We start from the raw sequence: 55,800 nt of genomic DNA, 5'->3' as shown, positions 1-55,800 counted from the left end.
GGAAGAAGTGCAGCTGTTCTACCAGATCGCCGTGCATGGCCGCAATGAACTGGGCCTGGCGCCGGACGAGTACGCCGGCTTTAGCATGACCCTGCTGCGCATGCTGGCGTTTCGTCCCGGCATCGGTGGCGCCGACGGCGTGCCGGCTGCGGCCCCCGCCGCCGCGCCCGTAAACCGTCCCGCTGCGGTGGCTGCCGCGCGCGCCGCCGCCCAGTCCGCGCCGCCGGCCCGGGCTGCCGCACACAGTGTGGCCAGCCATGCGGCCGTGACGCCGCCGCCACCGGCGGTAGTGGCCGCTGCGGCAGCGACGGTGGCGCGCAGCGAGGCACCGCCGCCTGCGCCCGCCGCAGCGCCAGCTCCGGCAGCGGCGCCCGCCGCACCAGCCGCGCCGGTCAGCTCGGCCCGCGCCGCCATCAATGCGGCGCTCGAAGCGGCCCGCGCCGCGTCGAAAGGCCGTCCGGGCAGCGCGCCGTCCGCGCCGACTTCGGCGCCGAAAGCACCAACGCCAGCGCCAGCGGCCGCTCCCGTGGCCGCCGCGCCCGCCGCACCCGTGCGCAGCACGCCGCCCGCCGCCGCCAAGTCGCCCGCACCGTGGGATGATGCACCGGACCCGATGCCGGCCCTGGCCCCGGTCGCCGTCATGGAAGCACCGGCGACCGCGCGCCAGGCGCCGCCACAAGCCGAACCCGATGACGACCTGCCGCCCTGGGTCACCGAATTTTCCGACGACAGCGCTTCGGCCGCCGTGCAGAACGCACCGCTCCAGCAAAGCAACGAGCAGCCCGCCGTGGTGATGCCGCAGCGCGCGCCCAAGCAGGCCGCGCCCAGCGCGCCGTATGTGATCACGCCCGTGCCGGGTCTCGACTGGGATGGCAACTGGCCCGCCGTGGCGGCCGTGTTGCCACTGCGCGGCGTGGCCCAGCAGCTGGCGGTACAGGCCGAGCTGATCGAATGCCTGCACGACGGCCACAGCACCACGTTCCGCCTGCGCGTGCCGATCGACACTTGGCGCAGTCCGGCCAATGTGGAAAAACTGGCGGCGGCGCTGGCCGAGCGCTTTGGCCGCAAGATCCAGGTCGACACCGAACTGGGCGCTGTCTGGTATACCGCCAGCGCCGAAGCGCAGGCGCATCGCGAAGCGTGCCAGCGGCAAGCTGAAGAAACTATTGAAACCGACCCCTTTGTGCTCGATATGAAGCGTGCATTCGACGCCTTCGTGGTGCCGGGGACGATTACACCTGCACCGGCCGGCGCTGCGCCGACCTTGCATTGATTAACTTGACTAAATAATACGGAGCATTTCTCATGATGAAAAATCAACTGGCTGGCCTGATGAAACAGGCGCAAACCATGCAGGACAATATGAAAAAAGCCCAGGAACAGCTGGCGCTGGTGGAAGTCGAAGGCCAGTCGGGCGCCGGCCTGGTCAAGGTCGTGATGACCTGCAAGAGCGACGTCAAGCGCGTCACGATCGATCCGTCGCTGCTGGCCGACGACAAGGACATGCTGGAAGACCTGGTTGCTGCCGCCTTCAACGACGCCGTGCGCAAGGCTGAAGCGACCTCCGCCGAAAAAATGGCCGGCCTGACCGGCGGCATGAACTTGCCAGCCGGCTTCAAGATGCCATTCTGATGACAGGCCGCATGCGCTCGATCAATGCGAATGGACAGGGCTGAACCATGTCCAAGTCGCTGGAATTTTTGACCGAGGCGCTGCGGCGCCTGCCCGGCGTCGGCCCCAAGTCGGCGCAGCGGATGGCATTTCACTTGTTGCAGCACGATAGGGAAGGCGCGTCCATGCTGTCGCGCGCCCTGTTCCAGGCCGTCGATGCCGTGCATCACTGCGCCCTGTGCAACACCTTTACCGAACATGAAATTTGCGAGAACTGTCTCGACGACGCGCGCGACAAGCGCCTGCTGTGCGTGGTGGAAACACCAGCCGACCAGCTGATGATCGAGCAGACGCTGACCTACAAGGGCCTGTATTTCGTGCTGATGGGACGCCTGTCGCCATTGGACGGTATCGGTCCGAAAGATATCCACCTTGAAAAGCTGCTGGGCCGCGCCAACGATGGCGTGGTCACGGAAGTGGTGCTGGCCACCAACTTCACCAATGAAGGCGAAGCGACCGCCCATTACATCAGCGAAATGCTGAAAGCCCGCGGCCTGCGCGTGAGCCGCCTGGCGCGCGGCGTGCCGGTCGGCGGTGAACTCGAATATGTCGACGCGGGCACGATCGCGCGCGCGATGCTGGACCGCAGGGCAACATAAAACCCATGGACAAGACGACTCCTGCCGGGCCGCTGGCCGGCATCAAGGTGCTGGAACTGGGCACGCTGATTGCCGGGCCGTTCTGCGCCCGCATGCTGGCCGAATTCGGCGCCGACGTGATCAAGATCGAGTCGCCCGATGGCGGCGACCCGATCCGTTCCTGGCGGGTGCTGAAAGACGGCACCTCGCTGTGGTGGTCGGTGCAGGCGCGCAACAAGAAAAGCCTGACGCTGAACCTGAAGGCGCCGGAAGGGCGGGCGATTGCACGCCAGCTGGCGCTGGAAGCGGACATCATCATCGAGAACTACCGGCCCGGCGTGCTGGAAAAATGGGAGCTCGGCTACGAGCAGCTGAAGAAAGACAAGCCCTCCCTGATCATGGTGCGCCTGTCCGGCTTTGGCCAGACGGGGCCGATGAAGGACCTGCCCGGCTTTGGCGCCATCGGCGAATCGATGGGCGGCTTGCGCTATGTGTCCGGCTTCGCCGACCGCCCGCCGGTGCGCGTGGGCGTGTCCATCGGCGATTCGGTGGCGGCCCTGCACGGCGTGATCGGCGCCATGATGGCGCTGCGCCACCGCGACGTGACCGGCGGCGGAGAAAGCGGGGAAGGGCAGATGGTCGACGTGGCGCTGTACGAGGCCGTGTTCAACATGATGGAGTCGCTGGTGCCCGAGTACGACCAGGCCGGCGTGGTGCGCGAACGCACGGGCGGCTCCTTGCCCGGCATCGTGCCATCGAATACCTATACCACCGGCGACGGCGAAAATATCGTCATCGCGGGAAACGGCGACGCCATCTTCAAGCGGCTGATGCTGGCCATGGGCCGCATCGACATGGCGGGCGACCCGCAGCTGGCGCGCAACGACGGCCGCGTGGCCCGCACGCAGGACATCGACGACGCCATCGGCGCCTGGTGCGCCACGCACACCATCGACAGCGCGCTGGCCGTGCTGAAAGCGGCGGACGTACCGGCGGGCAAAATTTACTCCGTGCGCGACATGATGAGCGACCCGCAGTTCCTCGCGCGCGACATGTTCGAGCAGCACCAGTTTGCCGACGGCACGCCCGTCAAGCTGCCGGCCATTACCCCGAAACTGTCGGCCACGCCGGGCAGGACGCAATGGCTGGGGCCGACCCTGGGGCAGCACAACGACGAGGTATTGGCGTCGCTGGGGTTCGATGCGGCGGCGATAGCGCGGCTGAAAGCGGACGGCGTGGTTTGAGGCAGGAGGGATGAGGGTAGGTCGGATTAGCGCGTGGCGCGTAATCCGACATTTACCGCCAACAATGTTATCGGATTACGCGGCTGCGCCGCTAATCCGACCTACGTACTGAGGAATACTGTGAATTTTTTCCCCCTGCGCGCCATCTGCGCCGCCGCCTCGGCCATCGTCTTGCTGTCGGCCTGCGCCACCGTCTCCGCCGACAGCCCGATTACCAGCCTGCGCCTGATCGGCGAACAGCGCATCGCCCTGAAGCAGCCGTTCAATGGCACGCTGGTCGGCGGCCTGTCCGGCATCGACTACGATGCGGCCAGCGGCGACTGGGTGCTGGAGAGCGATGACCGCTCGGGATTCAATCCGGCCCGTTTCTACCGCGCCACGCTCAGCTATGACGCCAACAGTTTTTCAGGCGTGAAACTGAACAGCGTGCATTTCTTCAAGCAGCCAGCCGGCGGCAATTATCCGAACCTGGCGCATGCCAAGCTGGACCGTGGCGAGCAGGTGCCCGATATCGAAACCGTGCGCGTCGATCCGCACGATGGCAGCCTGTGGTACGGCAGCGAAGGCAACCGCAAGGTGGGGCTCGATCCCTTCGTGGCGCACGCCAGCCGCGACGGCCGTTATCTGGCACCGTTGCCCACGCCGGCCATGTTCAGGGTCAGCCAGAATGAAACCGGTTCGCGCAACAACATGAGCTTCGAGGGACTGTCGTTTTCGGCCGATGGCAACAGCCTGTGGCTGGGCATGGAAGCGGCACTCTACCAGGATGGTCCGCTGGCCACACCCGAGCGTGGTTCCGTGGTGCGCATCACGCAGCTCGATCGTGCCGGCAAGGTGCTGGCGCAGTATGCGTACCCGATCGAAGCGATCGCGTCGTCGCCGGCGCCGGGCCGCAATGCGGACAATGGCGTGTCGGAAATTCTGGCGATTGACGGGCACCGGCTGCTGATCGTGGAACGGGCCGGCGTGGAAAATGCCGAAGGCGTGTATGCGAATCACGTACGCCTGTATGAAATGGATGTGGCAGGCGCCACCGATATCCGGGACGTGCCGGCGCTGGCCACTGCGAAGTATGTGCCGGCGCGCAAGCGCCTGCTGCTGGACCTGGAAAAAATAGGCCTGGAGCGCGTGGATAACCTGGAAGGCATTGCCTGGGGGCCGCGCCTGGCCAATGGCCGTCGCAGCCTGGTGATGGTGTCGGACGATAACTTCAACGCCCAGCAAGTCACGCAACTCCTCGTCTTCGAAGTCCGCTAACGCTCCCTGCTGCCATGCCGGCGGTGCGCGCCTGCCGCGCCAGCATGGCCGTGATCGCATCGTGCGGCGACGGGTGGCCCAGGAAATAGCCTTGCGCCATGTCGCAGCCGTATTCTTCCAGCATCAGCAGCTGCTCGTCCGTCTCCACGCCTTCGGCCACCACCACCATTTTCAGGCCATGCGCCATGGCGATGATGGCGCGCGTGATGGCCGCGTTTTCCGCGTCCTGCGGCAGGCCGGCGATAAAGCTGCGGTCGATTTTCAGCGCCCGCACGTCGAAGCGCTTTAAATAATTCATCGACGAATACCCGGTACCGAAGTCGTCGATCGACAAATAGACGCCGATGCCGCGCAGTTGTTCCAGGGTCACCATGGTGGCGCGCGCGTCATCCATCAGCGTGCCTTCCGTCAGTTCCAGTTCCAGCAGGCGCGCGTCGAGCCCCGTGTCGGCCAGCGCGGACAGCACGATCTGCATCAGGTTCTCATCCTTGAACTGCTTGGCCGACAGGTTGACCGCCATGCGGATCGCCTGCTGGCCGCCGCTCTGCCAGGCCTTGGCCTGGTTGCAGGCCGTGCGCAGCACCCATTCGCCGATCGGCACGATCAGTCCCGTTTCTTCGGCCAGCGGAATGAATTCGGTCGGCGAGATGATGCCGCGCTCGGGATGGCGCCAGCGCACCAGCGCTTCCACGCCGACGATCCGGGTGCTGGGCACATCGATCTGCGGCTGGTACAGCAGGTACAGCTCGTTGTTCTGCAGCGCCTTCCTCAGGCCCACTTCCATCTTGAGGTGGCTCATGATTTCCATCGTCAGCGAAGAGCTGTACAGCTTGGCGTTGTTCTTGCCGCAGTTCTTCGCGTGGTACATGGCCGTGTCCGCATATTTGAGCAGCGAATTGCAGTCTTTGCCGTCCTCGGGATACAGCGAAATGCCGATGCTGGCGGTGACGAAAATCTCGTGCGACTCGATCATGAAGGGCCGGCGCATGGCTTCCTTGACGCGGTGCGCCACGTTCAGCGCATCTTCCACCCGTTCCAGGTCGGGGATCAGGATCGTGAATTCGTCGCCGCCCAGGCGCGCCAGGTTGCTGCCGCCCAGCTCGCTGTCGAAATCGTGTTCCGGGCGCAGCACCAGGTCGCTGGGACGGATGGTTTCACGCAGGCGTTCCGAGACGATTTTCAGCAGATGGTCGCCGACATCGTGGCCCAGCGTGTCGTTGACGCGCTTGAAGGCATCGAGGTCCATGAACAGCACGGCAAATTTCTTGTCGTGTTCTTTCGAACGCACCAGTTCGCGTTCCAGCGTTTCCAGGAAAGCCTGGCGGTTCGGGATGCCGGTCAGGCTGTCGCAATACGCCAGGCGCCGGATCTGCTCTTCGGTGCGCTTGCGCTCGCTGATATCGCGCACCAGTCCCAGCACTTCGTCGGGGCCGGTCGACACCAGCCGCGCCTCGAAGTGGCGCGTGCTGTCCGCATGCGTGAGCGTGTAGTCGACCGAGCGGATCTGCTGGGTGGCCAGCACCTTGTGCATCTGGTCGACCAGGCGCGCGGCGATCTCGGGCGGCAATATTTCGCTGATATGGCTGCCGACGCAGTTTTCGATGGAAAAGCCGGCGCTGGCGTCGTGGCCCTGTTCGTAGTCGAGATAATAGCCGTCGCGGTTCAGGCGAAAGAAAGTGTCGGGAATCGCGGCCAGCACGGCGCGGTTGTGGGCGTCGGCGATGCGCAGGCGGGCAATCGCGTCGCTGGCGCGCAGCACGTACAGCACGCGGTGGCCGAGGATGGGCCAGTTGATCGGCTTGGAAATGAAATCGGTGGCGCCCACTTCATAGGCATGCGTGACGGCTTCCAGTTCGTCGCCGCCGGTGACCATGATGATGGGCACGGTGACATTGCCCTCCTGGCGGCGGATTTCGCGGCATACGCCAAAGCCGTCCATGGCCGGCATGTCGACGTCGAGCATGACCAGGTCCGGACCACTGAGCTTGTAGCTGGCCAGGGCCTGCACCCCGTCTTCGGCCTCGATCACGTCCAGCCCCACTTGCGTGAGCATTTGCCGCATCAGCATGCGCATCACGGGGTCGTCATCGGCCACCAGCACCAGGCCGCGTTTGGGGGAGAGGGGCGCTGTCATGTCAATGTTCCTTTACGAGGATGCTGCCCAGCGCGTTGCGCGCCGCCAGGAATTGCTGTTCCATTGCCTGCAGCAGGACAGCCGCGCCGTCGGTGCTGCCGGCGCGGCCCAGTTTTTCCATCTCCTTGCACAATTGCGCCAGCGCATCGGCACCCACGTTGGCGCTGCCGGATTTGAGGCTGTGCGCCACCTTGCGCATGGCCTCGGTGTCGTGCGTGTCGATCGCGCCGCGCAGCCTGGCCAGCTGGCGCGGCGTGTCGCCGGCAAAGGCGCTGATCACGCGTTCGAGCAGGGCCTCGCCGCCACCGCCAGCGCCCCCGGACAGCGCGCGGATATGGTCGAGCGCCTGCAGATTGAGTTCTACTGAAGGTGTTGCCGACGGTGCTACCGAAGGTTCTGGCGAAATTGCTGCCAAAGGCTCCGCGGCAGGCTGTGGCCTGGGAGCTGGCGCTTCGATATCGATGTCCGCATGGTGCACGCTGGCCGCGCGCGGCAGGGCGATCCAGCGCGCGATCGTCTGGCCCAGCTGCTGCTGGGTGAAGGGTTTGCTCAGGTAATCGTCCATGCCGGCCGCCAGGCAGGCTTCGCGGTCGCCCTGCAAGGCGTTGGCGGTAATCGCAATGATCGGCAGCGTGCCTGCGTGACCCGGGTGGCGCGCGTGGCCGCCATGCTGCTCGTGGCGGCGGATTTCGGCCGTGGCCGCAAACCCGTCCATCACCGGCATCTGGCAATCCATCAGCACCAGGTCGAAGTCTTCGGCCCGGGCCGCGTGCAGCGCCTCTTCGCCGTTGTGGGCGCACACCACGTCCAGGCCCAGGCTGTCGAGCATGGCCAGCGCCACTTCCACGTTGACGGGATTGTCTTCGGCCAGCAGTACCCGGCGCCGTTGCCGCCGGGCCCCGTGGTGGCCAGGCTGGCGCGGCGCATGGGGCGGGTGGCTGCGCAGGTTTTCGCTGGCGCGCGGCACGGTGACGATGCAGTCGAACAAATCGCATTCGCGCGCCGGCTTGATCAGCTGGAAGGCGACGCCCGCTTCGCGCCGCTGGACCGGGTCGGCCGCGCTGCGTTCGGTGCTCAGCAGCAGCAGTTTCAGGTCGGCCAGCAGCGGATCGCTCTTGATGGTGGCGGCCAGCGCCAGGCCGCTGGTGCGCGGCAATTCCATGTCGAGCAGGGCCACCGTGTACGGCTGGCCGGCGTCGGCGGCGGCGCGCAGCCGGGCCAGGCATTCGCCGGCCGTGTCGGTACTGTCGCTGGCGATATGCCAGCTGGCCAGCTGGCGCTCGAGCACGGCGCGGGTGGCGGGTGTATGGTCGACGATCAAGGCGCGTAACCCTCGCGTGGTTTTCAGATTGAAAGACGGGTCGTCGCTGTCGACGCGCCGCTTATCGAAATTTACGTCGAACCAGAAGATCGAGCCTTGCGTTAAAGCATTGTCGACGCCGATTTTTCCGCCCATCAACTCGACCAGCTGCTTCGAGATTGTCAGGCCCAGCCCGGTGCCGCCATGCTTGCGCGTGGTCGAGCCATCGGCCTGCGAGAACGAATCGAAGATGCGCGAACGCGCCTCGCTCGATACGCCGATGCCGGTGTCATGCACCTCGAAGCGCAGGCCCACGCTGGGATTGTCTTCGCGGCTCACTTCCACTTTCACGGTGACCTTGCCCGTCTCGGTAAACTTGATGGCGTTGCCGAGCAGATTGACGATAATCTGGCGCAGCCGGTTCGGGTCGCCACAGATGGCGATCGGGATATCGTTGGCGATATCGAATTCCAGGCGGATATTTTTCGCTGCCGCCTGCGGCGCGAACACATGTTCGATATCGTCGAGCAGCTCGCGGAAGTTGAAGCGGATATATTCGACGCTGAGCTTGCCGGCCTCGATCTTCGAGAAGTCGAGAATGTCGTTGATGATCACCAGCAGGTTCTGTCCCGAACGCTGCACCATGCTGGTGTAATGGCGTTGCTGCGGGCTCAAAGGACTGGCCAGCAGCAGTTCCGTCATGCCCAGCACGCCATTCATCGGCGTGCGGATCTCATGGCTCATGGTGGCCAGGAACGCGCTCTTTGCCTGGCTGGCCGCCTCGGCCGCATCCTTGGCCTTCTCCAGCTGCTCGGTGCGCACGCCGACCTGGCGTTCGAGCTGGTCGCGGTAGCTGGCCAGCTTGGCGTCGCGGCTGTCGATCTGGGCCAGCATGTCGTTGAAACTGTCGATCAGCAGCCCCAGTTCGTCGCTGCGCTGGTGGCTGATGCGGTGGCTGTAGGTCTGGCTGCTCGACACCTTCTTGGCCGTTTCGATCAGCTTGGTAATCGGTTCGGCGATCAGGCTCTTGAAGCGCCCGGCCAGGATCACGGCGACCAGGAAGGACAGCAGGGTAGCGCTGCTGATGGCGCCCAGGTGGCGCACGATATCGCGCCACATCTGGTACAGATCGGTTTCGATCATGACCGCGCCGATCATCTCGTCATGGTGCAGCACGGGAAGGTACAGCTGCATCGAACGCTTCAGCACGGCGCGCGCGCCGGTATCCGGGGCCGGCGCCGCCGCAGCCAGTCCGGCCAGCAGGGCCGGTTCCATGTCTTGCGGCTCGGGCCGCGCCAGCTTCGGGTGGCGGGCGCGGTAGACGGCAAACACCTTGCCGTGCCGGTCATACAGCGCCGCCTGCACCACCTCGTCGCGCGCCTGCAAGGCCGCCAGCATCTGCTGCGCCTGGCTGGCCTTGCCTGCGAGCAGGGGGGCGGCGCCGGCGGCGCTGATCACGCCGCCAAGCGACAGCAGCTGGCGCCGTTCATCCTCCCGGTGGCTGAGCACGGCCGTCACGGCAAACGCGACGAACACCAGCAACAGCGCGCTGCCGGAGGACAGTACCGAAATCATGGTCAGTTTCTGGCTGATGCTGGCGCGTTGAAAGTTGAACATGGGGACGGACATCCTCCAGTGGAGCTACTTGCTATTTGTTAATTAATTCCCATTGGAAAAATATAAACGCGAAGACCCACGCCGATATTGACGTGGGTCTAAGGATGCAGAGGGGAGGGGAACCAATTGGTCGTGTCGGATTACGCCCTTCGAGCTCATCCGACCTGCGCTTGCGCCCGAGAATTCGCAGGCCGGGTTAGCGGCGTAGCCGCGTAACCCGGCAACATGGTTGGCCGCAGAATACGGCCCGGGCAAATATCAACAACACCCGCCGCGCTTGCCTGCGCCGCCGTACCGCGCTTCCTGGCGCTCGCGGAAAAACTCCTCGTACGTCATCATCGGCTCGCCGGGATGGGTCACTTCCCGGTGCGCCACGTAGGTATCGTACTCGGGCAGGCCGCACATCAGCCGCATGCTTTGCCCGAGATAGCGGCCTGCCTTGAGGATTTCGTCGATCATCACTGCACCGTCGGCATGGCCTGGTACGGCGATTCTTTCGTGCTCGGACGGCTGTCGGCGCGCGCCTTCATGATGGTGCGGATGCCGAAGAACAGCACGCTGACCACCACGATCACGAAGAAGCCGGCCAGGCCCGCATCGAGGTAATCGTTGAAGATAATCTGCTGCATCTGCGCCACCGACTTGGCCGGCGCCAGCAGGGTGCCTTCGTCGAGCGCCGCCGAGTATTTCTTCGCATGCGCGAGGAAGCCGACGCGCGGGTTGGCGTCGAAAATCTTCTGCCAGCCGGCCGTCAGCGTGCACAGCAGCAGCCAGATGGTCGGCACGATGGTGACCCATGCATACTGGCCGCGCTTCATCTTGAACAGCACGCAGGTGCCGAGGATCAGCGCAATGGCCGCCAGCATCTGGTTGGCAATGCCGAACAGCGGCCACAGGGTATTGATGCCGCCCAGCGGATCGACCACGCCCTGGTACAGGAAGTAGCCCCAGGCCGCCACGCACAGGCCCGTGGCCAGCAGGTTGGCGATCACGTTTTCCGTCTGTTTCAGCGCTGGCACGAAGCTGCCCAGCAAGTCCTGCAGCATGAAGCGGCCGGCGCGCGTGCCCGCATCGACGGCGGTCAGGATGAACAGCGCTTCGAACAGGATCGCGAAGTGGTACCAGAAGGCCATCATGGCCTTGCCGCCGATGGCGCCGGACAAAATCTGCGCCATGCCCACGGCCAGCGTCGGTGCGCCGCCGGCGCGCGAGATGATGCTGTGCTCGCCCACGTCCTTGGCCGTCTGCGTCAGCATTTCCGGCGTGATATAGAAGCCCCATTGCGAGATCGCCTGGGCGGCCGATTCGGCGGTGGTGCCGATCAGCGCGGCCGGACTGTTCATGGCGAAATAGATGCCCGGCTCGATGGTCGAAGCGGCCACCAGCGCCATGATGGCGACAAACGATTCCATCAGCATCGCGCCATAGCCGATAAAGCGGGCATGGCTTTCGTTTTCTATCATCTTCGGCGTGGTGCCCGACGAGATCAGCGCATGGAAGCCGGACACGGCACCGCAAGCGATGGTGATGAACAGGAACGGGAACAGGTTGCCCGACCAGACCGGGCCGGAGCCGTCGATGAACTTGGTCATGGCCGGCATTTTCAGGTACGGCGCGACGACAATGATGCCGATCGCCAGGCCCAGGATGGTGCCGATTTTGAGAAAAGTGGACAGATAGTCGCGCGGCGCCAGCAGCAGCCACACGGGCAGCACGGAGGCGATAAAGCCGTAGCCGATCAGCATCCAGGTCAGTTCGGTGCCGGTAAAGGTGAACATGGCGCCCAGCACCGCGTGTTCCTGCACGTACTGGCCGCCGATAATGGCCAGCATCAGTAAAATGAAACCGATGACCGACACTTCGCCGATGCGGCCGACGCGAATGAAGCGCGAGTACACGCCCATGAACAGCGCGATGGGAATCGTGGCCATCACGGTAAAGCTGCCCCATGGCGAGCCGGTCAGCGCCTTGACGACGATCAGCGCCAGCACGGCCAGGATGATCACCATGATCATGAAGCAGCCGAGCAGCGCGATCATGCCGGGAATCTCGCCCAGCTCAGCCTTGATCAGGTCGCCCAGCGAGCGGCCGTCGCGGCGCATGGAAATGAACAGCACGATAAAGTCCTGCACCGCGCCGGCAAACACCACGCCGGCCAGGATCCACAGCATGCCGGGCAGATAGCCCATCTGCGCCGCCAGCACCGGGCCGACCAAAGGGCCGGCGCCGGCAATCGCCGCAAAGTGGTGGCCGAACAGCACGTATTTATTGGTGGGAACGTGGTCAAGGCCATCGTTGTGCTTGAAAGCCGGCGTCATGCGGCGCGCGTCCAGGCCCAGCACCTTGTCGGCGATAAACAGGCTGTAGAAACGGTAGGCGATCAGGTAGACGCAGACGGCGGCGATCACGATCCAGATTGCGCTGATCGCTTCGCCACGTTGCAGGGCGATCACGCCCAGGGACCCGGCGCCGGCCAGCGCAAGCGCTGCCCAGCCGAGCTGTTTGAAAATGCGGTTCATGTTTCCTCCAGAGATATGACGGGCGCTGCGCCGTGTGCTTGCTACCGGTTTGTTACCCTGTGTTGCCCTGATCGTTGCCAGGTTGATGTAAGCGCAGCTTATGCCGAGTATTCACCAACCGTATAATGATGACAAGCGCAGCAATACGCAGTAACGCTCAGTATTACTACGCAGAGCAAACCCCGCGCCAGCACGTAAAATCACGGGTTCTTCACATTCATTCAGCGCGCCAGGCCATGAAACTACGACAGAAAGTCATCTTCCTGGCCATCACGCCGCTGATCCTGGCCATGTGTGCCATCGCCTTTGCCGTGCGCCACCAGGCGCTGACTCTGGCCGAGCAGCAGCGCGCCACCATCGAGCAGGCATATCTCGCCAGCAAGGAAGCCGAGCTCAAGCACTATGTGACGCTGGCCAGCCATTCGATCGCCAAGCTGGTCCAGTCCGGCCGCACCGATGCCGCCACCCAGGAGGAAGCCAAGCGCATCCTGGCCGCCTTGAGCTATGGCGACGACGGCTATTTCTTTATCTATGACCTGCAGGGCAACTCGCTGATGCATCCGCGCCAGCCGGAACTGGTGGGGCAGAACCTGTGGCAATTGCGCGACGCGGATGGCAATCTGACCATCCAGCGCCTGATGCAGCGGGCCAGGAGCGGCGGCGGCTTCGAGCGCTACAACTGGGTCAAGCCGTCCACCAACAAGGCCGCGCCCAAGCTCGGCTACGTGATCCTGATGCCGGAATGGGGCTGGATGATGGGCACCGGCATCTACATGGACGACGTTGACCAGGCGCTGGCCAAGGTCGGCGCCCAGCAGTTTGCGAATATCCGCTCGACCATGCTGTGGATCGCGGCGATTGCCATTCTCGGCGCGCTGGGCGTGGCCGGCTCGGGGCTGGTACTGAATATCCGCGAACTGCGGGTGGCCGACGCCAAGCTGAAAGTGCTGGCGCAGCGGGTGGTCGAGTCGCAGGAGGAGGAGCGGGCGCGGCTGTCGCGCGACTTGCATGACGGCATCAGCCAGTGGCTGGTGTCGATCAAGCTGCAGATCGAGGCCGGCATCGTCCGCCTGTCCGGCAACGCTGAACAGCAAGCGAAGGCGCCGGCCACTTTCGAGCGGGCCGCCGAGCAGCTGAACAAGGTGCTCGGCGAGGTGCGCCGTATTTCGCACAACCTGCGTCCGGCCATCCTCGACGACCTGGGCCTGGCGGCGGCGCTCGATCACCTGGTGCACGAATATAATGACAGCAGCAGCGCGCAGGCCAGTTTTGCAGCCAGCCCGGCGGGCGCCGGCGAAGGCTTGCCGGACATGGTCAACACGGTGCTGTTCCGCATCGCCCAGGAAGCGCTGACCAACAGCGAGCGCCATGCCAACGCCAGCGAGGTGACAGTCACCCTGCTCGAGGCGCATGGCGTGGTCGAACTGCGCATCCTCGATAATGGCGGCGGTTTTGACGCCGACAGCATCGCCCTGCATCCGCAGCGCGGCATCGGCCTGCGCAACATGACCGAGCGCATGGAAGCCATCGGCGGCAGCCTGCAGATCGAGTCGGCCAACGGCGGCACCACGGTACTGGCGCGCCTGCCTTTCACTCCACACACATGAGCAAACAATGACTGAATTGATACGCATACTGCTGGTAGACGACCACCCGCTGGTGCGCGACGGCCTGCGCGCGCGGCTGGAAGCGGTGCCGCATTTCGACGTGGTGGCCGAGGCGGGCGGCGCGGACGACGCGCTGGCCCAGGCCAACGCGCACCAGGTCGACCTGGTGCTGATGGACATCAATATGCGCGGCACCAATGGCATCGAAGCAACCGCCATGTTCAAGCAGGCGTTTCCGCAGATCGCCGTGCTGATTTTGTCGATGCACGACAAGCTCGAATACGTGTCGCAAGCGATTGCCGCCGGCGCGCGCGGCTATGTGCTCAAGGACGCGCCCGGCAAGGACATCGTGTTCGCCATCGAGACGGTAATGTCGGGCGGCATCTACTACAGCGCTGCGCTGGCCAAACAGCTGTCGCGGCCGCAAGTGCACGATACCTTCCTGACCCTGCGCGAACAGCAGGTACTGCAGCATATTGCCGCCGGCCAGTCGAACAAGCAGATTGCGCGCGAGCTGGACCTGAGCGTGCGCACGGTGGAAACCCACCGCCTGAACATCAAGCGCAAGCTGGGCATCGAGGGCCAGGCCGAACTGATCAAGTATGCGGTCGAGCATGCGCAATTCGAGGGCTCTTAGTTTCTTTGCTGAATGTTTTTTTTGAACATTTATTGCCAATATTAAACTGTTGTGCGCGTGAGATTCAGATAGAATGATTCTTGCTGTCGAACTGTTATTCTTTTCCGAGCCACAGTGGCAGCATTGAGATCCTTTTATTATGTTGCCTTGCCCACACGAGATGATCGATGTCAGCGTCTGAATCAAACCTGTTTCCTTTGGTGGGATTACAAGCAGTTGCCAATGCGCACAATGAGTGGGTGGCGGTCAGCTTTCATCTGCCGCAACAGGCCGGTCCCGGCAACAGCCTCGCCACCGCGCTGGCCGCCGCCGATGTGTTTGCGCACCTGGCGCCGCTCGACTGCATCATTCCCTTGTCGGACCCGCATGCGGTAGACGAGGCCTTGCTGGGCCAACTGCTTCCCCACCGCACCATCTTCCGCTTGCCCGCCGCGACTGTCGCCGACCAGCAGGCACAAAAAATCTGCCAGCAATGGCGCGATGCCGGCTACCGTATCGTGCTCGACGGCCCTGGCGCCGGTCCCGTGACGGCGGCCCAGGTCGATGCGCGCGCGCTCGGCTTTGACGCGGCCGGTGAGCTGCCGGAGCTGCATCAGCTGATCAGCCTGCCAGGTCCGCACCTGGCCTACAACGTTGCCGATGGCGACAGCCTGGCCACCGCCGCCGCCCTGGGCGCCAGCTGGTTCGCCGGCGACTATGCGCTGCGCGGCCTGCGCCACCATGGCGACACGGAAGACGGCGGCTCGCGCCGGCGCCTGCTGGCGCTGCTGGGCCTCTTGGCGCGCGACGCCGACGCGCAGGAACTGGAAGTGCCGCTCAAGCAGGATCCCGCGCTGGCGTATCATCTGTTCAAACTGGTCAACTCGGCCGCATTCGGTTTCATGGCGCCGATTACCAGTTTCAACCAGGCCATCACCTTGCTGGGCCGGCGCCAGTTGCAGCGCTGGCTGCAATTGCTGCTGTATGCGCGCCAGCAGGACGACGGCAAGGTCAATGCGCTGCTGCCGCTGGCGGCCGTGCGCGCGGCGCAGATGGAGTCGCTGTCCCAGTTGCGCGGCGGCGACCGCGCGGTGCAGGACCTGGCCTTCATGACGGGCGTGTTTTCCCTGCTCGATGTATTGCTGGGCATGGACATGCGCGACATTATCGCCAGCCTGAACCTGGACCCGGCCGTCAACAACGCCTTGCTGGAGCGCAGCGGCGAACTGGGCACCATGCTGGCGCTGGCCGAAAGCGGCGCCACGCCAGCGCAAGAAACCCTGGCGGGCGCCGGCGTCGATGGCGAAACCTGGTGGCGCAGCCTGCTGCAGGCTTACCAGTGGGCCATCCAGGTCAGCCGGAACATCTAGATGACCATCTTGCCGGTGTCGAATTCCCTCAGTGACAGCGCCGCCCTGTGCGACGCGGTGATGCGGCTGCGCGGCGCGGCCCTGGTCGCTGAACTGGGCCGCATCGCCGGCAATGTGATGGACAGCCCGCAGTCCCAGTTCCTGCCAGCGGCCGGCAGCGACGCGCCCGCGGCCTTGCCGGCGGCGCACGATGCCGGCTTGCTGCAGGAAATCACCTTTGATGGCCATTGCTTCGGCCACTACCGCGTGGCAGGGCGCAGCAGCTACGGCGCGGAAGACCGCCGGCAGTTGTCCAGCCTGGCGTCGCTGACGGCCGGCGTGCTGCAGGTGCACTCGCTGGCGCAGCGCTCGACGCACGCGTTCGCCCAGGTCGAAGCGCTGCTGGCGCAGCAGACGCAGATCCTCGACCAGCTGCACGAATCGGTGCTGACGATGGACCTCACCGGTTACATCACCAGCTGGAACAAGGGCGCCGAACGGCTGTTCGGCTACTCGTCGGTGGAAGCGGTGGGCCGCAATATCCTGTTCCTGTACGACGACGAAGACACCGGTTTCCACGACGCCTTCCTGGAGCAGGGCGGGCGCCTGATGGAAGTGCGGCGCAGGAAAAAGTCCGGCGAAATCTTCTGGGCCAGCCTGTCGCTGTCGCCCTTGCGCGATCTCGACGAGCGCCCGGTCGGCCTGATCGCCTACCTGACCGACATTACCGAACGCAAACTGGCCGAAGAGCGCCTGCACCACCTGGCCTATTACGACGCCCTGACCAGCCTGCCCAACCGCACCCTGCTGACCAAGCTGGTCGACCAGGCCCTCTCCGTGGCCCAGCGCAGCAAGATGCTCGGCTGCATGCTGTTCATCGACCTGAACCGCTTCAAACTGATCAACGACACCCTGGGCCGCCGCGTCGGCGACGAACTGCTGCGCCAGGTCTCCGTGCGCTTTCGCCACGTGCTGCGCGACCAGGACCTGGTGGCGCGTCTGAGCGGCGACGAGTTCGCCGTCGGCCTGTTCGACATCAGCCAGCATTTCGAGGCCAGCACGGTGGCGCAAAAACTGCTCGCTTCGCTGGTGGAACCGTTCCTGATCGAAGGCCACGACCTGCGCGTGGGCGCCAGCATCGGCATCAGCGTCTACCCGCAAGACGGCCACGACGCCGAAACCCTGCTGCGCCTGGCCGACATCGCCATGTACCGCGCCAAGCAGGACGGCGGCGGCGAAGCCGAAAGCGTGGCCTTCTACAGCCAGGACATGAACCTGGGCATGCAGGCGCGCATGCGCCTGGAAACCGGCCTGCGCCACGCCCTGGCCGAGCATCAATTGCTGCTGCACTACCAGCCGAAATACGCGCTGGGCAGCGGGCGCATGATCGGCGCCGAAGCGCTGGTGCGCTGGCGCCACCCGCTGCAAGGCATGATCCCGCCGGCCGACTTCATCCCGCTGGCCGAATCGACGGGCCTGGTGGTGCAGGTCGGCGAATGGGTGCTGGAAGCGGCCTGTGCCCAGGCGCAGGCGTGGAAACAATCCGGCCTGCCGCCGATCCGCATCGCCGTGAACGTCTCCGCCCGCGAATTCACCTCGGCCCTGCCGGCCAGAGTGGCCGCGATGCTGCAGCGCTACGGCCTGGAAGCGGCCTGGCTGGAACTGGAAATCACCGAAAGCACCCTGATGCACAACATCGAGCGCGTGATCGGCATCATGGACCGCATCACGGCGCTGGGCGTGGCGCTGTCGCTGGACGACTTCGGCACCGGCTACTCCAGCCTGTCGTACCTGAAGCGCTTCCCGATCGATACATTAAAGATCGACCGGTCTTTTACCACCGGCATCCCGTCCGACGCCAGCGACTGCGCGATCGCCACCACCATCATCAGCATCGCCCAGCAGCTGCACCACAAGGTGATCGCGGAAGGCGTGGAAACGGCCGAGCAGATGGCGTTCCTGAACAGTGCCGGCTGCGACGAGGTGCAAGGCTATTTGTTCTCGCGCCCGCTGGCGGCGGACGAGTTCGAGCGCGTGTTGAGGGTGAATTGGGAGTTGTGATTGTTGCTGCTTGCGGGCTGGCGCAGCTGCTCTGGCCAGCAGCAAAGACACAGCCGACAACATTGACGGGCCACGCGCGTGCGCTCCACTTCGGTCTTGCCAGCCAGGCCGGCGCACTGTTTGACATCGCCTTCAGCATTCCGCTCCTCTAATCGGCCCCGCACCCTTGGATGCGTAGGTCGGATTAGACCCAGCGGGTCGTCATCCGACACCACCACTATGTCATCCCCATTGGTAACCCCCCAAGCTTTATGTATAATGCAGGCTCCGGAAGCGTGGCCGAGTGGTTGAAGGCACTAGTCTTGAAAACTAGCGACGGGTTAAACTGTTCGTGAGTTCGAATCTCACCGCTTCCGCCAGGAAATAAAGAAACCGCCTTCGGGCGGTTTTTTATTGCCTGGCGGAAGCGAGCAGGGCGCCTGCGCGCCCTGCGTGTGAGATTCGAAGGGCTGGGCCTACCGGCCCAGCCCGCCCCGAATCCTCCACCTGCTGCCGCTGCGCGGCAGCCCCGCGCGCCGTGGGCGCGCGTTCGTGGTTCTAATCAGGTTTAGGCTGAGCTCGCTTCTGCGGCGCGGCACGCATCAGCCCGTATCCGAATGGCGGATATTAGTCCGTAGCCAAATGGCGGATATCCGACATAGCGCGCCGTTCTGGCCAACACCGACCGCTAACTCGATAGATTGGTCATCGTCACGCCGTTCTGAATCAGCGCCGCCGCGCCGGCCTCGCTTGTTTCAAACTGCAGGCCGGTCAGGGCTGCCGCGCGTTTCCCCCAGCCGGATGGCATATTCGTCACCGCCAGCCCTGACGCCGCTGTGCGTGTGCTTGGCCAGGCTGATGGTGCCGGCCAGCACGTCATCGCTGACTTTGACTGTTCCTTGCACAGCCACGGCCACGCCGCCGCCGGCGCTGGCCTTGGCGTTCACGCCGCCATTCAGGGCGGTGGCCCCAATCACCGTGGCCGATTTCTTGACGATCAGATTGCCCATGATGGTGACGTCGCCTGTGCAGATGGTGCTGGGCGCGTCGGACGTGACTTTATCGGCAATGATGGTGGCGGTGCCGCCGGGGAGTAGGGCCGTTAGGGCATGAGCCGCATGGTCGTATTGCAGCACGGCGCCGTCAGGGTAATGCGTGGTATGGATCGCGTCGCTGGTTTCAGGCGCGTCAAACGCCTTGGAGAAAAGCACCGGCAGAATGACGCCTCGCGCCAGATCGCCGCCCGGTGACAGGACCATGACCTGTTCGCCAACGGTAGGTGCTGACCAGGTACAGGTGCTGCCGGCGCGCTGGGTAATCCAGTTCAGCCATTCAGTGGTGAGTTTCGGCCCAAGCTGGACGCGCGCCTTGGCGCCTTCGACCTGGGCAATGGTGCCCAAGCGGATCAGGTTTTGCAGCAAGCGGGAGAGATTGTATTGGTCGGCATTCATGCAATGCATGTTGCCGAAGTCCGCGTGCGTATGCACGCGGGGAGGGGGCTGATATCCGCCTTAGTGGCTCTTCAGCTAAAATAACTTAACAGTTACTAAGGTGAAAAAAATAGTTCCTATAATTGAAATTACCCAAGTAGTTACTCGAAAAAATGGTTGTCTACTATCCTTGGTTAAATTTCTAATGCCATAGTAAATATTTGAAATTGTTACAATAGCGAGGGATAAGCAAAGAATGGGTAAGAGAAAAGAAGGGTTTTTCTTTAAGATTACGGGCGCAGCAATTACGGCGGATAAGAAGATGAATAGGATGCACGCCCAAGCAATTTCTTGGGGGCTTTCCGAATACTGATGAGCGGGATTTTTTGTGAGATACTGCTGTTTTTTATCTTCTATTGATTTAAATGCTGTGCGTAATCCATATGCGCCTGCCCATAGCCCTAGAATAATTGAAAAATATCCAAGGATGTCATAAACGTCGTTTCTAAGATAAATTGAAAGAAATATAGGTATTGATATTATTAGGCAAATTGTTCCGATAATTTTGTCAGCTTTGTTTAATTCCATGATATTACCAATTAATTATAAAATTATTTTTGAGTGCAGATACTTGTCTTTTTGTCAGTCAACTTTTGCTAATTTTCATGAAATTTCATAAATTATAATTTTAGTTATGAAATTGACAAATATGCTCTAGTAGAAACCCACGTATCAGAGCACATTCCGATAGAGCCAGTCGCAGAAAAGGCCATTGTAGATACATTATAAAGTAACCCACTTTTTTTAATGTGTTCTTTTTTGTCAAATTGATGAACTCGTGCTATATGTGCGATTCGCCCCACAAAGCTAATCTCTAAATCATTGCTGGTCACTGAGGCTTTCAGAAACCTTATGGTGCGAATATTAGCGAACATCGCCTCATTTTATCGCTTCATCTTTCCATTCTTCCCTTCGCCCCGTATGACTTGGCCAGGGGCGGGGGCACAGTATGAGCGACCACATCGATAAGACCGACAAGATCATTTACGCTGAAGTGGCGCGCGGCCTGGCCGCCGTGCGGCGCCGCCCGGGCCTTGTGGCGCACGGCTGCTGTCACTACTGCGACGAGCCGCTGGCGCCGGCCCTGCTGTTCTGCGGCGTGGACTGCCAAGACGATCACGACAAAGAGCTGGCGGCGAAGACACGCGCCGGCCGCCCAGGGTGACCGCCATGCCGCGTTAGCCAGCAGGGCCGTGCCTGCATAACCCAGCCGCGCCACGCTGCCCCAGCCACCACACCGCCCATGAGGCGGCTTTTTCACGTCCCGCGAACCTGAATTGCATCAAAAGCAAGAAAAATCCCCATTTCGGCCCGGCGCGCGCAGTTGTCCCCCCCCTCCACACCTGCCCGCTATATAGGGGTCTTTTGACTCAAATTTGCGCCATGGCCGAAGGCGCATGAGGACTGGCGCGGCGGGGCGAAAAGGGCGCATGCGATTTGACGCGTTTTGAGCGGTTTTTCGCGCAGGTGGGGGACGGTATGGAGAAGGCGAGTTTCGTGCTCTGACCGGGCTGCATTGGAGCTACACGTTTTTTTTCAATCTATGTTGGGGCTTTGAATCTAATTTTTATTATAAATATAGCGACCAATAATGGTCGCTATATTTATATGTTAAGAAAATTTATGCCAGGGCTTCAATCTCGATGCTGGTGTTATATATGCCTGGGTGACTTTGATCAATTATGTCACTTAGAGATGAGCGCAATTTATCATATTTTAGTGAGACTTCGAAGTCATCTGATGTTATGTGCTTGAATAAATTATATGGTTTGTCTTTGCTTGGCGCCTCACCCAAGTAATAGCCTTCAAAATCAGGTTTGTGGACGACGGTAACTACTCTTCCGTCCGTAAGATTGGCTGCATCCCGAATGCTATGATTTATTCCCCACATTGCGTTTTTATTTCCATTAACGTTTAGCTTGGAATCTAAGTCATGTATTGCAATCGCTGAAGATTGAAATTGGTCAAATATTTTTATGAACGTGGGGATATTTGCTTTTCCTCGACAGTTTATTACGCAGTAGCTACCATCTAAATTTTCGCGAGTAATTAAAAATTGATAAGCTAAATATTCAGTATCGCCTTCAACTAGCAAGGATTTTTCGTAAAAGAAAAATTCGTTTACTGTTGGGCAGCATTTGTTTAGCATTTTTAATTGATCTTTTTCAATTTCTGTAAACGCTGCTTTGTCTGTTTGGAAATAGCAAACACCTGTGCCAAAATTGGTTAGCTTTATTAGCGTTGTGTGATCTTGAGTGAGGTCAATAAAAATTGGAGAGTGTGTAGTACACATTACTTGCCATCCTGCAACTTCTGCCAGAGCATAAATCGCTTTCCGTGCTGAACGGATGATGGAAGGATGTAGATTTATTTCCGGCTCGTCAAGCAGCAAGATTTTTTGTTCTTCATGCGTTACTTTTGTTGCGCCTTTTTTTAACATTCCTTCACTACATAGCGCACTTAAAGCCGACCATAAGAACGCTCGTTTTGTTCCAGCACCTTGATGTTCCAGAGGGGCTGATTTGCCATTCGCCGTCAAGATGAAACGGCTACCTTCTTTAATCGCATCTTCGGCTTTAAATTTTCCTACACCTGTGTCAAATTTTACTGTTATTCCTGGAAACAGTTTCTGCACTTCTTCTTGTATTTTTTGATTAATTTTCGATACACCGCCTGCTATTTCTACTTCAACTTCTTGAGCTAGTTTAGATATCTCATCGATGATTTTTTTTAATTTGCTCTTATCACTTTTTAATTTTGATAAAGCACTTTTTGCGGCTAATTCTTTAACGACTTTTTCAAAAGACTCATAGCCATCATTCGGATTTACTCTAATTGGTGTTGGAATTCTACTTTTAAGCATAGAGTTAAACCCTCCTGCCCCACCTTTTTTCCAGTCATTTGTAATGCTGCTGAAGCTGAATTTTTCTCCATCTTCATCAACCTTACTCCATAAGAATTTAAATTTAGCGCAACGTCCAAAATCTTCATCTCCTTCAATAACCCACTCCTTTCCAACTATGTCAATATCTTCAGGGGTAATATCCGAAAAAACGCCAGTAATGGATATTGGAATATTTTCATCCCTATTATGGAAGAAATCTATAGAAAGCGCTGTTCCCATCGATGCGTACTTCTCGTATGCATCCAATATTGTGGATTTGCAGCTGTTATTTGGGCCAATTAGCACAACAATATTATCAATCAGTATTTTTACTTCTCCGCCTATGCCTTTGAAGTTTGAAATTAGCATTGCTGTCAGTTTCATATCGATTCCCTATGTAATTTAAAGTTCTCATTTCAATGTAACATAGTGGAAATCTCGAATTCTATCCAATTGTAATTTTACATTTATTCAATATTAATGCTTATTTGGTCGGCTTAATTTTTTAGCATGGTTGGCGGAATACTTAAAGATCTAGATCAAGTGCCAATGTTTAATTTAATATAATATTTTTTCGACATTGTTCATGAGTAGGTATATTGGTAGATACTATTTTCATATCGTGGTCGAAGTCCGCATAAAGAATAGATGTTTGCATTACACCGCTTCCGCCAGGAAATAAAGAAACCGCCATCGGGCGGTTTCTTTATTTCCTGGCGGAAGCGAGCAGGGCGCCTGCGCACCCTGCGTGTGAGATTCGAAGGCCGTGCGCCTGCAGGCGCATTCCGCCCCGAATCCTCACTCTGCTGTCGCTGCGCGGCAGCCCCGGGCGCCGTGCGCGCGCGTTCGTGGTTCCAATCAGCCTGTCGACTGAGCCAGCTTCCACGCCAACCAACGTATCAGTTCATGTCCGAATGTCAAACCTGACCGCGCGACTGCACCAATTTGAAAAACCATGCGCGTGATTTTTTTCCGTCATCGCTGCGTCCCTTGTGCGAAAATAACCCTCCCCCTGGATGGTGTGCATGATGACCAAACTCACCGCAGTCATAACCGTAATGATGCCAATGCTGGCAGCTTGCAAGCCCGCAGCTACTGCACCTGCGCATGACATTCCTTCTGCAATGAAGCAGGCTGCGGCCACCCTGCTGCAGTCAAAACTTCTGCACGCGGCCTCGATTGCTGTCGTTTATCGCGGCAAGGAATTCATTCTGCATCAAGGCGAGCTGGAGACTGGCAAAGCCAATCCGCCGAACGATACGACACTGTACGAAATCGGCTCGGTCAGCAAAACTTTTGCTGGCCTGCTATTGGCGAACGCTGTGCTTGATGGGAATGCGGCGCTCGATGATCCTGTACAAAAGTATCTGGTGGGGGACTATCCGAACCTGGAGTGGCAGGGGCAGCCAGTTCGCTTGCGCCACCTGGTCACGCACACCAGCACGATGCCGGGCATGCTGCCGTCGCAGGTCAATGCCATATTGAAGGATTTCACTGCACACGCCACGCCGGCAAAGCTCAATTCGGCCTACGCCAATTACGGACAACAGCAATTCTGGCAGGACTTGCACACAGTCCGCATCAATGGCCCGCTTGGAAAGGACTATGCCTATTCAAGCGCCGGCACCGAACTCATTGCGCATACTCTGGAAAAAATCTATGGCATGCGCTATGAAGACCTGCTCACGCAATTCATCGCGCGTAAAGCCGGCATGCACGATACCAGGCTGAGACTTGCCGCCAAGGATGCCGGCCGGCTGGCGCCCGGCTACCATAGCGACAATCCCGTCGTGACGACACCGATGCCGCAACTGCCTTGGGGGGCAGCCGGCAACCTGAAGTCGACCATGCCGGACATGGCGAAGTACCTGCGCCTGCAGTTGGGCGCCGATCCGGCGGTCGTCGAATCGCACAAGCCGCTGCTACGTTTTCAGGACGACTTCAGCATTGGCTATTTCTGGAACATTGGTAACAATCGCCAGCTGGGCACGCATTATGTACACCACGGCGGCGTGCCACGCGCGCAAAGCTATGCCTACGTGGTTCCCAAATATCAGCTTGGAGTCTTCATCATCACCAACCAGAGCGGCGATGCTACGGCCGGCGCGATGGAAAGCGCACTGGCGCCTGTTTTCGACACAGTGGAAAGCATGGAGCGCGCGAAGTAGGCCAGCCCTCAGCCCAAAATCTCCCGCCTTACAATCTCCGCCCCCGCACTCAGCGCATTGAGTTTTCCGCGTGCCACCTCCCGCGGCAACGGCGCCATGCCGCAGTTGGTGGATGGATAGAGCTTGTCCGCATCGACAAACTGCAGCGCCTTGCGCAGGGTGTTGGCCACTTCCTGCGGCGTTTCAATCGCATGGCTGGCCACGTCAATCGCGCCGACCATCACTTTTTTGCCGCGTATCAGTTCAATCAGGTCCATCGGCACCAGCGAGTTGTGGCATTCCAGCGAGATGATGTCGATACTGGATTTCTGCAGCTTGGGGAACGATTCTTCATATTGGCGCCACTCGGAGCCCAGCGTCTTTTTCCAGTCGGTATTGGCCTTGATGCCGTAGCCATAGCAGATATGGATGGCGGTTTCGCATTTGAGGCCTTCAATCGCCCGTTCCAGGGTGGCGATGCCCCAGTCGTTGACTTCATCGAAGAACACGTTGAATGCGGGTTCGTCGAACTGGATGATGTCGACGCCGGCCGCTTCCAGTTCGCGCGCTTCCTGGTTGAGGATTTTTGCGAATTCCCAGGCCAGTTTTTCGCGGCTTTTGTAGTGGCTGTCATACAGCGTATCGATCATTGTCATCGGGCCTGGCAGGGCCCATTTGATCGGTTGTCTGGTTTGCTGGCGCAGAAATCTGGCGTCATCGACAAACACCGGCTTCTGGCGGCTGACGGCGCCCACGACGGTCGGCACGCTCGCATCGTAGCGGTCGCGAATCCTGACGGTTTCACGTTTTTCAAAATCCACGCCGTTCAGATGCTCGATGAAGGTGGTGACGAAATGCTGGCGAGTCTGCTCGCCATCGCTGACGATATCGATGCCTGCATGCTGCTGTTCCTGCAGTGACAGACGCAATGCATCCTGCTTGCCTTCGGCCAGTTCCTCGTCCTGCAGTTTCCACGGCGACCAGAGTTTTTCGGGCTGGGCCAGCCAGGAAGGTTTCGGCAGGCTGCCGGCGGTGGAGGTCGGTAATAATTTTTTCATGATGGTGTGATTTCGTGTATCGGTTGATCAGAGCGCGTAACTGGCAGTCCATTGTTCAAGAACATGCTTGTATGGCTTGATGAAGTGCTCTTCCGTATATTTCCCCTGCTTGACCGCCAGCTGGCTGCGCTCTTCCCGGTCATAGACTATCTGCGTCAATGAATAATCCTGGTTCTTCAGGCTGGGTTGATACGATTTGCCCGCCGCGCAATTGGCGTTGTAGATCTCGGGCCGGTAAATCTTCTGGAACGTTTCCATTGTGCTGATGGTGGCGATCAGTTCAAGATTGGTGTAGTCGCCCAGCAGGTCGCCGATGAAATAAAACGCCAGCGGTGCGGCGCTATCGGGCGGCATGAAATAGCGCACCTGCATGCCCATCTTTTCGAAATACTGATCGGTCGAGGAAAACTCGTTTTGCTGGTATTCGACGCCCAGCACGGGATGCTGGTTGCCGGTCCGGTGATAGACCTTGCTGCTCGATGCGCTGATGCAGATGACGGGCGGCTTCTTGAAGCGCTCCTTGTAGGCATTTGATTGAACGAAGTGCCGGAACAGCTTGCCATGAAAGTCGCCGAAATCCTCGGGCGCGCTGAAGGTGGAGCGATTGTTGTTATGCTCAGGCAGCAGCACGCTGAAGTCGTAATCACGCACGTAAGAGGAGAAATTATTGCCTGCGATGCCATCAATGCGTTCGCCGGTTTTTTTGTCGACGACGGTCGGTTTCAATATCTCGATCAATGGGATATTGCTGCCCTGGACATCGATATTCAGCTCCACCGAGATGATTTCAAGTTCTACCGTATAGCGGTCGCCATTCGGGTTGTCCCAATGCGCCAGGTTGTTGAAGCGGTTGTCGATCATCCGCAGGGTATTGCGCAGGTTTTCCTGGCGGCTGTTTCCGCGGGCCAGATTGGCAAAGTTGGTGGTCAGGCGCGTATTGTCGGCGGGGTGATAGTTTTCATCGAAAACAATGCTCTTGATGCTGAATATAAAATCGTTGCTCATGATGATCTGGTGTCCTGATTTTTGCGAAAAATGAATGTGGCGATGGCTGGGCGGCGTGATGGATGTCAGGCCGCGACCGCCAGGTCGGCGATGGCAGAGCGAGCCTGGCGCGTCAGGCCGATCAACGGCAGGGCCCGCTGTACCGCCAGCGCGGCGCGCTCGGTCAGGGCTTCGCTCTGCAGACGGTAGTCAAGGAAATCCCTGTCGGTCGCGTAGACGCCCAGCGGCAAGGTACGGGCCTGGAAAAAGCTGAACAGCGGGCGCAACTGGTGGTCGATCATCAGCGCATGGCGCTCGCTGCCGCCGGTGGCCGCCAGCAAGATGGGCTTGTCGATCAGGGCGTCCTGGTCGATGAAGTCGAAGAAGTGCTTGAACAGTCCCGTGTACGCGCCGCGGTAGACCGGTGTTGCCACCACCACGATGTCAGCCTGTTCCACCGCTGCCAGCTCGCGCTCCACCGCATCGGGCAACTGCGAGCGCCACACCGCGCCGGCCAGCTGCGGCGCGAGCTGGCACAGTTCGACCAGGCGCTGTTCGCACAGGAATTCGCCGGCGACCAGGTCCATCAGGTGCTCGGCCAGGGCGGCTGCCTTCGAAGGGCGTTGCAGCCCGCCGGAGACTGCGACTAAACGGAGTGGACGTGTCATGTTTGCTTTCATGTGTATGGATGCGGGCCATGGCCGCTGCGAAATGCCGACAACAAGGTGAACGGATGATAGCGATGGGGATTGTTGAAGTAAAACGGTTTAATTTCATGGCTACATGAATTTCGTTCATGCTGCGCTGGGGCTGAGGGGCGCATCAAGCAGCTACGCCAGGCAGTGCGCGAGGCAAACACGGCAGTCGCCATTGCGCTAGGCCGCCAGTAAAGAGCTCCATGCCGCCTGACGCCAGTTTTTTAAGCGCCAATAATGCAATTCCATGATAATCAGGCTACTGCAAATCCTGGAGCAACGAGGTCCGATCCGGCCAGTCTGTTGGATGAGCACGCCCTGGCCTTTTTCGAGGCGACGGCCACCAGCCGGGGAATCATCGAGGCGCATGAACAAAATACGTTTGGCGACCAGGTCAGGTGGGGCACGCCTGGCGGGGGCGAATACGATCTGGCGCACATCTATTTGCATGCGGGTGATCAGCAGAAATCGCTGGCGCAATTCGATGCCGCCCGGGACTGCCAGAACATGAAGGCCTTGATCGGGTCAGGAAGACGGGCATCGATGACTATGTCGCACGCCGAATCGCGGAAAGTAAACAGAAGCTGAAGCTGAGCGATTGGTAGCGGTATGGCATCTTGTTTCTGGTACGTCGACAACACGTTGTCCTGATCCGCAATACGGCCACGAATCGCCGGTTCGTTTACTTGTCGACTGGCTTTTCGCTCAGATACAAATCCTTTTCCAGCACCCACCCTTTGGTGCGCTTGCCTTCCGGGCTCACATATTCCGCCTGCACCCACCCCGAACGGGTGTCGAATACCCGCAGCGCATTGCCTTGCACCACATACGCCTTGCGGGCATGCGTGCCGGACGGATCGTCGTGAAAATAGGCCTTCTTGGCAGAGACCACGCGGATGGCCTGCCAGCTGCCTTTCTCGTTGAGCGCAAACGTCGCTGGTTCGGGAGCAAAGTGCTGCACGTTCCAGCAGCCTGGCGGGTCTTCTTTCAGGCCTGCACGGATGGTGGGCTTGGCGTTTTCGCTGAGCAACTGCATGGTGCCGGAAATAACGTTTTTAGCGTCGCGGTCTTCCGGAAACCAGGTGTCCACGCGCGTTGCCGGGTCTGCCACTTTGCCGCGCATGAAAAAGATGCAGCTGAATTGTCCGCCGCCAGTCGAACTTTCAAAATAGCCGGTCAACGTGCCTTGCCGGTCCACGCCGATCAGCAGGCCGTCGTAGTCGCCGGAGGTGATGGGGGAGGCAATCGCCGGGGTGGCCGCCAGCGTGGCAATCAAGGCAATCAGGAGTTTTCGCAATTTCGATGATCCTTCCGAGGTGGTGTGGATGATGTGCCCGCCGTCTTCGGCAGGGCAGGGCGACTATAACTGTTTTGACAAGTTTGCGGCGCGGGCTAGCGTGCCGGCGTGATGGAGACTTGCCTTTTATAATCAGCGTTTTATTCGATGTGAAAGCCTGTCCATGCCGATACCGACCCTGAAAAGCCGCTACCTTGCCACCCTGCTGGGCCTTGCCACCGGCGACGCCGTCGGCACCACCGTCGAATTCTCTCCCCGCGGCAGTTTCGCACCGGTCACCAGCATGACCGGCGGCGGCCCGTTCAATCTGCAACCCGGCCAATGGACCGATGACACCTCGATGGCGCTGTGCCTGGCCGAAAGCCTGCTGACCAAGGGCGAATTCAACCCCGCAGACCAGATGGCGCGCTATCTGAACTGGTGGCAGTGGGGCTACCTGAGCTCGACCGGCAGCTGCTTCGATATCGGCATGACGGTGCGCACCGCCTTGCAAAATTTTGCCGACACGGGCAATCCGTACAGCGGCGACACATCGCCGCGCACGGCCGGCAACGGCTCGCTGATGCGCCTGGCGCCGGTGGTGCTGTTTGCGTATCCCGATGTGGACGCAGCGATCCAGCTCGCTGCCGACAGCTCGCGCACCACACATGGCGCGCCGGAGGCGGTGGAAAGTTGCCAGCTGTTCGCGGCCCTGCTGTGCAGCGCGCTGGCGGGGACAAAGAAGGAAGCGCTGCTGGCCAGCGTCAGCTGGCAGCCATCAGAGCCGAAACTCAAGGAACTGGCCAGCGGCAGCTTTATCGCCAAGCCCGAGCAGCAGATCCGCGGTACCGGTTATTGCGTGGACTCGCTGGAAGCGTCGCTATGGTGCTTCTTCCATACCGACAGCTTTGAGGCAGCCGTGCTGCGCGCCGCCAACCTGGGCGATGACGCCGATACCACGGCGGCCATCACCGGCCAGATTGCCGGCGCGTATTACGGCGTGGAAGCGATTCCGCCGGCCTGGCTGGCGCCGCTGGCGATGCGCACGGATATGGAAGAGATGGCGGTCAAGCTGCTGGAACTGTCAGGCCAACGCTAGTTGGCTTTGCGCAGCGTAATGCGCGTCAGCTCCGATGGCCGTCCCAGCCGCAGCGCCAGCCCCGGCCACAAGGCCGTGCCATTGTTGACATAGAGCTGCATGCCGTCGACGCCATACAGGCCCGATACGAAGCCGCCGTTGGCCAGCGCAAACAAGCGGTCCAGGCCGGCGATCAGGCCGCCGTGGGTGTGGCCCGACAGTTGCAGGCTGGCGCCCAGCGCGGCGGCGTGGCGCGCGTTTCTCGGCTGATGGTCGAGCAGCACGACGGCCGTGCCGGCCGGTGCGCCCTTGAGCGCCTGCGCCAGGTCGGGCGCGGGCAAGCCGGAGTTCGGCGCCGTCACGTCGGTCACGCCGGCCAGCACCAGTTTCGCTCCGTTGCGTTCGAGAACGGCATGGCTGTTGTCGAGCGCAATCATGCCCAGGCCGGCAAAATACTGCATCCAGACATCGTGGCCGAAAAAGTATTCGTGGTTGCCGGGAATGACGTACACGCCGTCCCTGGCACGCAGGCCGCGCAGCGGCGCCACGTCAGGCGCGCGGTCGTCGATGGCGCCGTCGATCATGTCGCCGGTGACGACGATCAGGTCGGCGCCAAGCGCGTTGGTGTCCGCGACCACCGCGCGCGTCCAGGGGGCGTCGAACAGGCGGCTGATATGCATGTCGGTCAGCTGCACGATCTGGTAGCCGTCGAACTGCGGCGGCAATTTCGCAATGTGGATCTCGACATCCTTGAGCGGCGGCACGCGGATGGCCTGCTGCACGCCGATGGCGGCCAGCGCCATGGCCGCCACGGCCAGGACGTAGCGCAGGGCGGGTGGAATCGCCAGGCGGCGCCAGCGCACCAGGCTGGCAAGCAGCGTGAGCAAGTCGAGCGCCAGCTGCAGCAGGGCCAGCAGCAAAATCGCACTGAAGGCCCAGTTAAAGGCGATCACGATCTCCCTCGGGAACTCTGGCGAGAACACGCTGCCCGACGACAGGCGGCTGTACAGATGGTATTGCGAGGCGAGCAGCAGGATGGCCGCAGCAGCCAGCCTGGAGCGGAGTAACCACGGCAGCGGCCAGACACAGCGGGCGATAACGAACAGGCAGGGCAGGGCGAACATCAGGTGAAATCTGAGCATGGAGGGGCATCGTCGTATGGTCGAAGGGTCATTTAACCACGAACGCCGCGAAAAAGTGACTGCCTGGCCGTGGCGGCGGCCTGGTTTTCCATATGATAAAATCGCAAGCTTGCCTTGGCGTATCCGCCGCAGGCCTTCATAAGCATCTAACGTTTCGGCCGATGAAATCCATTTTATTTTGCACCAGCTATATTAAGAACGAACAGGCATGGCGGGAGCGATACCGGCGCTGGCTGGATTACTATCAGGATGGGCCGATCAGGGCGGACAAGAAAATCATGATCGACGATGGCTCGCCGTATTTGCCGCCGCCCGACATCATCAAGACCGTGACCAATAGCGCGCCGCTGTCGCTGTTCAAGGACGACAAGGTGATCGTGCGCTTCGACGACAACCTGGGGCGCCAGAGCATTTCGGCGTATCCGGGCTGGTGGCGCAGCTTTTTGCATTCAATCACGCTGGCCAAGGAGCTGGGCGCCGACAAGATCATTCATATCGAATCGGATGCCTATATATTGAGCCCGCGCCTGGCCGATTTCATCAACGATATTGATTCGGGCTGGCATGTGATGTGGACCGAGCGCTACCAGTTTCCGGAAACGGCGATCCAGGTCATTTGCAGCGATCAATTCGAAATTTTCGAACAGTTCAAGGCGCGCCAGCCCGATCTGAATTACGGCGACCTGGCCGAGCGGCTCTTGCCATTTACCTCGGTCGACCGCCAGTTCAAGGGCGAGCGCTATAGCGAGATCCGCAAGAACCGCTGGATTTTTCGCTCCAAGAAATTCGACCGTATTCCGCTGTTTCACCATCCGCTTTTCCGCGAGCCGATTCCGGCGGACGCCGATTTCGTCACGCAGGCCGTGATCTCGCAGAAATTCTCATTCGGCAAGGTCGGCTGATCGGCTGTTCAAGACGTGGCCGGCGGCATGCAGCAATGGCATGGCCGCCGGCAGGTCCGCGCGCTTGACCAGGATATGGTCACCATCGTAGGTGGAAACCACGAACACGCCCAGTCCACCCAGCGACAGGGGCCGCACCACCGACAGCACGATGCCGGTGGCGCCAAACGCAAACGGCCCCACGAAGCGCAGGCAGGCCCATCCTTCTTCCGATACCGTGCCGTCCGGCACGCGCGCGGCCTCGCACACGATCGACAATTCATGGGATGACCGGCTGATGCTGACAAAGCCGGACCCATCGGCCCAGGCCGGCATCGGCGCGGCCGCATCGAGGCGGCTGACGGCATAGTCGTGCGCTGAAAGTTCCAGGATGATGCTGTGCAGTTCTGTCGAGGTCGTCATCAGGTGTTCCTTATTGTACGAATAGCGAGGCGGCAATCGCCCACATGGTGAGCGCGATCAGGCCGTCGAGCACGCGCCAGGCGCGCGGATTGGCAAACACGGGCGCCAGCAGGCGGGCGCCGATGGCCAGCGCGCTGAACCACAGCACCGAAGCGGTCATCGCGCCAGCCGAGAACCATGGGCGGCCCTGTTCCGGCTGCTGCGCACCGATGGCGCCCAGCAACACCACGGTATCGAGCCAGGCATGGGGATTGAGCAGGCTGAGCGCGATGGCGGCGCGCAGGGCAGGGCCGCGCTCGCTGACGGCATTGCTGGCCGCCTGCAATGCCTGGCCTTGTCCGCGCCAGGCGGACCAGGCCGCGCGGCGCCCGTATTCGAGCAGGAACAGCGCGCCGCCGAGGCGGATCGCGCCCAGCAGCCACGGCGTGGACGCCACCAGCCGGCCTATGCTGCCCGCGCCCAGGCTGATCAGCAATATGTCCCCCGCGATGCAGGCGGCCGCGCACAGCAGCACATGCTGGCGCTGTATGCCCTGTCGCAATAAAAACGCATTTTGCGCACCGATGGCGATGATCAAGCCGCCACCCATCGCCATGCCCTTGAAAAAACTGCTGCTCAACATTGCTGCTCCCTTGCAAAAGGTTGCCAGCATAGGCGAGCGTGCGAGATTAGTATAATGAATGTTATTCGTGATTCATTCAATTCATTCATGAGAGGTGCTGATGAGTCAGCTTGACTACCGGGGCCTGGCGGCCCTCGACGCGGTGCTGGAGCAGGGCAGTTTCGAGAAGGCGGCGATGGCGCTGTCGATCACGCAGTCGGCCGTGTCGCACCGCCTGCGTGCACTGGAGGAGGCCGCTGGCGAGTTGCTGGTAATCCGCAGCCAGCCGCCGCAAGCGACCGCACGCGGCCACCGCCTGATCGCCCATTACCGGCAGGTGCTGCTGCTCGAAGCGGGCCTGCACACGGACACGCCGGCGCCCGGCGACTTGCCGCAGCTGGCGATCGCCTCGAATGCCGACAGCGCCGCCACCTGGCTGCTCGACGCGCTGGCGTCGGTACTGACCGAACCGGCCTGCCGCGTCGATGTGCTGCTGGACGACCAGGACCAGACGCTGCGCCTGCTGCGCGAAGGCAGGGTGGTCGGCTGCATCACCAGCTCGCCCGATGCCGTGGCCGGCACCTCCGTGGTGGCGCTGGGCATCATGTCATACCGCTGCGTGGCCACGCCCGCGTTTGCGCAGCGCTGGTTTGCCGATGGTTTGAGCGCCCAGTCCGTTGCCGCTGCTCCGGCAATCATCTACAACCGCAGCGACGCCCTGCACGCGCGCTATCTGAGACAGATGGGTTTGAGCGAAAATGTCCCGCACAGTTACTTTCCCAGCTCGGAAGGCTTTGTGGCGTTTATCAAGGCGGGCTTTGGCTACGGCATGGCGCCGCTGATCCAGATACGCGGCGAGCTCGAGCGCGGCGAATTGATCGAGCTGGCGCCGGGGACCGAGTTCCAGGTGCCACTGTACTGGCACCGCTGGAATATCCGCACGGCGCTGACCGGCAGGCTGCATGACGCGATCGTCGAAACGGCGGCGAAGTGGCTGGTCCAGGATGCCCTGTAGCCTCGTGCCGGCGCCAATATGGTCAAGCTTGACCTCGGGCAAATTTGCGCGCCGATTCCATTTGACCCTGTTCTGGTGCAAGCCTAGAGTGATCCCTGTCGTCCTCAGTCCCATCACCGATCATGGCCAAACCTTTCCCTGTCAACCCGAAGAATCCCGAACGCATCTGCTGGGGTTGCGATAAATACTGCTCGCCGGACGCCATGGCGTGCGGCAATGGCTCGGAGCGTACCCAGCATCCCGTCGAGCTGTTTGGCGAAGGCTGGAACGAGTGGGGCCTGAGTGCGCCGCAGCAGGCCGGCGAAGCGAAGAAAACGCCGTAGGCAAGGCCAGCCGGGAAGTGCTGGCAGCCGCTACAATAGAGTGCCTGAACTTCCTTTCGCAACCCATGCACACCACGCTGTTGAACTGGCTGAACTCATCCGGCCATGCTTACCATCTGGCCGAACACCGTGCCGTACACACCATCGCCGAAGCGCTGTCCTGCACGCCGGACTTGCCGGGCCTGATGTGCAAAAACATCTTTGTGCGCGATGCCAAGGGCAAGCGGCATCTGCTGGTGGTGGTGCCATACGACAAGCGCATCGACCTGCTGGCGCTGGGGCAGTTGCTGCAGACCAGCCGGCTGGGCCTGGCCTCGCCCGAGCGCCTGCTGCAGCACCTGGGTGTGACGCCCGGCGCCGTCAGCGTGCTGGCCCTGCTGCACGATCGGGCCCATGCGGTGGAACTGGTGCTGGACCAGGCCGTATGGGATGCCGCGCAAGTGCAGGCCCATCCCTTGCGCAATACGGCCACGGCGGTGATGCCGCACGCCACGTTAGAGGCATTTCTGGCGTGGACAGGCCATGTGCCGCGCGTGGCCGAGGTGCCAGCGCTCTCCTGAGCGCAATGGTCAGTGGCCCGCTACCTGCGCCGTGCCATTGCGGCGGCCCGGCCTGAAGCCGTGGGCGCGGGACGACCAGGCGATCGCGATCGCAAGCAGGAGCAAGATGCACATCGCCCACGGAAAGGCGCCAGCGCCCCACGCGCCGAGCAGGCTTCCGCCCACCACGCCGGCAGCCGCAATGGCGCCATTCCAGGCCACCACATTCATCGACAGCGCCACGTCGGCGCCACTGCCGGCGGTGTCGGCCAGCGCCGTCTGCAACAGGGTGGCCGCGCCGCCAAAGCTCAGGCCCCAGACAAGCATGCCCAGGTAGATAACGGCCGGAAACTGCGATGCCAGCCCCAGCATCATGGCCGTCAGGAGGAATGCAGCCAGGCTGGCCAGCACGGTGGCGCGCAGGTGGCGCTCGACCAGTTTGCCGGTGATCCAGATGCCGGCCAGGGCCGCGCCGCCAAACACCAGCAGCACCAGGTCGACCCTGGCCGCCAGGCCGGCCGGGGCAACGAACGGGGCAATATACGTATAGAGAATATTGTGCGCCAGCATCCAGGTGATGACTACCGCCAGCACGGGGCGCACGCCAGGCGTGGTGAAGACCTTGCGCAGCGGCAGGCGTTCCTGCGCGCTCTGGCCCGGATAGTCCGGCACTTTCGCCAGCACCCAGGCGATCAGTATCAGTGTCAGCGCGGAAATGATCCAGAACGCCATGCGCCAGCCGGTCAGCGAGCCGATCAGGGTGCCCAGCGGCACGCCCAGCGACAGCGCGACCGGCGTGCCGGCCATGGCCAGCGCCAGCGCGCGGCCCTGCTGCTGCGGCGCCACCATGCGCCGCGCGTAGCCCGCCAGCAAGCTCCAGGCCAGTCCCGCCGCCATGCCCGCCAGGAAGCGTGCCGCCAGCGTCAGCCAGTAATGGGACGACAGCGCCGTGACGGTATTGAACATGAGAAAACCGATGATGGTCAGCAGCAGCACATTGCGGCGCCGCCAGCCGCGCGTGGCAATTGTCAGCGGAATGGCCGCCAGCAGCGAGCCGAGCGCATAGGCGGTCACCATTTGTCCGGCCATGGCCGGGCTGATGACCAGGCCGGCGCTGATCTGCGGCAGCAGGCCGGCGGGCAAGGTTTCGGTGATGATGCAGATAAAGCCCGTCATGGCCAGGGCCAGCAGGCCTGAGACGGGGAGGCGTTCGGCCGGCGCGGGGCTGGCGGCGGCAGGCAGGGCAGTGGAGTTCACGGCAAGATCCTTGGGTGGGGTGGCAGCATTGGACAGGACGCAGGGCGCCAGCAGGCGCGGCAGCGCTACATATGTATCGATCGGTATAAATATAGATGAGATGGGCGCGCGTTGTCAATGACTTCTGTATCGAGTAGTATGTAAGTAGGTAAATAAGAAAATAAGGAAAGGGGCGGCGGATGGCACAAATGGGACGGCCGCGCACGTTCGACCGGCGGGCGGCGGTCGAGCAGGCGATGTTTTTATTCTGGCAGCAAGGGTATGAGTCGACTTCCCTGAGCCAGCTCAAGGGGGCGCTCGGTGGCGGCATTTCGGCGCCCAGCTTCTATGCGGCGTTCGGCTCGAAGGAAGCGCTGTTCCGCGAAGCGGCGCAGTGCTATCTCGATACCTATGCAAAGGTCACGGAATGCCTGTGGGATGACAGCCTGGCGCCGCGCGAAGCGGTCGAACTGGCCTTGCGCCAGTCGGCCCGCATGCAGTCCGGCGCGGGCCACCCGCCCGGCTGCATGGTGGCGCTGGGCAGCATGAGCGCGCCAACGGCGGAGCATGCGCTGGTGGCCGCGCCGCTGATGGCGTCGCGCGCGCGCACGCGCGCCGGTTTCGTGCGCTGCGTCGAGCGCGCCGTGGCTGCTGGCGACTTGCCTGCGGACACCGACGCCAGCGCACTGGCCGCCGTCTTCGACGGCTTCCTGTCGGGCGTGTCCATCATGGCGCGCGATGGCGTCGGCCATGCGGTGTTCGACGCGGCCATCAGCGCGCTGATGCGGGTGTGGGACGGGCGTCAGGCCGGCTGACTAGGCATAGTGAAACTCGAGCACCTCGTCGCCATGCGCGTCCGTCTCGCCGGTCGAAGTCCAGCCCAGGTGGCGGTAAAAGCCGTACGAGCGCGAGGCTGGGTCGCTGGAGCAGCCGAGAAACAGCCGCTGGTGGCCGTGCGCGTGCAAGTCCTGCATGACCAGGCTCAGCAGTTTCTTGCCGGCGCCCAGGCCTTCGGCTGCGGGCAGCAGGGCCAGCACGATGATTTCGCCCGTTTCCAGGTCGCCGAAGCAATAGCCGGCCAGCCGGCCATCGCAGTGGCAGGTGTAGCCGGGCAGATTGCCGGAGCGCATCAGCTCGGCCCACGACGTGGCCGTGATGCCGAACTCGGCCAGGCGCTCGGCCGTGACGGCGTTCTGCCGGGTCTGGCCGCGCAGGGCGATAAAGGCGGCGGCGTCCTGCGGCTCGGCAGGCAGGAAACTCATCGCAGGGTGCGGGGTCGTCATGTGCCTGATTGATTGTTTTGTTCTGCCAGCATTTCTTCCAGTACCTGTATTGCGCCCTGGATGCGCAACATGGTCTGCTTCAACTCGTTCTTGCGCGTTTCCAGGGTTTGCATCTGCTGCTCTCCCGCGGCGTAGTTGCTTTTCAATTCTTCAAGGCGCGCCTTGATCATCTCGGTCTGTGACATGTTTTCTCCTTGTCGGCAAGAGTGTTGCATCGTATGACGGCACTGTACCTGCCTTCAACAGAACACTCAACCATGGCTGCTGCCCCTTAGAATTGACCGCATCAATCATTGCCAACTTCCAAGGAGCCTGCATGACCCTATCCGCCGAATCCCTCAACGAAGCCGGCATCGACGCCTATAACGACGACAATTATGCCGAGGCGTTCAAGCAATTCTATGCCTCGGCCAGCAGCGGCGACGCGGCCGGCAAGCATTTCCTGGCCAGCTTGTACTACCAGGGCCAGGGCGTGGCGCAGAACCTGAGCAAGGCCGTCGCGCTGTTTACCGAAGCGGGCGAGGCCGGCTATCCGCCGTCGCTGGCCAACCTGGCGCTGATGTATGCCAGTGGCGATGGCGTCGAACCCGACATGCAGCGCTCGCTGGCGTATGGCCGCCAGGCAGCCGAGGCCGGCGACGGGCAGTCGCAATTCAACCTGGCGCAGGCCTACCGGCGCGGCGTCGATGTGGCGCAGGATTTCAACGAGGCGGCGCGCTGGTACCGCATTGCGGCCGAGTCCGGTTCACTGTCGGCACAGAACGAATACGGCCTGCTGTATGCGCAAGGCCAGGGCGTGGACCTCGATTACGTGGAAGCGTACGCATGGATCGCCATGCCGGCCGAGGCCGGCGACGAGCAGTCGATCAAAAACCGCGACCAGCTGCTGCAGATCCTGACGCCGGCGCAGCTGGAGGAGGCCAGGGCGCTGGCCGCCGAATACGCCAGGCTGTACGGCAGCGATCCTTACTGATCAATCCGGCTTGAGGGCGTCTGTCTTGCTCAGCCCGCCAGCCGCATCGAGTTCATAGGTATCGAAATCGTGTGCCAGGAACAGCGTGCCTGAATAATGCAGGCGCGCTTCCGCTTCCAGTTCGGCCATGCCCTCGCGGTGATGATAGCGCGCGCTGAAGTGCGTCAGGATCAGATTCGGCAGATGGCAACTCTGCGCGAACTGGGCGACTCTTTGCACTGAACTGTGGGTCGGCCCCGGTCCTGCCTTCTGCAGCATCGCTTCCGTATAGGTGGCCTCATGCACCAGCAGCTGGGCGCCGGCGCACGCCTGTTCCAGCAGGGCAGGCGTGTCGTTGTCGCCGCCCACCACAATGGCGGCGCGCTCGGTGCGGTTGAGGCGAAAGTCGCTGCTGCGCAGCACGCGGCCGTCATCCAGTGCGACATCCTTGCCAGCTTGCAGCTGTCCCCACGCCGGACCGGACGGCACGCCCTGCGCGAGCAGGCCTTCCTTGTCCAGCTTCCATTTATTGGTTTCCACCGCAAAGCGAAAGCCCACGCTGGCCGCGCGGTGCGACAGCGCATGCCGGGTAATCGTCAGGCCGGTTTCCTGGTGCACCACCTCTGCGCTGTTGACGTCGACATGGATCAGCGGATAGGTGAGAAACAGTTCCGTATGCAGCAAGGTCGCGTCCAGCCAGGCGCGGATGGCAAGTGGCGCGATGATGATCAACGGACGCTTGCGCCCCGTCATCGAGGCGCTCGCCAGCAGGCCGGGCAAACCATAGCTGTGGTCGCCATGGACATGGGTGATGCAGATGCCGGCCAGGTCGTGCACGGACAGGGGAATGCGCTGCAGGCGGTGCTGGGTGGCTTCGCCGCAATCGACCATCCACCATTCGCGCCCCAACGTGGTTTGTATGGCCAGCGAAGTCACGTTGCGGTAACGCGTGGGCACGCCTGAAGAGGTGCCGAGAAAAGTCAGTTTGAACATGGATCAATTATGCTTGAAAGAAATTACTTTGTGCGTGATTACAACGAAACGTAACTGTACGTGCAATTTGCAATGCGAAATGTACAATGAATGAATAAGCAGATGGCGCCCGAGCGCCGCGGTTGATTCATTTGTGTTTGTAATCATTCACCCTAAGGAGTACAGCATGCACACCCCAACCAAGAAAATCCTGACCGTGCTGGCGCTCACCGCGCTGGTGGTGGCCACCGCTGCCGGATTCGGCGGCCTGTAACAAGACTTCTGCTTCCACTACGGACCCGGGCCGCCACTGGCCCGGGTCTTTGTTTGTCCCGCATACCTCTGCATTCTCGTGGCAATCCCCCGCACGCGTTAGAATCACGCTTTCCCTTTTATTTCCCCATCACATGCAGCAAAGCCGCCACCTGTTTGTCCGCCTGGGCAGCCAATTTCTCCGCTATGGCGCAATCGTTGCCGTTACCCTGCTGGCCGTGGGCGTGGCGTCGGCCACCGATGTGCTGCTGATCCGCCAGTTGCAGAGCGTGGTCGACGCCATGCGCGCCAGCGCCAGCGAGCATGTGGCGCCCGCCACCACCGGCATCATGGGCCTGCTGCAGGGCTGGGTTGACCGTTTCCTGCCGGCCCAGGCGGGGCAGGTCGACCTGTGGGTAATACCGGCCACCATCCTGGGCCTGGCCGTGATGCGCATGGTGTCGAGCTTTGCCGGCGACTACGGTTCCGTCTGGCTATCGAGCCGGGTGCAGGCCGACCTGCGCGAGCAGATGTTTGCCACCATCATGCGCCTGCCCAGCCGCTTCTTCGACACCACCACCACCAGCCTGACGCAGTCGCGCGTGGCGTTCGACGCCAGCCAGGTGTCGCAGGCCGGCCTGAACGTGCTCAACGTGGCGGTGCGCGATTCGGTGGCCACCATCGGTTACCTGGTGTTGCTGTTCAGCATAGACGTCAAGCTGGCGCTGTTCTGCATGGCCACCATGCCCATCATCGCCATCATCGTTACCCTGGCCGGACGCCGCATGCGCCACCTGAGCAAGAGCGCACAGCAGGCGGTGGGCGAGCTGACCTCGGTACTGGACGAGAGCATCGGCGGCCAGCGCGTGGTGAAAATCTTCGGCGGCCAGGACTACGAGCAGGCGCGCTTTGTCGACGTGGTCAAGCGCAACCGCCAGCTGGCCGTCAAGCACGCGGCCACGTCGGCCATGAACTCCGGCGTGATCATGATGCTGGTCGGCATTACCCTGTCGTCGGTGATTTATTTCGCACTGCTGCGCGCGCAAAGCGGCGCCATCACGCCGGGCGCCTTTGTCGCCTTCATGGGCGCGCTCATGGCGATGCAGTCGCCGATCAAGAACCTGACCAAGATCAATGAGCCATTGCAACGTGGCCTGGCTGCGGCCGAGTCCGTGTTCGGCCTGATCGACACGCCGCTGGAACCCGATCCGGGCCAGGCCGCGCCGGTGGTGGTGCAGGGCAATCTGTCGCTGCAGAACGTCAATTTCCGTTACAACACGGACGACCCCGATGCGCCGACGGCACTCAGCAATATCACGCTCGATATCGCGGCCGGCGAAACGGTGGCGCTGGTGGGCGGCTCGGGCGGCGGCAAGACCACCTTGCTGGGCCTGCTGCCACGCTTCTACGACGTCAGCGGCGGCCAGATTCTGCTCGACGGCGTCGACCTGCGCGATTACCAGCTGCTGTCGCTGCGGCGCCAGTTTGCGCTGGTCAGCCAGGACGTGATCCTGTTCAACGACACGGTGGCGGCGAATATCGCCTATGGCGACCCGGCGCCGGACCAGGCGCGTGTCGAAGCGGCCGCGCGCGCCGCCTATGCGCACGACTTCATCATGCAGATGCCGCAGGGCTATGCGACACAGGCGGGCCAGAACGGTTCGCGCTTTTCCGGCGGCCAGCGCCAGCGCCTGGCGATCGCGCGTGCGCTGTACAAGGATGCGCCGATCCTGCTGCTGGACGAAGCGACCAGCGCGCTCGACACGGAATCGGAACGCCAGGTGCAGGCGGCGCTGGAAGTGCTGATGCGCAACCGCACCACCATCGTTATCGCGCACCGCCTGTCGACCATCGAGAGCGCCGACCGCATCGTGGTGATGCAGGGCGGGCAACTGGTCGAGTCGGGCAGCCATGCGGCCTTGCTGGCGCGGCGCGGCGCCTATGCGCGGCTGCACGAAAGCCAGCTGTCGCGCGAGCCGGCGCTGCCGGGCGCATGATCACCGTCGGAACAGGAGGCAGCGGTGGATGAACTGAACCAGGAACGCAGCCAGGCCCTGCAGGGGCTGCGCGTGGTGATGCGCGCGGCGCAGCGCCATTCGATGCAGATCGAGAAGCAGTGCGGCGTGTCGGGCGCGCAATTGTGGGTGATGCAGGAAATTTGGGAGCAGCCGGGCCTGCGCATGGGCGAACTGGCGGCGCGCATGTCGATTCACCAGACCACGGCCAGCAACCTGGTCGAGGCGCTGGTGAAAAAATCGCATGTGCGCAAGGTGCGCGACCAGCCCGACCAGCGCGTGGTCAGCCTCAGCCTGACCGAGCAGGGCCAGGCCGTGATCGCCGCCGCGCCGCAGCCGGCGCGCGGCCTGTTGCCGGGCGCGCTGGCCCGCCTCGATGGGGCCAGCCTGGCACAGCTGAACGCCGGCCTGGCCGCCTTGCTGGCCGTGGTGGCGCCGGACGACCAGCAGGCCGGCCTGCAGCCGCTGTCGTTTACGATGTAGCTGGAGCTGGAGCCGGAACTGGAGCTGGCAGGCGCTGCAGTTGCAGCTGCGCCAGCGCGCCGTACAGCGGTTCGCTGAGCACGCCCGAGACGGTGCTGGCCACCACCGCGCAGGCCATCAGGCTCAGCACCATGCCGTGGCCATCGACCATTTCCATCACAATAATAAAGGCTGTCAGCGGCGCCTGCGTGGCGGCCGCCAGGAAACCCACCATGCCCAGCGCGATCAGGGCCGGCGCATGCGGATAGTGCAGCAGCAGCGCGATATCGTGGCCGATGCCGGCGCCGATCGCCAGCGACGGCGCAAAGATGCCGGCCGGCACGCCCGACCAGACCGTCAGCCAGGTGGCCACATACTTGACGGCGACGAACGCGGGCGGAACGTCGGCCGCGCCGTCGAGCATGGCGCGCGTGGCCACCGTGCCGCTGCCAAAAGTGGCGCCATGGCTCGCCACGCCGATTACCGCCACAGCCAGGCCGCAGACCAGCGCGAACAGCACCGGCCGCTTGCCGCGCCAGCTTGACAACCGCCCCAGCGGATTGCCGCGGCTGGACGCCAGCAGCAGGCGCGCAAACAGGCCGCCGGCCACCCCCGCCACCAGCGTCACCAGCAAGCCGGGCAGCATCAGCGCCAGGCCGATCGGCCCCGGATGGATTACGCCGAAGTGCGTGGCGTTGCCGTTGATCGAAACGGCCATCATGCCGGCCAGCACGATGCCAGCGACGATCAGGCCGCTGTTGCGCTGCTCGGGCGAACGCGACAGTTCCTCGATGGCGAACATCACGCCCGCCAGCGGCGTATTGAAGGCGGCCGCGATGCCAGCCGCGCCGCCGGCCACCAGCAGCGAGTGCGCGCTCACCTGCGCCTGGCGCGGCAGCCAGCGGCGCGCGGCCAGCATCACGCCGGCGGCGATCTGCACCGACGGGCCTTCGCGCCCCAGCGACAGGCCGCCCAGCAAACCGCCGGCCGTCAGCGCGATCTTCGCGGCGGACAGTTTCAATGACACATACAGCGGGCGCTGTCCGGCTGCGACGGCAGGGTCCAGCGCCGCCATCACCTGCGGAATGCCGGAGCCGGCCGCGCCGATCGCGTAGCGGCGCGTCAACCAGACCAGCACGGCTGCGCAGACGGGCGTCCACAGCAGCGTGAACCACCAGGCCTTGGCATTAAAAAAATGAAACAAGTCCAGCGCTTCTTCCGCCAGCCAGGTAAAGCCGACCACCACCAGGCCGGCCACCGCCGCCATGCCGACCACCACCGCGCGCGTCCACCACAGGCGCGGGTCGGCAAATTCATGCTTGAAAGCGGAAGGGATATCGTGCGAATGCTTCATGGTGGCAAATCCGGGGAGGGGTGGCGCGTGGCGTCGGGAGACTTGCCATTATAGAGATATATTTGGGCAAATGTATTTGCCTGGCGTCTTTCGTGTCGCGCCCGCCACAGGTTCAGACAAACAGGTCGCGGCGCGCGCTCTGGCTGATCGCCAGGGTGGCCGGGTGGCTCAGGCGCCGGTCGGTGGTGATCGCGTAGACCTGCTCGACCAGGCTGTCGACCCGGCCCAGCGCCACCACCGCATATTGCTCGCAGACCTGGTGCGCGATCACGGTGGGCGCGAAGAACAGGCCGGCGCCGGACTGGCCGAAGGTGTTCATCATGGCGCTGTCGTCGAACTCGCCGACGATGCGCGGGTGCAGATTGTTCTCACCGAGCCACTGCAGCAATCGGCCGTAGATGGCGAAGTCTTCGCCCGGCAGCAGCAGCGGCGCACGGTGCAGGCACTGGGGGAATTCTCCGCTCAGCGTCGCGGCCAGCGCCCTGGTGCCGAACAGGGTCATGCCGCTTTCGCCCAGCAAATGGTTGAAGCCGCGCACGCTCAGGTGGGCCGGCATCGGCCGGTCGGCAATGATCAGGTCGAGCCGGTGCACGGCCAGGTCGGCCAGCAGGCTGGCCAGGCGGCCTTCGCGGCAGATCATGCGCAGCGGTTCGGCCAGGCTCAGGGCCGGCTCCACCAGCCGGCAGGCGATCAGTTTCGATACCGAGTCGGCAAAACCGACGCGGTAGGTGGTGGTCGTGGTGCGCGACTGGTCGCGCACGATTTCCAGCAGTTCGTCGCCGGTGCTGAATATCTCTTCGGCATGGCTCAATATGCGCCGGCCCGTGTCCGTCAGCTCCAGCTGGCGCCCGCTGCGGCGGAACAGTTCCACGCCCAGGGTGTCGGCAAATTCGCTGAGCTGGCCGGAAATCGACTGCGGCGTCAGGTGCAGCTGTTCGGCTGCGCGCGCAATGCTGCCCGTCTTGGCCACCATCCAGAAATACCGCAAGTGTTTGAAGTTCAGTGTCGACATGGTTTCAGCCGCCTTTTCAATTCATCGAGTTTTTCGATGTATTGTTCAATTATATTCGATTTGTTCGATGTTCGTGTTCGCCCTATGATGGCTACTCACATCTTTATCTGAGGAGAAACGTCATGTGGCTCAGTAACAATCAACAGACAGGAGGTTGCCGATGAACGGTCTGGAAAGCATTGCATCCGCGCCCATGTGGGCCGGCTTTATTGCCTTCGTCGTGCTGATGCTGGCGCTGGATTTGTTTGTCTTCGGTGGCAACAAGGCGCACAAGGTGGGTGTCAAGGAAGCGGCGATCTGGTCGCTGGTCTGGGTCAGCATGGCCATGATTTTCAACGGCGGCCTGTGGTGGTACCTGAACGGCACGGCCGGTCCCGAGATCGCCAACCAGAAGGCGCTGGAGTTCTTCTCCGGCTACCTGATCGAGAAAGCCCTGTCGGTCGATAACGTGTTCGTGTTCCTGCTGATCTTCAGCGCCTTCCAGGTGCCGATCCAGTACCAGCGCCGCGTGCTGATCTATGGCGTGTTCGGGGCGATCGTGATGCGGGCCGTGATGATTTTGGCCGGCGCATGGGTGGTGAGCGAGTTCAGCTGGGTGCTGTACCTGTTCGGTGCCTTCCTGCTGGTGACCGGTGTGCGCATGCTGGTGGCGGCCGATTCCGAGCCGGACGTGGCGAACAACCCGGTGCTGCGCTTTGCCCGCCGTCACTTGCGGGTGGCGGACGGCGACCATGGCGAGAAGTTCATGGTGATGAAGGGTGGCTTGCGCTATGTCACGCCGCTGTTCCTGGTGCTGATCCTGATCGAGGTGACCGACCTGATTTTCGCGGTTGACTCGATTCCGGCGATTTTCGCGATCACCACCGATCCGTTCATCGTGTTCACCTCGAACCTGTTCGCGATCCTGGGACTGCGGGCCCTGTACTTCCTGCTGGTGGACGTGGCGGACCGCTTTCACCTGCTCAAGTTTGGCCTGGCGATGGTGCTGGTGTTTATCGGTGCAAAAATGCTGATCATGCCGTGGTACCACGTGCCGGTCGAAGCGTCGCTGCTGGTGGTGGCGGTGCTGATCGTGTCGAGCTGCCTGGCCAGCGTGTTTATCGCCAAGAAAGAAGACAAGTAATCGAACAAGCGGTACAGCGCGCCCGCAACGGCGGGTGCGCTCCCCACACCCATATGAATGGAGTAAAGTTTTATGCGTAGTTACCCAAAAAACAGTCCCCAGGCCGCTGGCCGTATTCTTGCTCTGATGATGATCGTCGATGGCAACCTGGCCAGCTCGGAACTGCAGGCGCTGGACCGCAGCAAGATCCTCGACCATATCGACCTGGAAACGAGCGCCTTCCAGCGCCTGCTGCAGGACCTGTGCGACGACATGCTGACCTCGACCCTGCACGGTGCGGTACAGCTGAGCAATACGGTGATCGACAGCCTGCTGGAGGAAATCACCGAGCCGGACCTGCGCCGCAAGCTGCTGCACACCATGTGGAAAATTGCCGACGCCGACGACTGGCTGGCCGATGGCGAAGCGGTGTTGCTGGCGCGTGCCGGCACCATGTGGTCGGCGGAGACCAACTTCCGCCAGCACGCCGCCGCTTAAGCAGTACGGTGTCCCATGGCAATTACGGCGGCGCCGGCCAGCGCCAGGCCGACGCCGGCAATATCGGTCCAGGCCGGCGTCACGCCGTCCACCAGCCACAGCCACATCAGCGCGGTGGCGATATAGATGGCGCCATAGGTGGCGTAGACGCGGCCGCTGGCGGCCGGATGCAGGGTCAGCAGCCACACAAATGCCAGCAGGCTGGCGCCGGCCGGCAGCAGCAGCCAGGCGCTGCCCTTGTTGCTCAACCATAGCATGGGCAGGTAGCAGCCCAGCAGTTCAGCCACGGCCGTGACGGTAAACAGCCCGAAGGTACGGGCCAGCACGCTCCACTCGATGGTTGCCTGCATCTTTTTTCCCTGTTCAAATCGAGCCGCCATTGTAGGCGAGCCGGGCTTAATTGAGCTGCAAGGCCACATACAGCAGCAGCCGGCCATCTGTTTCATCAAGGTTCAGGCCCGTCAGCTCGGCAATTTTCTGCAGCCGGTAGTCGAGCGTGTTGCGGTGGATATGCAGTGCTTTCGCCGTCGCCAGCGGATGGCTGTGATGGCGGAACCAGGCAACGAGAGTACGCATCAGCACGCCCGAGCGGTCCTGCGCCTGCAGCGGCGCCAGCGTCTGGCGTAACTGTCCAGCCTGCCAGCCGTCTTGCAGCCCGGACAGCAGCACCGGCAGGCTCAGTTCCAGGTACGAGAATTCTTGTACGCTGGCGCCGCTGTCACGGCTGCGGCCGATGCGCGCCGTCTGCCGTGCCGATTCATACGACGCGGCAGCGCCATCGAGTCCCGGCAGCGCGACGCCCATCGCCAGCGTGGACCGGCTGGTCACCGTCTGGCGCGCCACCTGGTGCAGCTCCTGCAGGCGCCGCCTGGCCTGCGTCACGCGCGCCTGATGGGTGGCACTGGCGGGAAACGCATCGAGGATCGCCAGTTCGCCCGGCGACACCACGGCCGTCAGCAGCTCCGGCCAGCGCAGGGCCAGCGCAGCTTGCACCTGCTGCAACTGCATCAATACCAGTTCCAGCTGCTCGCCGCCATGGTCCATCTGCAGTACCAGCATGGCGCGCGGCATGGCCAGGTTCAGCGCCAGGCGCGCGGCCCAGGCCTGCATGGCGGCGTCGGACACGTTGCCGCGCGCGATCAGCTGCGAGACGAATTGTTCGCGATAGCGTTTTTCATGCTGAAGCTCGCTGACCAGCTGCGCCTGCTCCAGCATCATTTCCGCCATGGCGCGCACCAGTTCGCCAAACTGGCGCACGGCATCGGGCTCGCCCGTGATGCCCACTACGCCGCAGATTTCGCCGCGCACCGTCAATGGCAGGTTGATACCGGGCCGCGCGCCCGGCAACGCGTGTGCCCCAGCCTCGTCGATTTCGACGCTGGCGCCCCTGGCCAGCGCCAGCTGCGCGCCCCGGTGCAGGCTGCCCATGCGGTCGGCGTCCGGGCTGGCCAGAATCACGCCGTGCGCATCGATCACGTTGACCTTGAAGGGCATGATGTGCATGGTACGCTGGACGATCTCGTGCGCCAGCGCGGCAGCGATGGTGGTCATTCTATAGTCCTTGTGCAAATGCAAGATACGAAGCAAATATCGCCGCCGGATTTTCATGCATCCGCATGATGATGTTTAAGGTGGCCGATTGTACGATGATCCTGCCCACCCCCATGGAAAATAACGAGGAGACAGACATGACCATATCGACTACGCCACGTGACTTGCTGCAAGCCATGTTCAACGCCGCCATCGCTGCGGCCCAGCCCTCGCAGTGCGTGCCGCCGCATCTGCCCGCCCAGCCCATGGGCCGGCTGATCGTGATCGGCGCCGGCAAGGCCTCGGCCGCCATGGCGCAGGCGGTGGAGCAGAGCTGGCCCGGCGAACTGTCGGGCCTGGTCGTCACGCGCTACGGCTACGGCGTGCCGTGTGAGCGCATCGAGATTGTCGAAGCGTCGCACCCGGTGCCGGACGCGGCCGGCATGGCCGCGGCGCAGCGCATGCTGGCGCTGGTCGGCGGCTTGAGCGCCGACGATACCGTGCTGTGCCTGATCTCGGGTGGCGGCTCGTCGCTGCTGGCGCTGCCATTGGAAGGCATCACGCTGGAAGACAAGCAGAAGCTGAACCGCGCGCTGCTGGCCTCGGGCGCCACCATCGGCGAAATGAATTGCGTGCGCCGCCACCTGTCCGCCATCAAGGGAGGCCGGCTGGGCGCCGCCTGCCATCCGGCGCAGGTGCTGACCCTGGCCATTTCCGACGTGCCGGGCGACAAACCCGGCGATATCGCCTCCGGCCCGACTGTCGCCGACGCCACCACCTGCGACGACGCGCTCGATATTGTGCGCCGCTATGGCATCGCGCTGCCGGCCAGCATCCGCGAAGTGCTCGAAAGCGGGCGCGGCGAATCGGTCAAGCCGGGCGACCCGCGCCTGGCTGGCGCGCGGATCGAACTGATTGCCACGCCGCAAATGGCGCTCGAAGCGGCAGCGGACATCGCGCGCGCGGCGGGCGTCACGCCGTATATCCTCGGCGACAGCCTGGAAGGCGAGGCGCGCGATGTCGGCAAGGTGATGGCCGGCATCGCCCAGCAGGCGGCGCGGCGCGGCCAGCCGTTTGCCACGCCCTGTGTATTGCTGTCGGGCGGCGAAACCACGGTCACCGTGCGCGGCGACGGGCGCGGCGGGCGCAATGTGGAATTCTTGCTGTCGCTCGGCATCGCGCTTGATGGCGAGGCCCATGTGCATGGGCTGGCCGGCGACACCGACGGTGTCGATGGACAGGAAGAAATCGCCGGCGCGTATCTGGCGCCCGACACGCTGGCGCGCGCCTGGGCGCAGGGCCTGCGGCCGCGCGACAGCCTCGACAACAACGACGGCCACGGCTTTTTCCAGGCGCTGGGCGACAGCGTGATCACGGGGCCGACCCTGACCAATGTCAACGATTTCAGGGCGATTGTGATTACTGCCGCGGATAAGCGTTGAAGCGCAGTCCAGTGTTCTATTGTGCGCTTGCAACTAAATTAAAGTTGCTATGATGGCATATCACAAAGGACACATTCATGAAAAAATCCCTGACTCACCTGTTGGCATGCGGTGCCTTGCTGGCCCTGGCTGTCCCGGTTTTCGCGGCTGACAAAGATGCCGCCTCGCTGCCCGGCCATTATTACCTGCAAGGCGTGATGGAAGTCGGTTCCGAACTGCTGCTGAAAAAAGACGGCAAGTTTGAATGGGCGCTCAGCTATGGCGCCGTCGACCAGCAGGCCAGCGGCGACTGGAGCGTGGCCGGCGAAGAAGTCACGCTGGTGTCCGGCAACGGCGGCAAGGAGCCGCAGTTTCGCGTGTTCGACGAATCGGAAATGAATATCAAGAAACCGGCTGCGGCAGGGCAGTGGGTGGCGATCGTCGGCTATCCGCGCGTGGGGCCGATGGCTGGCGTGGAAGTGCGCTTCGAAGCGAAAAGCGGCAAGACGGCGACTGCGGTGAGCGTGCAGAACGGCGACGCCATCGTCAGCATGCCGGCCTCGGAGCAGTGGGCGCGCGCCGGACTGCGCCGCCAGGGCTCAAACAGCGACTACCAGTGGCTGGTGGTGCCGCCCGAGCGCGCGCGCGAACGCCTGGCCGGCTTTGCCGTCACCGACCGCCAGTGGCTGGCCGGCCAGGCCTTCCAGACCCTGAAGTTGCGCATCGTCGACGATGGCCTGAAGGTGAGCGACCCGGAAAACGGCCTGGGCCGCGGCACCTACGCCAAGCAGCCGGCGCAGTAATCAGAACCCTTCCAGCACGATCTTGCCGCGCGCGGTATTGCTCTCCAGCAGGGCATGCGCGCGTTTCAGGTTGGCCGCATCGATCTTGCCGAAGCGTTCGGCCACCGTGGTCCGGATGGTGCCGGCGTCGACCAGCTGCGCCAGTTCTTCCAGCAGTTCGTGCTGCCTGACCATGTCGTCGGTCTGGAACAGCGAACGGGTAAACATCAGTTCCCAGTGCAGCGACACGCTTTTCGCCTTGAGCTTGCGCACGTCGATCTGCTCGGGATCGTCGATCAGGGCGAACTTGCCTTGCGGCGCGATCAGTTCGACAATCTGCTCGAAGTGCCGGTCGGACTGGTTCAGGCTGATCACATAATCGACCGGCGGCAGGCCCAGGCGCGTGATTTCCGCCGCCAGCGGCTGGCTGTGGTCGATCACATGGTGGGCGCCCAGTTCCTTGACCCAGCTTGATGTTTCGGCGCGCGAGGCCGTGCCGATAATCGTCAACCCCGTCAGCTGGCGCGCCAGTTGCACCAGGATCGACCCGACGCCGCCGGCCGCGCCGATCACCAGCAGCGACTTGCCGGTGGCGTTCTTGTCGCGGCTGACCTGCAGGCGCTCGAACAGCAATTCCCACGCGGTAATGGCGGTCAGCGGCAGGGCGGCGGCCGGCGCAAAGTCGAGGCTGGCCGGCATATGGCCGACGATGCGCTCGTCGACCAGCTGGAATTCGCTGTTGCTGCCCGGGCGGTTGATGGCGCCTGCGTACCACACCTTGTCGCCCACCTTGAACAGCGTCACGTCCGGGCCCACCGCGCTGACCACGCCGGTGGCATCCCAGCCCAGCACTTCCGGCTGGCCGTCTTTCGGCTGGCGGTTCTTGCGGATCTTGGTGTCGACCGGATTGACGGACACGGCATGCACGGCAACGAGCAGGTCGCGGCCGGTGGCAACCGGTGTCGGCAGCTCGATATCGAGCAGCGCGTTGTCGTCGGTAATGGGCAGGCTGTGGTGGTAGGCGATGGCTTTCATATGGATTCCTTTGATATAAGAGAGAGTGCAGGTCGGGTAGGTCGGATTAGCGCTTGCGCGTAATCCGACACCAGCACCGTTGCGCCAACAATGTTGTCGGATTACGCGGGGCTTCGCCCCGCTAATCCGACCTACGATTAATATGCTTGACGTATCATGGTTGCTTTCGCACCCGGGAAAAAGACGGTGCGTACCGAAACACTTTCAAAGGAATACTGAAAATTGCTGCGGCTCGATGATTTGCAGGTATTTGTGCGCACGGCTGACCGGGGCAGCCTGTCGGCGGCTGCGCGCGAGCTGGGCATTTCACCGGCGCTGGCCAGTGCCGCCGTCAAGCGCCTGGAAGGGGAGCTGGGCTTGCGCCTGTTCGTGCGCACCACGCGTTCGCTGAGCCTGACGGCGGAAGGCACGCAATATCTGGAGCATGCGCGCGAAGCGCTGCGGCTGCTGCGCGCGGGCCGCGATGCGCTGGCGGCGGGCAAGGACAGTTTCGGTGGAACCTTGAAAATTGCCATGCCGTCGGACCTGGGCCGCAATCTGCTGCTGGGCTGGCTCGATGCCTTCCAGCTGCGCCACCCGAAGCTGCAGTACCAGCTCAGCGTCAGCGACCGGCTGGCCGACATGGTGCGCCAGCAGGTCGACGTGGCGATCCGCTATGGCGAGCAGGACGACTCCTCGCAGATCGCCATGCCGGTTGCGCCCGCCAACGACCGCGTGCTGGTGGCCTCGCCCGACTATCTGCGCGAACACGGCCCCATCTCGACGCTGGCCGACCTGCAGCAACATAACTGCCTGCGCTTTGCGCTGGAAGACGGCCTGCATGACCGCTGGACCTTTTACCGCCTGCCGCAGCGCGAACAGGTGAGCGTGCAGGTCAGCGGCAACCGCAGCGCCGACGACGCCGACCTGGTGCGCCGCTGGGCCGTGGCGGGGCTCGGCATCGCGTATAAATCACGGCTCGACCTGTCCGCCGACCTGGCGGCCGGACGGCTGCAGATATTGCTGCCCGAAGTGGCCGGCGAGGCGGCGCCCTTGCACCTGGTGTGCATGCACCGCGCGCAGGTCACGCCGCTGGTGCTGCAGCTGCGCGACTTCCTGCGCCAGCAATGCGCGTTGCTGGCCTGAACTCAAGCCGCATTACAACTCGTTGCAAATGGCAATGAAGCGCCCGACAGGACAGGCGTAAGCTTGCCCTCTTCGGACGACTCCGCTTGAGGAATAGCCATGCGACCACTGCTACCGACGACCTTGCTCGCCTTTGCGCTAATGAGTGGCTGCGCCAGCACGGCGGTCCGGACCGACAATCCGGCGCAGGCGCTGGCGATGCAGCAGCGCATTACCTGGGGCGTGAATGCCGGCAGCGCGCGACAGTTGCAGCAGCAGGGCTGGGACCGCTATCTGCAGGCGCAGCTGCACCCGGGCAAGACCGTGCTGCCGCCGGCGATCCAGGCGCAGATCGATGCAATGACGATCAGCCAGATGCCGATGGACCAGTTGGTGATCGGCGTCGAGCAGCGGCGCAAGGAATCGAATGCCGTCGCCGACGACATGGCAAAACAGCAAGCGCAAAAGGACTATCAGCAGGAACTGAACCGGCTGGCGCGCGAGGCGGCCACGCGCTCGGTATTGCTCGACGTGTATTCGACCAACCAGCTGCAGCAGCAGCTGAGCTGGTTCTGGCTCAATCATTTCAGCGTGCATCAAGGCAAGCACAATCTGCGCGCGATGGTCGGCGACTACGAAATGAACGCGATCGCGCCGCATGCCTTGGGGAAATTTCGCGACCTGCTGGGCGCCACCGTGCACCACCCGGCCATGCTGCGCTACCTGGACAACGAAGCGAACGCGGCCAACCGCATCAATGAAAACTATGCGCGCGAGCTGATGGAACTGCATACGCTGGGCGTCAATGGCGGCTACAGCCAGAAGGACGTGCAGGAACTGGCGCGCATCCTGACCGGCGTCGGGGTCAACCTGGGCGCCGACACGCCGAAAGTCAAGCCGGCGCTGCAATCGCAATATGTGCGGCGCGGCCTGTTCGAGTTCAATCCGAACCGCCACGATTATGGCGACAAGCAATTCCTGGGACACACCGTGAAAGGCAGGGGCCTGGCCGAGCTCGATGAGGCACTCGATCGCCTCTCGCGCAGCCCCGCCACGGCGCGCTTTGTCAGCGGCAAGCTGGCGCAGTATTTTGTCGGCGATGCGCCGCCCGAGGCATTGGTCGCCAGCATGGCGCAAACGTTCCAGAAGACCGACGGCAATATCGCCGACGTGCTGCAGACGCTGTTTGCCAGCGAGCCGTTCAGGCAGTCGCTGGGCCGCAAGTTCAAGGACCCGATGCACTATGTGGTGTCGGCGGTGCGCCTGTCGTATGACGACAAGCCGATCCTGAACGCGGGCCCGATGCTGAACTGGCTCTCGCGCATGGGCCAGCCGCTGTATGGGCGCCAGACGCCGGATGGCTATCCGCTGGCGGACTCGGCCTGGGCCAGCCCCGGCCAGATGACGACGCGCTTCGAGATCGCCCGCACCATCGGCTCGGGCAGCGCCGGCCTGTTCAGGACGGAAGGACCGCAGCCACTGGAAAAGCCCGCGTTTCCGCAGTTGGCCAGCGCCCTGTATTTCCAGGCCATCGAGCCGACGCTGAGCCCGGCCACGCGCGAGGCGTTGACCAAGGCCGCCACGCCGCAGGAGTGGAACACTTTTTATTTGTCGTCGCCTGAAATGATGCACCGTTAATCGGAGAGTGCCATGAACCGTCGTGACCTGTTGAAAGCGCTGGCCGCCGTACCGCTGTTCGGCCAGGCCGGCAGCCTGCTGGCCGCGCCCGCGGCTGACGCCCGGCTGCTGTTCGTCTTCCTGCGTGGCGGCTATGACGCCAACAATCTGCTGGTGCCGATCGGCAGCGATTTTTATTATGCGGCGCGGCCGAATATCGCCATCCCCAGGCCTGGCGCGGAGAACGGCGCGCTGGCGCTCAATGCGGACTGGGCGCTGCATCCGGCCTTGCGTGACAGTATTTATCCGCTGTTCAACAACGGCGAAGCGGCCTTTGTTCCGTTTGCCGGCACCACGGACTTGTCGCGCAGCCATTTCGAGACCCAGGACAGCATCGAGCTGGGGCAGGAGATCACCGGCCGGCGCGATTTCCGCTCGGGTTTCCTGAACCGGCTGGCCAGCACGCTCAATGCCAAAGGCGCGATCGCGTTTACGGACCAGCTGCCCCTGATCTTCCAGGGCGGCATGCAAGTGCCGAACATGGCGCTGCGCTCGGTGGGCAAGTCCGGCATCGATGCGCGCCAGAGCCAGATCATTGCCGCCATGTACCAAGGCACGCCGCTGCAGAAACCGGTCAGCGAAGGTTTCGTGGTGCGCGACGATGTGGCCAAGGGCCTGATCGGCGAAATGCCGGGCGCCAACCGCAATGCGATCAGCGCCAAGGGCTTCGAGCTGGAAGCGCAGCGCATCGCGCGGCTGATGAAGGACAAATACAACATCGGTTTTGTCGACGTGGGCGGCTGGGATACCCATGTGGGGCAGGGCGCGGCCAGCGGCTACCTGGCCGGGCGCTTCGAGGAACTGGGACGCGGCCTGGCCGCCTACGCCGAGGAAATGGGCAATGCCTGGCGCAACACGGTAGTGGTCGTGGTCAGCGAATTTGGCCGCACCTTCCGCGAAAACGGCAACCGCGGTACCGATCATGGCCATGGCAGCGTGTTCTGGCTGCTCGGTGGCGGTATCCGCGGCAAGCAGGTGGCGGGCGAGCAGAAGGCCATCACGCAAGCCAATCTGTTCCAGAATCGCGACATGCCGGTGCTGAACGAATACCGCGCCGTGCTGGGCGGCATCTTGCAGCGCACCTTCGGCCTTACTGCGGCGCAGCTCGATACCGTGTTTGCGGGCGTCAAACCGGTGGACCTGGGGCTGGTGTAGCCCGTCCTGTCAGCGCGTTCGTGTCAGCCATGCAAGAAGCATAACCCCCGTGATACGCTACGGCTGCGCAATCGGCGCATGGCTAACGATCCGGTCGCTTGTGCGTGCCGGGCAGAACGGAGTGGTATGAGCGATACCCGGCGCGACCTGGTCGGCGCAGGCTTTTCCCTGGCGCTGATCGCGCTGGCGGCATTCGTGATGCAGCGGTTTTTCCTGCCGCTGGTCTGGGCCGCCATCCTGTGCGTGGCCACCTGGCCCCTGTACGTGCGCATGCGCGCGGCGCTGGGGCAGCGCCCCATCATCGCAGCCGCGCTGCTGACGCTGATCTCGGCCTGCATTTTCATTATCCCCGTCCTGCTGGGCGTGGCGCAGGCGGCGCGCGAAGTGCCGGTGCTGGCCGATTTCCTGATGCGCGCCAATGCCGACGGCCTGCCGGTGCCGGCCTGGGTCGCGGCGATCCCGCTGGCCGGCAACGCCATTGACGACTGGTGGCAGGTGACCTTGAACCAGCCGCACGGCCTGGCCCATGTGCTGTCGGGCAGTGCTGTCGGCGGCTTGCATTCGGCGCGCGATATCGTCAAAGTGCTGGGCGCCGACCTGCTGCACCGGCTGATCGATTTCGGCCTGGCGTTTCTGTGCCTGTTTTTCTTCTACAAGGATGGCGAAGCGCTGACGCGCCAGATCACGCAAGTGGGCAGCCACTACTTGCAGCCTGAGCGCTGGCTGCGCTATGCACAGAAAGTGCCGACCGCCATCCGCGCCACCGTCAACGGCCTGGTGCTGGTCGGCCTGGCCGAAGGCGTGCTGATCGGCATTGCCTATGCGATCGCCGGCCTGCCGTCACCGGCCCTGTGGGCGTTCGCCACCGGCGTGCTGGCCATTATTCCTTTTGGTGCGCCGCTGGCGTATATCTGCGCGGCCGCCTTGCTGGTGGTGCAGGGCAGCGTGCCGGGCGCCATCGGCGTGGCCGTCTGGGGCACCATGGTGCTGTTTGTGGCAGATCATTTCGTGCGTCCCGGCATGATCGGCAACGCCACCCGGCTGCCGTTTCTTGCGGTACTGTTCGGTATTCTGGGTGGCGTGGAAACGCTGGGACTGGTAGGCCTGTTTATCGGTCCGGTGGTGATGGTGCTGTTTGTGACTTTGTGGCATGAGGCCTATGTGTCGGGCCACATCAAGCTACATGGGACACCTGCCAGCCCGGACGCGCCGCCACCTGCCCAGTAATGAGGGGTTGGCCAGCGATGCTGGCCAGTACTGGCTGGTGGCGGGCGTGGCCGGGTGGAAACTGTCGCCAGTTCCTTAGTGCGCCCTGGATAAAATCAGCAACCAGCGGCGCATCAGCAGCACTTCAACGTAGCCCGGCTCGATGCCGGTGCCGCACTCGATCAAAGGATTGACCGTATAAAACCGCTTGCGGAAGTCGCGGCAGACGAGGATTTCGCGCTAGCCCATGCGGAGCAGGAAGGAGCTTGGAGCGTATTCCAGGC

General features: G+C 62.4%; 52 protein-coding genes, 1 tRNA gene and 1 pseudogene (1 of these 54 only partly in view). 30 read left to right on the top strand and 24 right to left on the bottom strand.

Translation table 11 applies throughout. The features are described 5' to 3' along the window. The 5 genes from RTQ46_RS16755 to RTQ46_RS16735 form a co-directional block, all read left to right on the top strand. On the top strand, positions 1–1,273 hold the 3' portion of the coding sequence (locus RTQ46_RS16755) for a DNA polymerase III subunit gamma/tau (RefSeq protein ID WP_312438288.1). 977 nt of this gene lie to the left of the window's left edge; the window shows 1,273 of its 2,250 coding nt (coding positions 978–2,250); its start codon lies beyond the left edge, outside the window; the stop codon is at positions 1,271–1,273. Between the two features lie 32 nt (positions 1,274–1,305). Further along, a complete protein-coding gene (locus tag RTQ46_RS16750) occupies positions 1,306–1,632 on the top strand; it encodes a YbaB/EbfC family nucleoid-associated protein (protein ID WP_312438286.1) in 327 nt (108 codons plus the stop codon). A 47-nt stretch (positions 1,633–1,679) separates the two neighbouring features. Continuing rightward, positions 1,680–2,270 carry a recombination mediator RecR gene (recR, locus tag RTQ46_RS16745; RefSeq protein WP_312438285.1) on the top strand — a complete coding sequence of 197 codons (591 nt, stop codon included), beginning with the start codon at positions 1,680–1,682 and terminating at the stop codon, positions 2,268–2,270. A 5-nt stretch (positions 2,271–2,275) separates the two neighbouring features. Continuing rightward, on the top strand, positions 2,276–3,493 hold the full coding sequence (locus tag RTQ46_RS16740) for a CaiB/BaiF CoA-transferase family protein (RefSeq protein WP_312438283.1): 1,218 nt from the start codon (positions 2,276–2,278) through the stop codon (positions 3,491–3,493). Between the two features lie 120 nt (positions 3,494–3,613). Then, complete coding sequence (locus RTQ46_RS16735) at positions 3,614–4,750, top strand: esterase-like activity of phytase family protein (protein ID WP_312438282.1); 1,137 nt, start codon at positions 3,614–3,616, stop codon at positions 4,748–4,750. Here RTQ46_RS16735 and RTQ46_RS16730 read toward each other — a convergent pair. The 4 genes from RTQ46_RS16730 to RTQ46_RS16715 all read right to left on the bottom strand — a co-directional run bounded on the left by RTQ46_RS16730 (position 4,719) and on the right by RTQ46_RS16715 (position 12,320). Beyond that, on the bottom strand, positions 4,719–6,884 hold the full coding sequence (locus RTQ46_RS16730) for an EAL domain-containing protein (protein ID WP_312438280.1): 2,166 nt from the start codon (positions 6,882–6,884) through the stop codon (positions 4,719–4,721). The two genes, RTQ46_RS16735 and RTQ46_RS16730, sit on opposite strands and share 32 nt — an antisense overlap. A gap of 1 nt (position 6,885) precedes the next feature. Further along, entirely contained in the window at positions 6,886–9,801 is a 2,916-nt protein-coding gene (locus RTQ46_RS16725; protein WP_312438279.1) for a response regulator, read from the bottom strand. 258 nt (positions 9,802–10,059) lie between these two features. Then, a complete protein-coding gene (locus RTQ46_RS16720; RefSeq protein ID WP_094445960.1) occupies positions 10,060–10,260 on the bottom strand; it encodes a YbdD/YjiX family protein in 201 nt (66 codons plus the stop codon). Next, on the bottom strand, positions 10,260–12,320 hold the full coding sequence (locus RTQ46_RS16715; RefSeq protein ID WP_312438273.1) for a carbon starvation CstA family protein: 2,061 nt from the start codon (positions 12,318–12,320) through the stop codon (positions 10,260–10,262). Before RTQ46_RS16715 ends, RTQ46_RS16720 begins: the two co-directional genes overlap by 1 nt. 236 nt (positions 12,321–12,556) lie before the next feature. Here RTQ46_RS16715 and RTQ46_RS16710 point away from each other — a divergent pair, with 236 nt between their 5' ends. The 5 genes from RTQ46_RS16710 to RTQ46_RS16690 all read left to right on the top strand — a co-directional run bounded on the left by RTQ46_RS16710 (position 12,557) and on the right by RTQ46_RS16690 (position 18,312). Next, complete coding sequence (locus RTQ46_RS16710) at positions 12,557–13,927, top strand: cache domain-containing protein (RefSeq protein WP_312438271.1); 1,371 nt, start codon at positions 12,557–12,559, stop codon at positions 13,925–13,927. Between the two features lie 7 nt (positions 13,928–13,934). After that, a complete protein-coding gene (locus tag RTQ46_RS16705) occupies positions 13,935–14,564 on the top strand; it encodes a response regulator transcription factor (protein ID WP_312438269.1) in 630 nt (209 codons plus the stop codon). Between the two features lie 167 nt (positions 14,565–14,731). Then, the gene (locus RTQ46_RS16700) at positions 14,732–15,913 is read left to right on the top strand and encodes an EAL and HDOD domain-containing protein (protein ID WP_312438268.1); all 1,182 of its coding nucleotides are present in this window, start codon (positions 14,732–14,734) and stop codon (positions 15,911–15,913) included. Further along, complete coding sequence (locus RTQ46_RS16695) at positions 15,914–17,953, top strand: EAL domain-containing protein (RefSeq protein WP_312438266.1); 2,040 nt, start codon at positions 15,914–15,916, stop codon at positions 17,951–17,953. It begins immediately after the preceding gene. 269 nt (positions 17,954–18,222) lie between these two features. Then, positions 18,223–18,312: transfer RNA gene (locus RTQ46_RS16690), tRNA-Ser, on the top strand. Positions 18,313–18,687: 375 nt separating this feature from the next. On the opposite strand, the gene RTQ46_RS16685 is transcribed toward RTQ46_RS16690, so the two are convergent. Together RTQ46_RS16685 and RTQ46_RS16680 are read right to left on the bottom strand one after the other, a co-directional pair. Beyond that, complete coding sequence (locus RTQ46_RS16685) at positions 18,688–19,383, bottom strand: phage baseplate assembly protein V (RefSeq protein WP_312438264.1); 696 nt, start codon at positions 19,381–19,383, stop codon at positions 18,688–18,690. Between the two features lie 75 nt (positions 19,384–19,458). After that, positions 19,459–19,950 carry a hypothetical protein gene (locus tag RTQ46_RS16680; protein WP_312438262.1) on the bottom strand — a complete coding sequence of 164 codons (492 nt, stop codon included), beginning with the start codon at positions 19,948–19,950 and terminating at the stop codon, positions 19,459–19,461. Between the two features lie 421 nt (positions 19,951–20,371). Between RTQ46_RS16680 and RTQ46_RS16675 the strand changes: the two genes are divergently transcribed. Beyond that, the gene (locus tag RTQ46_RS16675) at positions 20,372–20,587 is read left to right on the top strand and encodes a hypothetical protein (protein WP_312438260.1); all 216 of its coding nucleotides are present in this window, start codon (positions 20,372–20,374) and stop codon (positions 20,585–20,587) included. A 456-nt stretch (positions 20,588–21,043) separates the two neighbouring features. Here RTQ46_RS16675 and RTQ46_RS16670 read toward each other — a convergent pair whose 3' ends face one another. Then, positions 21,044–22,690, bottom strand: coding sequence for an AAA family ATPase (locus RTQ46_RS16670; RefSeq protein WP_312438259.1), 1,647 nt, complete (start codon positions 22,688–22,690; stop codon positions 21,044–21,046). A gap of 641 nt (positions 22,691–23,331) precedes the next feature. Here RTQ46_RS16670 and RTQ46_RS16665 point away from each other — a divergent pair. Then, on the top strand, positions 23,332–24,474 hold the full coding sequence (locus RTQ46_RS16665; protein ID WP_312438257.1) for a serine hydrolase domain-containing protein: 1,143 nt from the start codon (positions 23,332–23,334) through the stop codon (positions 24,472–24,474). Between the two features lie 8 nt (positions 24,475–24,482). On the opposite strand, the gene RTQ46_RS16660 is transcribed toward RTQ46_RS16665, so the two are convergent. The 3 genes from RTQ46_RS16660 to msuE form a co-directional block, all read right to left on the bottom strand. Then, positions 24,483–25,511 (bottom strand): methionine synthase, encoded by a 1,029-nt coding sequence (locus tag RTQ46_RS16660; protein ID WP_312438255.1) that lies wholly within the window; start codon positions 25,509–25,511, stop codon positions 24,483–24,485. Between the two features lie 27 nt (positions 25,512–25,538). Continuing rightward, on the bottom strand, positions 25,539–26,516 hold the full coding sequence (locus tag RTQ46_RS16655) for a DUF1852 domain-containing protein (protein ID WP_312438254.1): 978 nt from the start codon (positions 26,514–26,516) through the stop codon (positions 25,539–25,541). A gap of 65 nt (positions 26,517–26,581) precedes the next feature. After that, entirely contained in the window at positions 26,582–27,163 is a 582-nt protein-coding gene (gene msuE / locus RTQ46_RS16650) for an FMN reductase (RefSeq protein ID WP_312438252.1), read from the bottom strand. Positions 27,164–27,427: 264 nt separating this feature from the next. Between msuE and RTQ46_RS16645 the strand changes: the two genes are divergently transcribed. Further along, a complete protein-coding gene (locus tag RTQ46_RS16645) occupies positions 27,428–27,778 on the top strand; it encodes a hypothetical protein (RefSeq protein WP_312438251.1) in 351 nt (116 codons plus the stop codon). A gap of 94 nt (positions 27,779–27,872) precedes the next feature. Here the strand turns inward: RTQ46_RS16645 and RTQ46_RS16640 are convergent, their stop codons facing one another. After that, a complete protein-coding gene (locus RTQ46_RS16640) occupies positions 27,873–28,487 on the bottom strand; it encodes a hypothetical protein (protein ID WP_312438249.1) in 615 nt (204 codons plus the stop codon). A gap of 163 nt (positions 28,488–28,650) precedes the next feature. On the opposite strand from RTQ46_RS16640, the gene RTQ46_RS16635 reads away from it, so the two are divergent. Further along, positions 28,651–29,565 carry an ADP-ribosylglycohydrolase family protein gene (locus RTQ46_RS16635; RefSeq protein WP_312438247.1) on the top strand — a complete coding sequence of 305 codons (915 nt, stop codon included), beginning with the start codon at positions 28,651–28,653 and terminating at the stop codon, positions 29,563–29,565. On the opposite strand, the gene RTQ46_RS16630 is transcribed toward RTQ46_RS16635, so the two are convergent. Continuing rightward, complete coding sequence (locus tag RTQ46_RS16630) at positions 29,562–30,686, bottom strand: metallophosphoesterase (RefSeq protein WP_312438246.1); 1,125 nt, start codon at positions 30,684–30,686, stop codon at positions 29,562–29,564. The two genes, RTQ46_RS16635 and RTQ46_RS16630, sit on opposite strands and share 4 nt — an antisense overlap. Positions 30,687–30,964: 278 nt before the next feature. Between RTQ46_RS16630 and RTQ46_RS16625 the strand changes: the two genes are divergently transcribed. Beyond that, positions 30,965–31,588 carry a hypothetical protein gene (locus RTQ46_RS16625; protein WP_312438244.1) on the top strand — a complete coding sequence of 208 codons (624 nt, stop codon included), beginning with the start codon at positions 30,965–30,967 and terminating at the stop codon, positions 31,586–31,588. Here the strand turns inward: RTQ46_RS16625 and RTQ46_RS16620 are convergent. Next, entirely contained in the window at positions 31,568–31,990 is a 423-nt protein-coding gene (locus tag RTQ46_RS16620) for an ACT domain-containing protein (protein WP_312438243.1), read from the bottom strand. The genes RTQ46_RS16625 and RTQ46_RS16620 overlap by 21 nt on opposite strands. Positions 31,991–32,000: 10 nt before the next feature. Continuing rightward, on the bottom strand, positions 32,001–32,612 hold the full coding sequence (locus tag RTQ46_RS16615; protein ID WP_312438241.1) for a LysE/ArgO family amino acid transporter: 612 nt from the start codon (positions 32,610–32,612) through the stop codon (positions 32,001–32,003). Positions 32,613–32,712: 100 nt separating this feature from the next. Here RTQ46_RS16615 and RTQ46_RS16610 point away from each other — a divergent pair, with 100 nt between their 5' ends. The 3 genes from RTQ46_RS16610 to RTQ46_RS16600 all read left to right on the top strand — a co-directional run bounded on the left by RTQ46_RS16610 (position 32,713) and on the right by RTQ46_RS16600 (position 34,489). Beyond that, positions 32,713–33,606 (top strand): LysR family transcriptional regulator ArgP, encoded by an 894-nt coding sequence (locus RTQ46_RS16610; protein ID WP_312438239.1) that lies wholly within the window; start codon positions 32,713–32,715, stop codon positions 33,604–33,606. A gap of 122 nt (positions 33,607–33,728) precedes the next feature. Then, the gene (locus RTQ46_RS16605; RefSeq protein WP_312438237.1) at positions 33,729–33,929 is read left to right on the top strand and encodes a DUF3079 domain-containing protein; all 201 of its coding nucleotides are present in this window, start codon (positions 33,729–33,731) and stop codon (positions 33,927–33,929) included. Positions 33,930–33,994: 65 nt separating this feature from the next. Beyond that, on the top strand, positions 33,995–34,489 hold the full coding sequence (locus RTQ46_RS16600) for a prolyl-tRNA synthetase associated domain-containing protein (RefSeq protein ID WP_312438235.1): 495 nt from the start codon (positions 33,995–33,997) through the stop codon (positions 34,487–34,489). A 9-nt stretch (positions 34,490–34,498) separates the two neighbouring features. On the opposite strand, the gene RTQ46_RS16595 is transcribed toward RTQ46_RS16600, so the two are convergent. Next, entirely contained in the window at positions 34,499–35,644 is a 1,146-nt protein-coding gene (locus RTQ46_RS16595; protein ID WP_312438310.1) for an MFS transporter, read from the bottom strand. A 260-nt stretch (positions 35,645–35,904) separates the two neighbouring features. Here RTQ46_RS16595 and RTQ46_RS16590 point away from each other — a divergent pair, with 260 nt between their 5' ends. After that, positions 35,905–36,519 (top strand): TetR/AcrR family transcriptional regulator, encoded by a 615-nt coding sequence (locus tag RTQ46_RS16590; RefSeq protein WP_312438233.1) that lies wholly within the window; start codon positions 35,905–35,907, stop codon positions 36,517–36,519. Here the strand turns inward: RTQ46_RS16590 and RTQ46_RS16585 are convergent, their stop codons facing one another. Both RTQ46_RS16585 and RTQ46_RS16580 read right to left on the bottom strand, forming a co-directional pair. Further along, the gene (locus RTQ46_RS16585; RefSeq protein ID WP_312438232.1) at positions 36,520–36,987 is read right to left on the bottom strand and encodes a GNAT family N-acetyltransferase; all 468 of its coding nucleotides are present in this window, start codon (positions 36,985–36,987) and stop codon (positions 36,520–36,522) included. After that, complete coding sequence (locus tag RTQ46_RS16580; RefSeq protein ID WP_312438230.1) at positions 36,984–37,172, bottom strand: hypothetical protein; 189 nt, start codon at positions 37,170–37,172, stop codon at positions 36,984–36,986. Before RTQ46_RS16580 ends, RTQ46_RS16585 begins: the two co-directional genes overlap by 4 nt. A 131-nt stretch (positions 37,173–37,303) precedes the next feature. Here RTQ46_RS16580 and RTQ46_RS16575 point away from each other — a divergent pair, with 131 nt between their 5' ends. Next, entirely contained in the window at positions 37,304–37,960 is a 657-nt protein-coding gene (locus tag RTQ46_RS16575) for a tetratricopeptide repeat protein (protein WP_312438228.1), read from the top strand. Here the strand turns inward: RTQ46_RS16575 and RTQ46_RS16570 are convergent, their stop codons facing one another. After that, positions 37,961–38,932 (bottom strand): ribonuclease Z, encoded by a 972-nt coding sequence (locus RTQ46_RS16570; RefSeq protein ID WP_312438226.1) that lies wholly within the window; start codon positions 38,930–38,932, stop codon positions 37,961–37,963. It lies immediately after the preceding gene. A 386-nt stretch (positions 38,933–39,318) separates the two neighbouring features. On the opposite strand from RTQ46_RS16570, the gene msbA reads away from it, so the two are divergent. Together msbA and RTQ46_RS16560 are read left to right on the top strand one after the other, a co-directional pair. Continuing rightward, positions 39,319–41,160, top strand: a complete 1,842-nt coding sequence (gene msbA, locus RTQ46_RS16565) for a lipid A export permease/ATP-binding protein MsbA (protein WP_312438224.1) — start codon at positions 39,319–39,321, stop codon at positions 41,158–41,160. Between the two features lie 24 nt (positions 41,161–41,184). Continuing rightward, complete coding sequence (locus RTQ46_RS16560; RefSeq protein WP_312438222.1) at positions 41,185–41,661, top strand: MarR family winged helix-turn-helix transcriptional regulator; 477 nt, start codon at positions 41,185–41,187, stop codon at positions 41,659–41,661. Here the strand turns inward: RTQ46_RS16560 and RTQ46_RS16555 are convergent. Both RTQ46_RS16555 and nhaR read right to left on the bottom strand, forming a co-directional pair. Then, complete coding sequence (locus tag RTQ46_RS16555; RefSeq protein WP_312438221.1) at positions 41,651–42,994, bottom strand: chloride channel protein; 1,344 nt, start codon at positions 42,992–42,994, stop codon at positions 41,651–41,653. The genes RTQ46_RS16560 and RTQ46_RS16555 overlap by 11 nt on opposite strands. Positions 42,995–43,106: 112 nt before the next feature. After that, positions 43,107–44,006 (bottom strand): transcriptional activator NhaR, encoded by a 900-nt coding sequence (gene nhaR / locus RTQ46_RS16550; RefSeq protein WP_312438219.1) that lies wholly within the window; start codon positions 44,004–44,006, stop codon positions 43,107–43,109. Positions 44,007–44,166: 160 nt separating this feature from the next. Here nhaR and RTQ46_RS16545 point away from each other — a divergent pair, with 160 nt between their 5' ends. Both RTQ46_RS16545 and RTQ46_RS16540 read left to right on the top strand, forming a co-directional pair. Then, positions 44,167–45,129: a TerC family protein gene (locus tag RTQ46_RS16545; protein ID WP_312438218.1), complete on the top strand. Its 963-nt coding sequence runs from the start codon at positions 44,167–44,169 to the stop codon at positions 45,127–45,129. 72 nt (positions 45,130–45,201) lie between these two features. After that, positions 45,202–45,606: a TerB family tellurite resistance protein gene (locus RTQ46_RS16540; protein ID WP_312438216.1), complete on the top strand. Its 405-nt coding sequence runs from the start codon at positions 45,202–45,204 to the stop codon at positions 45,604–45,606. Here the strand turns inward: RTQ46_RS16540 and RTQ46_RS16535 are convergent. Beyond that, positions 45,603–45,956 (bottom strand): YnfA family protein, encoded by a 354-nt coding sequence (locus RTQ46_RS16535; RefSeq protein WP_312438214.1) that lies wholly within the window; start codon positions 45,954–45,956, stop codon positions 45,603–45,605. The genes RTQ46_RS16540 and RTQ46_RS16535 overlap by 4 nt on opposite strands. 46 nt (positions 45,957–46,002) lie before the next feature. Continuing rightward, on the bottom strand, positions 46,003–47,157 hold the full coding sequence (locus RTQ46_RS16530; RefSeq protein WP_312438212.1) for a sugar diacid recognition domain-containing protein: 1,155 nt from the start codon (positions 47,155–47,157) through the stop codon (positions 46,003–46,005). A gap of 137 nt (positions 47,158–47,294) precedes the next feature. Between RTQ46_RS16530 and RTQ46_RS16525 the strand changes: the two genes are divergently transcribed. Both RTQ46_RS16525 and RTQ46_RS16520 read left to right on the top strand, forming a co-directional pair. Further along, a complete protein-coding gene (locus RTQ46_RS16525; RefSeq protein ID WP_312438209.1) occupies positions 47,295–48,578 on the top strand; it encodes a glycerate kinase in 1,284 nt (427 codons plus the stop codon). 77 nt (positions 48,579–48,655) lie between these two features. Continuing rightward, on the top strand, positions 48,656–49,360 hold the full coding sequence (locus RTQ46_RS16520; RefSeq protein WP_312438208.1) for a hypothetical protein: 705 nt from the start codon (positions 48,656–48,658) through the stop codon (positions 49,358–49,360). Here the strand turns inward: RTQ46_RS16520 and RTQ46_RS16515 are convergent, their stop codons facing one another. Further along, positions 49,361–50,374, bottom strand: coding sequence for a zinc-binding alcohol dehydrogenase family protein (locus RTQ46_RS16515; RefSeq protein WP_312438206.1), 1,014 nt, complete (start codon positions 50,372–50,374; stop codon positions 49,361–49,363). It lies immediately after the preceding gene. A gap of 222 nt (positions 50,375–50,596) precedes the next feature. On the opposite strand from RTQ46_RS16515, the gene RTQ46_RS16510 reads away from it, so the two are divergent. From RTQ46_RS16510 to RTQ46_RS16495, 4 genes are all read left to right on the top strand, one after another. After that, positions 50,597–51,499: a LysR family transcriptional regulator gene (locus tag RTQ46_RS16510; protein ID WP_312438204.1), complete on the top strand. Its 903-nt coding sequence runs from the start codon at positions 50,597–50,599 to the stop codon at positions 51,497–51,499. Positions 51,500–51,598: 99 nt separating this feature from the next. Continuing rightward, on the top strand, positions 51,599–53,116 hold the full coding sequence (locus RTQ46_RS16505; RefSeq protein ID WP_312438202.1) for a DUF1800 domain-containing protein: 1,518 nt from the start codon (positions 51,599–51,601) through the stop codon (positions 53,114–53,116). A 12-nt stretch (positions 53,117–53,128) separates the two neighbouring features. Then, positions 53,129–54,310, top strand: coding sequence for a DUF1501 domain-containing protein (locus RTQ46_RS16500; RefSeq protein WP_312438201.1), 1,182 nt, complete (start codon positions 53,129–53,131; stop codon positions 54,308–54,310). 126 nt (positions 54,311–54,436) lie between these two features. Then, complete coding sequence (locus RTQ46_RS16495; protein WP_312438199.1) at positions 54,437–55,537, top strand: AI-2E family transporter; 1,101 nt, start codon at positions 54,437–54,439, stop codon at positions 55,535–55,537. A 75-nt stretch (positions 55,538–55,612) separates the two neighbouring features. On the opposite strand, the pseudogene RTQ46_RS16490 reads toward RTQ46_RS16495, so the two are convergent. After that, positions 55,613–55,798 (bottom strand): annotated as a pseudogene (locus tag RTQ46_RS16490) (hypothetical protein). Positions 55,799–55,800: the final 2 nt, after the last annotated feature.

Origin of the sequence: Janthinobacterium sp. (assembly GCF_031995485.1) — a bacterium.
Lineage (GTDB): Bacteria > Pseudomonadota > Gammaproteobacteria > Burkholderiales > Burkholderiaceae_D > Janthinobacterium.
The sequence above is the reverse complement of the archived record's forward strand: the minus strand, read 5'-3'. Positions and strand labels throughout refer to the sequence as shown.

What these genes read in the sequence shown, in the direction of transcription:
- RTQ46_RS16540 (WP_312438216.1), top strand. Translation starts at nt 45,202, where the DNA reads ATGCGTAGTTACCCAAAAAACAGTCCCCAGGCCGCTGGCCGTATTCTT.
- RTQ46_RS16600 (WP_312438235.1), top strand. Translation starts at nt 33,995, where the DNA reads ATGCACACCACGCTGTTGAACTGGCTGAACTCATCCGGCCATGCTTAC.
- msbA (WP_312438224.1), top strand. Translation starts at nt 39,319, where the DNA reads ATGCAGCAAAGCCGCCACCTGTTTGTCCGCCTGGGCAGCCAATTTCTC.
- RTQ46_RS16665 (WP_312438257.1), top strand. Translation starts at nt 23,332, where the DNA reads ATGATGACCAAACTCACCGCAGTCATAACCGTAATGATGCCAATGCTG.
- recR (WP_312438285.1), top strand. Translation starts at nt 1,680, where the DNA reads ATGTCCAAGTCGCTGGAATTTTTGACCGAGGCGCTGCGGCGCCTGCCC.
- RTQ46_RS16720 (WP_094445960.1), bottom strand. Translation starts at nt 10,260, where the DNA reads ATGATCGACGAAATCCTCAAGGCAGGCCGCTATCTCGGGCAAAGCATG.
- RTQ46_RS16595 (WP_312438310.1), bottom strand. Translation starts at nt 35,644, where the DNA reads ATGACGGGCTTTATCTGCATCATCACCGAAACCTTGCCCGCCGGCCTG.
- RTQ46_RS16555 (WP_312438221.1), bottom strand. Translation starts at nt 42,994, where the DNA reads ATGAAGCATTCGCACGATATCCCTTCCGCTTTCAAGCATGAATTTGCC.
- RTQ46_RS16515 (WP_312438206.1), bottom strand. Translation starts at nt 50,374, where the DNA reads ATGAAAGCCATCGCCTACCACCACAGCCTGCCCATTACCGACGACAAC.
- RTQ46_RS16635 (WP_312438247.1), top strand. Translation starts at nt 28,651, where the DNA reads ATGCCGATACCGACCCTGAAAAGCCGCTACCTTGCCACCCTGCTGGGC.
- RTQ46_RS16575 (WP_312438228.1), top strand. Translation starts at nt 37,304, where the DNA reads ATGACCCTATCCGCCGAATCCCTCAACGAAGCCGGCATCGACGCCTAT.
- RTQ46_RS16710 (WP_312438271.1), top strand. Translation starts at nt 12,557, where the DNA reads ATGAAACTACGACAGAAAGTCATCTTCCTGGCCATCACGCCGCTGATC.
- RTQ46_RS16695 (WP_312438266.1), top strand. Translation starts at nt 15,914, where the DNA reads ATGACCATCTTGCCGGTGTCGAATTCCCTCAGTGACAGCGCCGCCCTG.
- RTQ46_RS16625 (WP_312438244.1), top strand. Translation starts at nt 30,965, where the DNA reads ATGATCGACGATGGCTCGCCGTATTTGCCGCCGCCCGACATCATCAAG.
- RTQ46_RS16500 (WP_312438201.1), top strand. Translation starts at nt 53,129, where the DNA reads ATGAACCGTCGTGACCTGTTGAAAGCGCTGGCCGCCGTACCGCTGTTC.
- RTQ46_RS16715 (WP_312438273.1), bottom strand. Translation starts at nt 12,320, where the DNA reads ATGAACCGCATTTTCAAACAGCTCGGCTGGGCAGCGCTTGCGCTGGCC.
- RTQ46_RS16585 (WP_312438232.1), bottom strand. Translation starts at nt 36,987, where the DNA reads ATGACGACCCCGCACCCTGCGATGAGTTTCCTGCCTGCCGAGCCGCAG.
- RTQ46_RS16520 (WP_312438208.1), top strand. Translation starts at nt 48,656, where the DNA reads ATGAAAAAATCCCTGACTCACCTGTTGGCATGCGGTGCCTTGCTGGCC.
- RTQ46_RS16660 (WP_312438255.1), bottom strand. Translation starts at nt 25,511, where the DNA reads ATGAAAAAATTATTACCGACCTCCACCGCCGGCAGCCTGCCGAAACCT.
- RTQ46_RS16655 (WP_312438254.1), bottom strand. Translation starts at nt 26,516, where the DNA reads ATGAGCAACGATTTTATATTCAGCATCAAGAGCATTGTTTTCGATGAA.
- RTQ46_RS16705 (WP_312438269.1), top strand. Translation starts at nt 13,935, where the DNA reads ATGACTGAATTGATACGCATACTGCTGGTAGACGACCACCCGCTGGTG.
- RTQ46_RS16700 (WP_312438268.1), top strand. Translation starts at nt 14,732, where the DNA reads ATGTCAGCGTCTGAATCAAACCTGTTTCCTTTGGTGGGATTACAAGCA.
- RTQ46_RS16725 (WP_312438279.1), bottom strand. Translation starts at nt 9,801, where the DNA reads ATGTTCAACTTTCAACGCGCCAGCATCAGCCAGAAACTGACCATGATT.
- RTQ46_RS16740 (WP_312438283.1), top strand. Translation starts at nt 2,276, where the DNA reads ATGGACAAGACGACTCCTGCCGGGCCGCTGGCCGGCATCAAGGTGCTG.
- RTQ46_RS16495 (WP_312438199.1), top strand. Translation starts at nt 54,437, where the DNA reads ATGAGCGATACCCGGCGCGACCTGGTCGGCGCAGGCTTTTCCCTGGCG.
- nhaR (WP_312438219.1), bottom strand. Translation starts at nt 44,006, where the DNA reads ATGTCGACACTGAACTTCAAACACTTGCGGTATTTCTGGATGGTGGCC.
- RTQ46_RS16750 (WP_312438286.1), top strand. Translation starts at nt 1,306, where the DNA reads ATGATGAAAAATCAACTGGCTGGCCTGATGAAACAGGCGCAAACCATG.
- RTQ46_RS16615 (WP_312438241.1), bottom strand. Translation starts at nt 32,612, where the DNA reads ATGTTGAGCAGCAGTTTTTTCAAGGGCATGGCGATGGGTGGCGGCTTG.
- RTQ46_RS16730 (WP_312438280.1), bottom strand. Translation starts at nt 6,884, where the DNA reads ATGACAGCGCCCCTCTCCCCCAAACGCGGCCTGGTGCTGGTGGCCGAT.
- RTQ46_RS16605 (WP_312438237.1), top strand. Translation starts at nt 33,729, where the DNA reads ATGGCCAAACCTTTCCCTGTCAACCCGAAGAATCCCGAACGCATCTGC.
- RTQ46_RS16580 (WP_312438230.1), bottom strand. Translation starts at nt 37,172, where the DNA reads ATGTCACAGACCGAGATGATCAAGGCGCGCCTTGAAGAATTGAAAAGC.
- RTQ46_RS16590 (WP_312438233.1), top strand. Translation starts at nt 35,905, where the DNA reads ATGGCACAAATGGGACGGCCGCGCACGTTCGACCGGCGGGCGGCGGTC.
- RTQ46_RS16685 (WP_312438264.1), bottom strand. Translation starts at nt 19,383, where the DNA reads ATGAATGCCGACCAATACAATCTCTCCCGCTTGCTGCAAAACCTGATC.
- RTQ46_RS16670 (WP_312438259.1), bottom strand. Translation starts at nt 22,690, where the DNA reads ATGAAACTGACAGCAATGCTAATTTCAAACTTCAAAGGCATAGGCGGA.
- msuE (WP_312438252.1), bottom strand. Translation starts at nt 27,163, where the DNA reads ATGACACGTCCACTCCGTTTAGTCGCAGTCTCCGGCGGGCTGCAACGC.
- RTQ46_RS16545 (WP_312438218.1), top strand. Translation starts at nt 44,167, where the DNA reads ATGAACGGTCTGGAAAGCATTGCATCCGCGCCCATGTGGGCCGGCTTT.
- RTQ46_RS16680 (WP_312438262.1), bottom strand. Translation starts at nt 19,950, where the DNA reads ATGGAATTAAACAAAGCTGACAAAATTATCGGAACAATTTGCCTAATA.
- RTQ46_RS16525 (WP_312438209.1), top strand. Translation starts at nt 47,295, where the DNA reads ATGACCATATCGACTACGCCACGTGACTTGCTGCAAGCCATGTTCAAC.
- RTQ46_RS16675 (WP_312438260.1), top strand. Translation starts at nt 20,372, where the DNA reads ATGAGCGACCACATCGATAAGACCGACAAGATCATTTACGCTGAAGTG.
- RTQ46_RS16505 (WP_312438202.1), top strand. Translation starts at nt 51,599, where the DNA reads ATGCGACCACTGCTACCGACGACCTTGCTCGCCTTTGCGCTAATGAGT.
- RTQ46_RS16620 (WP_312438243.1), bottom strand. Translation starts at nt 31,990, where the DNA reads ATGACGACCTCGACAGAACTGCACAGCATCATCCTGGAACTTTCAGCG.
- RTQ46_RS16645 (WP_312438251.1), top strand. Translation starts at nt 27,428, where the DNA reads ATGCAATTCCATGATAATCAGGCTACTGCAAATCCTGGAGCAACGAGG.
- RTQ46_RS16630 (WP_312438246.1), bottom strand. Translation starts at nt 30,686, where the DNA reads ATGCTCAGATTTCACCTGATGTTCGCCCTGCCCTGCCTGTTCGTTATC.
- RTQ46_RS16530 (WP_312438212.1), bottom strand. Translation starts at nt 47,157, where the DNA reads ATGACCACCATCGCTGCCGCGCTGGCGCACGAGATCGTCCAGCGTACC.
- RTQ46_RS16535 (WP_312438214.1), bottom strand. Translation starts at nt 45,956, where the DNA reads ATGCAGGCAACCATCGAGTGGAGCGTGCTGGCCCGTACCTTCGGGCTG.
- RTQ46_RS16570 (WP_312438226.1), bottom strand. Translation starts at nt 38,932, where the DNA reads ATGTTCAAACTGACTTTTCTCGGCACCTCTTCAGGCGTGCCCACGCGT.
- RTQ46_RS16610 (WP_312438239.1), top strand. Translation starts at nt 32,713, where the DNA reads ATGAGTCAGCTTGACTACCGGGGCCTGGCGGCCCTCGACGCGGTGCTG.